This window comes from Salinigranum salinum, from assembly GCF_009176545.1.
GTDB classification, from domain to species: domain Archaea; phylum Halobacteriota; class Halobacteria; order Halobacteriales; family Haloferacaceae; genus Salinigranum; species Salinigranum salinum.
The window spans coordinates 1-56,628 of the sequence record NZ_VTOJ01000001.1; the positions used below are offsets into that span (position 1 = coordinate 1).

General features: G+C 68.4%; 50 protein-coding genes and 1 pseudogene (1 of these 51 only partly in view). 24 read left to right on the forward strand and 27 right to left on the reverse strand.

All coding sequences use genetic code 11. The features are described from left to right. Positions 1-723: 723 nt before the first annotated feature. Together FZP69_RS00005 and FZP69_RS00010 are read left to right on the forward strand one after the other, a co-directional pair. Complete coding sequence (locus FZP69_RS00005) at positions 724-921, forward strand: hypothetical protein (protein WP_152039355.1); 198 nt, start codon at positions 724-726, stop codon at positions 919-921. 72 nt (positions 922-993) lie between these two features. Further along, positions 994-2,049: a quinone-dependent dihydroorotate dehydrogenase gene (locus tag FZP69_RS00010; RefSeq protein WP_152039356.1), complete on the forward strand. Its 1,056-nt coding sequence runs from the start codon at positions 994-996 to the stop codon at positions 2,047-2,049. Between the two features lie 273 nt (positions 2,050-2,322). Here the strand turns inward: FZP69_RS00010 and FZP69_RS00015 are convergent, their stop codons facing one another. From FZP69_RS00015 to FZP69_RS00045, 7 genes are all read right to left on the reverse strand, one after another. Continuing rightward, on the reverse strand, positions 2,323-4,947 hold the full coding sequence (locus FZP69_RS00015) for a valine--tRNA ligase (protein WP_152039357.1): 2,625 nt from the start codon (positions 4,945-4,947) through the stop codon (positions 2,323-2,325). Positions 4,948-5,051: 104 nt separating this feature from the next. Then, a complete protein-coding gene (locus FZP69_RS00020; protein WP_152039358.1) occupies positions 5,052-6,251 on the reverse strand; it encodes a trans-sulfuration enzyme family protein in 1,200 nt (399 codons plus the stop codon). 138 nt (positions 6,252-6,389) lie between these two features. Beyond that, complete coding sequence (locus tag FZP69_RS00025; protein ID WP_152039359.1) at positions 6,390-6,821, reverse strand: ester cyclase; 432 nt, start codon at positions 6,819-6,821, stop codon at positions 6,390-6,392. Positions 6,822-7,029: 208 nt separating this feature from the next. Next, positions 7,030-8,763 carry a phenylalanine--tRNA ligase subunit beta gene (pheT, locus tag FZP69_RS00030; protein ID WP_152039360.1) on the reverse strand — a complete coding sequence of 578 codons (1,734 nt, stop codon included), beginning with the start codon at positions 8,761-8,763 and terminating at the stop codon, positions 7,030-7,032. Then, positions 8,763-10,274, reverse strand: coding sequence for a phenylalanine--tRNA ligase subunit alpha (pheS, locus tag FZP69_RS00035; RefSeq protein WP_152039361.1), 1,512 nt, complete (start codon positions 10,272-10,274; stop codon positions 8,763-8,765). The genes pheT and pheS overlap by 1 nt, the downstream gene beginning before the upstream one ends. A 573-nt stretch (positions 10,275-10,847) precedes the next feature. Then, positions 10,848-11,261, reverse strand: coding sequence for a CBS domain-containing protein (locus tag FZP69_RS00040; protein ID WP_152039362.1), 414 nt, complete (start codon positions 11,259-11,261; stop codon positions 10,848-10,850). A 118-nt stretch (positions 11,262-11,379) separates the two neighbouring features. Beyond that, positions 11,380-12,543, reverse strand: a complete 1,164-nt coding sequence (locus tag FZP69_RS00045; protein WP_152039363.1) for an NAD(P)/FAD-dependent oxidoreductase — start codon at positions 12,541-12,543, stop codon at positions 11,380-11,382. Between the two features lie 176 nt (positions 12,544-12,719). Between FZP69_RS00045 and FZP69_RS00050 the strand changes: the two genes are divergently transcribed. Further along, complete coding sequence (locus FZP69_RS00050; protein ID WP_152039364.1) at positions 12,720-13,679, forward strand: ornithine cyclodeaminase family protein; 960 nt, start codon at positions 12,720-12,722, stop codon at positions 13,677-13,679. Between the two features lie 146 nt (positions 13,680-13,825). On the opposite strand, the gene FZP69_RS00055 is transcribed toward FZP69_RS00050, so the two are convergent. The 6 genes and pseudogenes from FZP69_RS00055 to FZP69_RS00085 form a co-directional block, all read right to left on the reverse strand. Further along, positions 13,826-15,481, reverse strand: a complete 1,656-nt coding sequence (locus tag FZP69_RS00055) for a tryptophan--tRNA ligase (RefSeq protein ID WP_152039365.1) — start codon at positions 15,479-15,481, stop codon at positions 13,826-13,828. Between the two features lies 1 nt (position 15,482). Next, positions 15,483-16,559 (reverse strand): tRNA-intron lyase, encoded by a 1,077-nt coding sequence (endA, locus tag FZP69_RS00060; protein ID WP_152039366.1) that lies wholly within the window; start codon positions 16,557-16,559, stop codon positions 15,483-15,485. Positions 16,560-16,776: 217 nt separating this feature from the next. Further along, positions 16,777-17,499, reverse strand: a pseudogene (locus FZP69_RS00065) (Sjogren's syndrome/scleroderma autoantigen 1 family protein); the annotation flags it as partial. A 69-nt stretch (positions 17,500-17,568) separates the two neighbouring features. Continuing rightward, positions 17,569-19,563: a hypothetical protein gene (locus FZP69_RS00070; protein WP_152039368.1), complete on the reverse strand. Its 1,995-nt coding sequence runs from the start codon at positions 19,561-19,563 to the stop codon at positions 17,569-17,571. A gap of 204 nt (positions 19,564-19,767) precedes the next feature. After that, positions 19,768-21,561 (reverse strand): PGF-CTERM sorting domain-containing protein, encoded by a 1,794-nt coding sequence (locus FZP69_RS22190; RefSeq protein ID WP_192918399.1) that lies wholly within the window; start codon positions 21,559-21,561, stop codon positions 19,768-19,770. Positions 21,562-21,984: 423 nt separating this feature from the next. Next, the gene (locus FZP69_RS00085) at positions 21,985-23,460 is read right to left on the reverse strand and encodes a hypothetical protein (RefSeq protein WP_152039369.1); all 1,476 of its coding nucleotides are present in this window, start codon (positions 23,458-23,460) and stop codon (positions 21,985-21,987) included. A gap of 212 nt (positions 23,461-23,672) precedes the next feature. Here FZP69_RS00085 and FZP69_RS00090 point away from each other — a divergent pair, with 212 nt between their 5' ends. Together FZP69_RS00090 and FZP69_RS00095 are read left to right on the forward strand one after the other, a co-directional pair. Further along, positions 23,673-24,323: an HAD family hydrolase gene (locus FZP69_RS00090; protein WP_152039370.1), complete on the forward strand. Its 651-nt coding sequence runs from the start codon at positions 23,673-23,675 to the stop codon at positions 24,321-24,323. A gap of 130 nt (positions 24,324-24,453) precedes the next feature. Beyond that, positions 24,454-25,098 (forward strand): VOC family protein, encoded by a 645-nt coding sequence (locus FZP69_RS00095; protein ID WP_152039371.1) that lies wholly within the window; start codon positions 24,454-24,456, stop codon positions 25,096-25,098. A 43-nt stretch (positions 25,099-25,141) separates the two neighbouring features. Here FZP69_RS00095 and FZP69_RS00100 read toward each other — a convergent pair whose 3' ends face one another. After that, positions 25,142-27,481 carry a DEAD/DEAH box helicase gene (locus tag FZP69_RS00100; protein ID WP_152039372.1) on the reverse strand — a complete coding sequence of 780 codons (2,340 nt, stop codon included), beginning with the start codon at positions 27,479-27,481 and terminating at the stop codon, positions 25,142-25,144. Between the two features lie 181 nt (positions 27,482-27,662). On the opposite strand from FZP69_RS00100, the gene FZP69_RS00105 reads away from it, so the two are divergent. The 4 genes from FZP69_RS00105 to FZP69_RS00120 all read left to right on the forward strand — a co-directional run bounded on the left by FZP69_RS00105 (position 27,663) and on the right by FZP69_RS00120 (position 31,091). Beyond that, complete coding sequence (locus FZP69_RS00105) at positions 27,663-27,884, forward strand: YgaP family membrane protein (protein ID WP_152039373.1); 222 nt, start codon at positions 27,663-27,665, stop codon at positions 27,882-27,884. A gap of 413 nt (positions 27,885-28,297) precedes the next feature. Next, on the forward strand, positions 28,298-28,588 hold the full coding sequence (locus FZP69_RS00110; RefSeq protein ID WP_240137400.1) for a DUF7561 family protein: 291 nt from the start codon (positions 28,298-28,300) through the stop codon (positions 28,586-28,588). Between the two features lie 70 nt (positions 28,589-28,658). Next, positions 28,659-30,557 (forward strand): helicase C-terminal domain-containing protein, encoded by a 1,899-nt coding sequence (locus FZP69_RS00115; protein ID WP_152039374.1) that lies wholly within the window; start codon positions 28,659-28,661, stop codon positions 30,555-30,557. A gap of 342 nt (positions 30,558-30,899) precedes the next feature. Then, the gene (locus tag FZP69_RS00120; protein WP_152041469.1) at positions 30,900-31,091 is read left to right on the forward strand and encodes a UPF0175 family protein; all 192 of its coding nucleotides are present in this window, start codon (positions 30,900-30,902) and stop codon (positions 31,089-31,091) included. Positions 31,092-31,255: 164 nt separating this feature from the next. On the opposite strand, the gene FZP69_RS00125 is transcribed toward FZP69_RS00120, so the two are convergent. From FZP69_RS00125 to FZP69_RS00135, 3 genes are all read right to left on the reverse strand, one after another. Further along, the gene (locus FZP69_RS00125) at positions 31,256-32,389 is read right to left on the reverse strand and encodes a 60S ribosomal export protein NMD3 (RefSeq protein WP_152039375.1); all 1,134 of its coding nucleotides are present in this window, start codon (positions 32,387-32,389) and stop codon (positions 31,256-31,258) included. A 124-nt stretch (positions 32,390-32,513) separates the two neighbouring features. Then, on the reverse strand, positions 32,514-33,227 hold the full coding sequence (locus FZP69_RS00130; RefSeq protein WP_152039376.1) for a phosphoribosyltransferase: 714 nt from the start codon (positions 33,225-33,227) through the stop codon (positions 32,514-32,516). A gap of 102 nt (positions 33,228-33,329) precedes the next feature. Continuing rightward, a complete protein-coding gene (locus tag FZP69_RS00135; RefSeq protein ID WP_152039377.1) occupies positions 33,330-34,220 on the reverse strand; it encodes an NAD-dependent epimerase/dehydratase family protein in 891 nt (296 codons plus the stop codon). Between the two features lie 488 nt (positions 34,221-34,708). Between FZP69_RS00135 and htpX the strand changes: the two genes are divergently transcribed. The 4 genes from htpX (at position 34,709) to radA (ending at position 38,141) form a co-directional block, all read left to right on the forward strand. Next, positions 34,709-35,593, forward strand: coding sequence for a zinc metalloprotease HtpX (gene htpX / locus FZP69_RS00140; protein WP_152039378.1), 885 nt, complete (start codon positions 34,709-34,711; stop codon positions 35,591-35,593). A 6-nt stretch (positions 35,594-35,599) separates the two neighbouring features. After that, a complete protein-coding gene (pspAB, locus tag FZP69_RS00145) occupies positions 35,600-36,226 on the forward strand; it encodes a PspA-associated protein PspAB (protein ID WP_152039379.1) in 627 nt (208 codons plus the stop codon). A 233-nt stretch (positions 36,227-36,459) separates the two neighbouring features. Beyond that, positions 36,460-36,915, forward strand: a complete 456-nt coding sequence (locus FZP69_RS00150) for a hypothetical protein (protein ID WP_152039380.1) — start codon at positions 36,460-36,462, stop codon at positions 36,913-36,915. Between the two features lie 194 nt (positions 36,916-37,109). Further along, positions 37,110-38,141 (forward strand): DNA repair and recombination protein RadA, encoded by a 1,032-nt coding sequence (radA, locus tag FZP69_RS00155; RefSeq protein ID WP_152039381.1) that lies wholly within the window; start codon positions 37,110-37,112, stop codon positions 38,139-38,141. Between the two features lie 30 nt (positions 38,142-38,171). Here the strand turns inward: radA and FZP69_RS00160 are convergent, their stop codons facing one another. Continuing rightward, positions 38,172-38,873 (reverse strand): SDR family oxidoreductase, encoded by a 702-nt coding sequence (locus tag FZP69_RS00160; protein ID WP_152039382.1) that lies wholly within the window; start codon positions 38,871-38,873, stop codon positions 38,172-38,174. Positions 38,874-39,069: 196 nt separating this feature from the next. On the opposite strand from FZP69_RS00160, the gene FZP69_RS00165 reads away from it, so the two are divergent. Genes FZP69_RS00165 through FZP69_RS00175 form a run of 3 tightly spaced genes read left to right on the forward strand, consistent with a single transcriptional unit; the run spans position 39,070 to position 41,129 of the window. Continuing rightward, on the forward strand, positions 39,070-39,306 hold the full coding sequence (locus FZP69_RS00165) for a sulfurtransferase TusA family protein (RefSeq protein WP_152039383.1): 237 nt from the start codon (positions 39,070-39,072) through the stop codon (positions 39,304-39,306). Between the two features lie 33 nt (positions 39,307-39,339). Next, positions 39,340-40,482, forward strand: a complete 1,143-nt coding sequence (locus FZP69_RS00170) for an NAD(P)/FAD-dependent oxidoreductase (RefSeq protein WP_152039384.1) — start codon at positions 39,340-39,342, stop codon at positions 40,480-40,482. Between the two features lie 14 nt (positions 40,483-40,496). Next, on the forward strand, positions 40,497-41,129 hold the full coding sequence (locus FZP69_RS00175; RefSeq protein WP_152039385.1) for a DUF1641 domain-containing protein: 633 nt from the start codon (positions 40,497-40,499) through the stop codon (positions 41,127-41,129). A 16-nt stretch (positions 41,130-41,145) separates the two neighbouring features. Here the strand turns inward: FZP69_RS00175 and FZP69_RS23160 are convergent, their stop codons facing one another. After that, positions 41,146-41,274: a hypothetical protein gene (locus tag FZP69_RS23160; protein WP_275689327.1), complete on the reverse strand. Its 129-nt coding sequence runs from the start codon at positions 41,272-41,274 to the stop codon at positions 41,146-41,148. Positions 41,275-41,337: 63 nt separating this feature from the next. Between FZP69_RS23160 and FZP69_RS00180 the strand changes: the two genes are divergently transcribed. From FZP69_RS00180 to serB, 3 genes are all read left to right on the forward strand, one after another. Then, positions 41,338-41,892 (forward strand): metal-dependent hydrolase, encoded by a 555-nt coding sequence (locus FZP69_RS00180; protein WP_152039386.1) that lies wholly within the window; start codon positions 41,338-41,340, stop codon positions 41,890-41,892. 250 nt (positions 41,893-42,142) lie between these two features. After that, a complete protein-coding gene (locus FZP69_RS00185; protein WP_152039387.1) occupies positions 42,143-43,090 on the forward strand; it encodes a zinc-dependent alcohol dehydrogenase in 948 nt (315 codons plus the stop codon). A 114-nt stretch (positions 43,091-43,204) separates the two neighbouring features. Further along, positions 43,205-43,867 (forward strand): phosphoserine phosphatase SerB, encoded by a 663-nt coding sequence (gene serB / locus FZP69_RS00190; RefSeq protein ID WP_152039388.1) that lies wholly within the window; start codon positions 43,205-43,207, stop codon positions 43,865-43,867. A 107-nt stretch (positions 43,868-43,974) separates the two neighbouring features. On the opposite strand, the gene FZP69_RS00195 is transcribed toward serB, so the two are convergent. Both FZP69_RS00195 and lpdA read right to left on the reverse strand, forming a co-directional pair. Continuing rightward, on the reverse strand, positions 43,975-44,592 hold the full coding sequence (locus FZP69_RS00195) for a hypothetical protein (RefSeq protein ID WP_152039389.1): 618 nt from the start codon (positions 44,590-44,592) through the stop codon (positions 43,975-43,977). Positions 44,593-45,039: 447 nt separating this feature from the next. Continuing rightward, positions 45,040-46,467: a dihydrolipoyl dehydrogenase gene (gene lpdA, locus FZP69_RS00200; RefSeq protein ID WP_152039390.1), complete on the reverse strand. Its 1,428-nt coding sequence runs from the start codon at positions 46,465-46,467 to the stop codon at positions 45,040-45,042. A 491-nt stretch (positions 46,468-46,958) separates the two neighbouring features. Here lpdA and FZP69_RS00205 point away from each other — a divergent pair, with 491 nt between their 5' ends. Continuing rightward, complete coding sequence (locus FZP69_RS00205) at positions 46,959-47,177, forward strand: hypothetical protein (RefSeq protein ID WP_152039391.1); 219 nt, start codon at positions 46,959-46,961, stop codon at positions 47,175-47,177. Positions 47,178-47,273: 96 nt separating this feature from the next. Here FZP69_RS00205 and FZP69_RS00210 read toward each other — a convergent pair whose 3' ends face one another. The 4 genes from FZP69_RS00210 to lipA all read right to left on the reverse strand — a co-directional run bounded on the left by FZP69_RS00210 (position 47,274) and on the right by lipA (position 52,118). Beyond that, on the reverse strand, positions 47,274-48,923 hold the full coding sequence (locus tag FZP69_RS00210) for a 2-oxo acid dehydrogenase subunit E2 (RefSeq protein ID WP_152039392.1): 1,650 nt from the start codon (positions 48,921-48,923) through the stop codon (positions 47,274-47,276). Further along, on the reverse strand, positions 48,920-49,921 hold the full coding sequence (locus tag FZP69_RS00215) for an alpha-ketoacid dehydrogenase subunit beta (RefSeq protein ID WP_152039393.1): 1,002 nt from the start codon (positions 49,919-49,921) through the stop codon (positions 48,920-48,922). The genes FZP69_RS00210 and FZP69_RS00215 overlap by 4 nt, the downstream gene beginning before the upstream one ends. Positions 49,922-49,927: 6 nt before the next feature. Then, the gene (gene pdhA / locus FZP69_RS00220) at positions 49,928-51,031 is read right to left on the reverse strand and encodes a pyruvate dehydrogenase (acetyl-transferring) E1 component subunit alpha (RefSeq protein ID WP_152039394.1); all 1,104 of its coding nucleotides are present in this window, start codon (positions 51,029-51,031) and stop codon (positions 49,928-49,930) included. Positions 51,032-51,176: 145 nt separating this feature from the next. Beyond that, positions 51,177-52,118 carry a lipoyl synthase gene (lipA, locus tag FZP69_RS00225; RefSeq protein ID WP_152039395.1) on the reverse strand — a complete coding sequence of 314 codons (942 nt, stop codon included), beginning with the start codon at positions 52,116-52,118 and terminating at the stop codon, positions 51,177-51,179. A gap of 94 nt (positions 52,119-52,212) precedes the next feature. Between lipA and FZP69_RS00230 the strand changes: the two genes are divergently transcribed. Genes FZP69_RS00230 through FZP69_RS00240 form a run of 3 tightly spaced genes read left to right on the forward strand, consistent with a single transcriptional unit; the run spans position 52,213 to position 55,005 of the window. Then, positions 52,213-53,091, forward strand: coding sequence for a YkgJ family cysteine cluster protein (locus FZP69_RS00230; RefSeq protein ID WP_152039396.1), 879 nt, complete (start codon positions 52,213-52,215; stop codon positions 53,089-53,091). Between the two features lie 25 nt (positions 53,092-53,116). Further along, the gene (locus tag FZP69_RS00235) at positions 53,117-54,280 is read left to right on the forward strand and encodes an NAD(P)H-binding protein (RefSeq protein WP_152039397.1); all 1,164 of its coding nucleotides are present in this window, start codon (positions 53,117-53,119) and stop codon (positions 54,278-54,280) included. After that, positions 54,277-55,005: a DUF7530 family protein gene (locus FZP69_RS00240; RefSeq protein ID WP_152039398.1), complete on the forward strand. Its 729-nt coding sequence runs from the start codon at positions 54,277-54,279 to the stop codon at positions 55,003-55,005. Before FZP69_RS00235 ends, FZP69_RS00240 begins: the two co-directional genes overlap by 4 nt. A gap of 27 nt (positions 55,006-55,032) precedes the next feature. Here FZP69_RS00240 and FZP69_RS22195 read toward each other — a convergent pair whose 3' ends face one another. Next, entirely contained in the window at positions 55,033-55,206 is a 174-nt protein-coding gene (locus FZP69_RS22195) for a DUF5786 family protein (RefSeq protein ID WP_192918400.1), read from the reverse strand. 304 nt (positions 55,207-55,510) lie between these two features. Between FZP69_RS22195 and FZP69_RS00245 the strand changes: the two genes are divergently transcribed. Continuing rightward, the gene (locus FZP69_RS00245; RefSeq protein ID WP_152039399.1) at positions 55,511-56,500 is read left to right on the forward strand and encodes a DUF5784 family protein; all 990 of its coding nucleotides are present in this window, start codon (positions 55,511-55,513) and stop codon (positions 56,498-56,500) included. A gap of 33 nt (positions 56,501-56,533) precedes the next feature. Here the strand turns inward: FZP69_RS00245 and FZP69_RS00250 are convergent, their stop codons facing one another. Continuing rightward, positions 56,534-56,628, reverse strand: partial view of a hypothetical protein gene (locus FZP69_RS00250; RefSeq protein ID WP_152039400.1) — the final stretch only. It continues 151 nt past the right edge of the window; the window shows 95 of its 246 coding nt (coding positions 152-246); its start codon lies off the right edge, out of view; its stop codon occupies positions 56,534-56,536.

The window sequence follows — 56,628 nt, forward strand, 5'->3', positions numbered from 1 at the left end:
CCCCGGTGGGTGGTCCGAACGCGAGCGCGGATCGGAGGTGACCGAGCCGCAGTCGCAGTGTGTCGTTCGCGTTCCATCGAAACGCCGTGTCGTACTTAAGCCCGTCGGAGTGCGACGGGGGTCGAGTGGGCGGCGTGGATGGAGACACACCCGGAGTGACCCGGGTGCGTTCGTCGCATTAGCTGGAAAGCCGGGGGAACATAAAAGGCCGTCGAACGAGAGCGGCTACGGCAGTCGGTTTCACGGTACACCGACGCATAAACCCGTGCAAACACGTCGCACGGGTAGAGAGCCACCTGTAGTGTTCGGCACGCGAAGACAGAGGAGATTCACCAGCGAACGGCGAGTGGTGTGTCGCGCGGCTGGAGGTCGGCCGGTCATCCCGCGCGTCGCGCGTGAGGTCGGACCGAGTGGTGGCCGCGCGTGCGTGGGTGCCCACGCGAGAGATATAAGCCCACGCGTTCCCCGTCGGCGACGGACGGGGCCGCGCGTGCGCGAAACGGACACGGAATCGAGACGACGAACGGGACGAACCCACGACGGGAAGTTCGCACGCGGCCGCGCGACCCGTCTCGAAGGCGGTCACGGTCGGGAAACAGTAACCAGGTAGGTACCAGTCGGCCGCCAGTCCGGCCCGGGACGCAGTATGAGATGGCCGTTCGGCACCCCGTGTAGACAACACTTATGTATATCCTATGTCGAAGCATCGGGTAGACACCCCCGATGGTCCGGAAAAAGAAGCTCAGCCCGAGTGGCGCAAAAGACGAGAACGGTGAGTACCACAACGTTCACGTCAACCTCCACGAGGACGAACTCACGGTCGCGGGCATGGAGATCGGCGACGAGGTGTTCGTCCGAGTTCGAGACGGGAAGATCATCATCCAGAAAGCGGATCCGGACGACGTGGAACACGACTTCTGACCCGGTGGTGAGACGACACGATCGGACCAGGAGCGGAAAGCCCCGTCACGGCCGCACGGTGGCGGGAGTGCGATGAGTCTCTACGACCTCGTACGTCCAGCCCTGTTCTCGCTCCCCGCCGAGACGGCACACGAGACGGGGATGACGGCGTTGCGCGCGGCACAGGGGACCCCGATCGAGCGACTCGCACGACGCCGGCTCCGCGTCGACGACGAACGCCTCTCGGTGGCGGCGTTCGGCCGGTCGTTCCCGAACCCCATCGGCGTCGCGGCGGGATTCGACAAGAACGCCACGGTGCCGAGGATGCTCGCCGCGCTGGGCTTCGGTCACGTGGAGATCGGTGGTGTGACCGCCGAACGACAGGCAGGAAACCCCAGACCACGGATGTTTCGTCTCCGTGCGGATCGTGCGATCGTTAACCGAATGGGGTTCAACAACCACGGAGCCGAGGCGGTGGGCGAACGACTCGCGACCGCTCGACTCCCGGACGTCCCGGTCGGCCTCAACGTCGGGAAGTCGAAGTCGACACCTCTCGAAGCGGCCGCCGGCGACTACGAGTACACCTTCGAGCGCTGTGGTGACGCCGTCGACTACACGGTCGTAAACGTCTCCAGCCCGAACACACCCGGCCTCCGCGAACTCCAGCACCGCGACGCGCTCGAATCGATACTCGGGACGCTCCTCGACGCGGGTGCCCGCCCGCTCCTCGTGAAGCTCTCGCCGGACCTGGCGGCGGAAGCGGTCGACGAGGCGCTCACCGTCGTCGACGATCTCGACCTCGACGGCGTCGTCGCGACGAACACGACCACGGCACGACCACGGAGCCTCCGGTCGCCCGAACAGGCCGAACGCGGCGGCCTCTCGGGGAAGCCGCTCGAACCCGTGGCGACCGACTTCGTCGCGCGCGTCGCCCGGCAGACGGACGTGCCCATCGTCGGCGTCGGCGGCGTCTCCGACGCGCAGGGTGCGTACGCGAAGATCAGAGCGGGGGCGAGCCTCGTCCAACTTTACACGGCGCTCGTCTACGAGGGGCCGACCGTCGCCCGGGAGATCAACCGCGGACTCCTGGAACTGCTCGAAGACGACGGGTTCGATCACGTCTCCGAGGCGGTCGGCGTCGACTGCTGAGTCGAGACCGCCGAGACGTCACCGGACGCTCCGGAGCGTACTCGAAGGGGGAAGGGAAAGGGGGGATTCGGGCCGGTGGGGATGCCTGGGAGGTTCCGTGGCCCGGACGTGAAACCTCCGTGGTGTGTCCCTCAATGTTGGGACGACATACTGTATCATCAGGAGTGACCTATCTCTTGTCCCGACGCTGTGAGGTCGTTCAAATGGGGGCGATAATCTTGGACGAAAACCGGAGAATCGTCCGGTCGAGACGGTCGGAGAACGAGAGACAACTCAGTTCCGAACGATGACGACGGCGTCGTCCGCCTCGACCATCTCGCCCGCGCCGGTGTATCGGCGCTCCTCTTCGACGGAGAACATCTCGTCGGTGAGTTCGACGCCCGCCACACGGAGAGTCCCGTCGACGATCTCGTAGTCGCCCGTCTCGATGGCGGCGTCGATCTCCGAGACCGTGTTCCCGAATTCGGGCCCGACGAGGGCGTAGTCGAGGTCGATCCCCGTCACCACGGACTCGATGGGCGGCTCCTCGTCGGTCGTCTCCAGGTCACCGACGTGCATCACCCGCTGGATGTCCGCTTCGAAGCCGGTGACGTCCCCGTACACCGTGACGCCGTCGAGGTCGGCGTTCATCGACAGCTGGTTGTCGGACTTGTACCGGCGGAGGGCACTCACGACCGAGAGCGCGGTCTCGCCCGCCGCGACGTCGGCGTCGAGCCCCAGCGGATCGGGCCACGAGGTGCGGTGGACGCTCCCGTCGCCGTGCATGTCCCGCCAGAGCTCCTCCGTGATGTGTGCGAGGAACGGCGCGAACAGCTGGAGGAACCGGCGGTGGGCGACCTGGAGCGTGTACGCGGCGGACGGATCGTCACCCTCCCGGAGCCGCTGTTTCGCGATCTCGAGGTAGTCGTCGCAGAACGTGTGCCAGAAGAAGCTCCGGAGGCGGTCGCGGGCCTTCGAGAACTCGTACGCCGCCATCCGCGCCGTGACGGTCTCGATCTCGTCGTCGAGCGACGCGAGCAGCCAGCGGTCCAGTTCCTGGAGGTCGTCGTGGTCGACGTCGACCGGGTCGTCGGGGGTGAGCGAGTCGACCAGTTTCGAGGCGTTCCAGAGCTTGCGGAGCAGCTTCTCGCCCGCGCGGAGCCCCTTCTCCTTGTACGGGAGGTCGTCCCCCACGGCGCTGCCGGCGGCCCAGTAGCGGGCGGCGTCGACGGGGAACTTCGCGACGACCTCGTCGGGTGCGACGATGTTACCCTTGGATTTGGACATCTTCTCGCGGTTCTCGTCCAGCACCATCCCGTTGATCATCACGCTGTCGAACGGCACCTCGCCGGTGTGTTCGTAACACTTGACCACCGTGTGGAAGAGCCAGAAGGAGATGATGTCGTGGCCCTGTGGCCGGAGATTCACGGGGTACAGTTCCCCGCGCTCGACGGCCATCTCTTCGGATTCGGGATCCCACTCCCAGCCCGCGTTAATCAAAGGCGTGAGCGACGAGGTAGCCCAGGTGTCGAAGACGTCGTCCTCGGGGACGAACGCGGTGTGACCGCAGTCGGGGCAGGCGTCGACCGGCGGCTCGTCCTGCAGCGGATCCACCGGCAGCTGGTCGCGCTCGGCCATCACGGCGTGGTCGCACTCGGCGCAGTACCAGACCGGGAACGGGATCCCCGACGACCGCTGTCGGGAGATCGACCAGTCCCACTGGAGCCCCTCGATCCAGTTTCGATAGCGAGTGAACATCTTCTCGGGGTACCAGTCCATCTCCCTCCCCGCGTCGAGATACTCATCCTTCTTGTCGAGGAGTTTGATGTACCACTGCTCTGCGACGAGGAACTCGATGCTCGTCCCACAGCGTTCGTGGACGTTCACCGTGTGCGTGATGGCGCGCGTGTCGAGGAGCGCGCCGACGTCGTCGAGGTCGGCGACGATAGCCTCGCGAGCCTCGTCGGCGGAGAGGCCCGCGTACTCGTCGGCCTCGTCGGTCATCGTCCCGGACTCGTCGATGGCGATCCGGAGGTCGAGGTCGTGCGCCTGGTACCACTCGATGTCGGTCTGGTCGCCGAACGTACAGCACATGACGACCCCCGACCCGGTCTCCATGTCGACGCGTTCGTCCGCGAGGATGGGCACCTCCTGCCCGAAGAGCGGGATCCGTGCGTGGTTGCCCACGAGGTGCTGGTTCGCGTCGTCGTCGGGGTGGACGAACACCGAGACGCAAGCGGGCAGCAGTTCGGGCCGCGTCGTCGAGATGGTGAACGTCTCCGGGAGCGCCTCGCCCTCGTCCGCTTCGACGACCTCGAACGCGATGTCGTGGAAGTGACTGGGCTGTTCGTCGTCCTCGGTCTCGACCTGTGAGATGGCGGTCTCGCACTCCGGGCACCAGATGGTCGGGGCGCGCTGGCGGTACTCACGGCCCTGCTCGTAGAGGTCGAGGAACGACAGCTGCGAGATGCGCTGGACCTCGGGCGAGATGGTCTGGTACGTCTCCGACCAGTCGATCGAGATCCCCAGGTTCTGCATCTTCTCCGTGAACTCGGCCTCGTACTCCTGACAGACCTCGCGGCACATCCGCTGGAACTCGCGACGGTCGTACTCCTGGTGGCGGACGCCGAGTTCGTCCTCGGTCAGGCGCTCGGAGGCGATCCCGTTGTCGTCGTAGCCGAACGGGAAGAAGACGTCGTCGCCGCGCATCCGATTGAACCGGGCGACGAAGTCCTGGAGCGTAAAGCCGTAGACGTGTCCCCAGTGGAGGCTCCCCGACACCGTCGGCGGCGGCGAGTCGATGGAGAAGACGGTGTTCGGATCTACCGCCTCGCCGTCGTAGGCGTAGGTGTCCTCGCGGACCCACTGGTCTTGCCACTTGGCCTCGACGGTGTCCGGGTCGTATTCTCCGCTCGGCATTCTCGCGTGGGTCTACCACGTGCGCGCCTGTTAAACGACTCGATTGTGCCGTCACGGTCGTTCCAAGGCGTCTGGGGCGAAGCGCGAGCCAGCGGGCGACCGACTCACCGGAGCGCGGCGAGCCCGGTGTCGAGATCGGCGATCAGGTCCTCGACGTTCTCGACGCCGACCGAGAGCCGGACCAGCGCGTCCGTGATGCCGAGCGCGGCACGGTCGTCGGGAGAGAGCGGCGAGTGCGTCATCGTCGCGGGGTGTTCGACGAGGCTCTCGACCCCGCCGAGGCTCACGGCCAGCGGGAACGCCGAGAGCGACCCGAGGAACGTCGTAACTCCCTCAAGGTCGGCGTCGACCTCGAACGAGAGCATCCCGCCGAAGCCGTCCATCTGCCGGGCCGCGAGGTCGTGCTGCGGGTGCGAGGGGAGTCCCGGATAGTGGACGTCGGTCACGCGGGGATGGTCGGCGAGGAACGCCGCGATGGCCCGGGCGTTGGCCTCGTGGCGCTCCATTCGAAGGGGAAGCGTCTTGATCCCGCGGAGGGTGAGAAACGAGTCGAACGGCGAGAGGACGTTCCCCATCCCGACCTGCTGGAGGAAGCCGATCTCGTCGGCGAGACAGGCGTCGTCGGTGACGACGGCGCCGCCGACCGAGTCCGAGTGGCCGTTGAGGTACTTCGTCGTTGAGTGGACCACCAGGTCGGCACCGAGTTCGAGCGGGCGCTGGAGGACGGGGCTGGCGAACGTGTTGTCGACGCCGAGCACCGCGCCCGCGTCGTGGGCGAGCTCCGCGATCGCCTCGACGTCACAGAGGCGCATCAGCGGGTTGGTGGGCGTCTCCATCCAGACGAGGCTCGTCTCCGCGGAGAGCGCAGACGCGACGGCCGCGGGGTCGCGGGCGTCGACGAACGAGACGTCGACGCCGAGCCGTGCTTCGAACAGGCGCGTGAGCATCGTCTTCGTCCCGCCGTAGAGGTCCTCGAACGCGACGACGTGGCCGCCGGGTTCGACACAGGCCATCACGGTAGCCACGATGGCCGACGTCCCCGAGGCGAACGCCATCGCGTGCTGGCCGCCCTCGAGCGACGCCAGCCTGTGTTCGAGCGCGTTGCGCGTGGGGTTCGACAGCCGCGAGTAGAGGTACTCCCCGGCGTCGGGATCGAGGTCCTCGAGGCTCGCGTCGGGGTCGATATCGTCGACCGCGTACGTGGAGGTGAGGTGGATCGGGACGACGACGTCCTCGGCGACCATCGGCTGTCTCCCGCCGCCGTGCGTCACCGAACGCGTATCGAAGTGCGAGTCGGGGGGCATCGATCGAAATACGCCACCATACCCCGTAACTGTTTTGTCGTTGTTCAACAAAATTGCATTATAATATTAAAATATGAGATTATTACCCTTGTGAATAAGAGGGCGTCGGGGGCCCGGAGCCGTCGCGGTCGGGGGCCGTCAGATCCGGAGGTGTGCCGGCGGATCGACGGCCTCGAGCTGTTCGAGCAGTCCCAGGCGGTTCTCCTCGAGCCAGATCTCCGCGATCCGGCCGTCTTCGATCCGGTACATCGCCATCCCGGTCCACTCGACCGTGTGGCCGGTCGGGTCGACGTCGCGGTACTCCTCCGAGTGTGTCCCGCTGACGCGGTACCGGACTGCGACAGTGTCGCCCTCGGCGACCATCGCTTCGGTCGTGCCCGAGTAGTCCGGGAACACCTCGAAGTGTGCCTGGAGGAAGTCGACGATCTCGTCGACGCCGTGCAGCTCGTCGTGGACGCCGTGCTCGACGACGTCCTCGGCGAGGAGTTCCGCGAGCGTCTCGTGATCCCGGTCGTTGAACGCGTTCAGATACCGTCGGACGAGGTCCTTGTGTTCGGCTGGTGTCGTCATGATCTCTCCCCGTACGGGCGCTCCGGTGGCTGTCGTGGCCGTCCGGGTCGTCGGGAGCGCCACTCGAAAATGTCTACTCGGAAGACGTTAATTGTTACCACGACTCGCGGGTGAGGGTTCCGAGGCACGGGAGTGCCGACGTCGGCGTGTTCGCGTCGCTCGCACAGCCTCGAGCGAAATCGCAGGGCAGGAACCCGACCACACTCGCTCAGTCGAGCGCCTCGAGCGCGAACTCGAACGCCGCCACCGGCAGTTCGAGGTCGTGTTCGACCAGCACCGCGGGGTGGACCTCGCCGACGACCCCGACCTCGGTGCCATCGATCACGACGCTCGCGGCGCGGCCGGGGATGAACGTCGGATGCTCCGTGTGGGGCGTCTCCAGACCGACGTCGAAGTCGCGGCAGATCGCCGCGAGCCGCGCCTTCGCGTCCTCGTACGTCGCGTCGTGTCGGGCGAGGACGCCCGCGACGTGTCTGGACTCGGCGACGCCGGTCGACTCGGTCTCGTCCGCGTGGGCGACGAGGCCGATCTCCGCGAGGTCCTGCGGGTACGACCGGTGGGTGTTGTTCTCCAGCACCATCAGGAGCGAGGGTAGGGCCCACGTCCGGAGCATCGTGTAGTCCTCGCTGTACGGTTCGGTGATGGTGACGGCCTCGCTCCCACCGAGCGCCGCGTCGCCCTCGGTGAGGCGCATCCGGTCGTAGTTTTCGGCTTCGGAGATCATGTGGAAGTTCAGGAGATCTTCGAAGCCCAGCCCCACCAGGGAAGCGCGGGCCGCGTTCTCCAGTCGCGACCGCCCGTGGCGGCCGCCGACGGTGGAGACGTCGGGGTATCGGGGGTCGAGGTCGTTGAAGCCGTACGCCCGACCCACGTCGTCGATCAGGTCGAGCGGGTGGAGCACGTCCACGCGGTACGGGGGGATCTCCACCTCGTACGTGATCGGATCGTCGAGGGTGTACGTCGCGTCAAGGCCCGAACGCTCGAAGAGGTCGACCACCTCCTCGCGGTCGAGGGCGACGCCCAGCATCGACTCGATGCGGTCGTGTGACACCGTCTTCTGATCGACCGAGAAGTCCGGACGCACGAGGCTGGCACCGTCGTCGGGGACCGTGGTCCCGTCGGCGTACTCGACGTGCACCTCCTCGATGGTCGCACCCCTTGCGGAGAGGGCGTAGCAGATGATGGTGCACATCCGGTCGATCGTCCACTGGTCCGTCCCCGTGAGTTCGACGAGGAGTTCGCGCGAGTCGGTGTCGACCTCGGTCCGGCGGCCGTTGATGACCGGCGGGAACGAGAACAGCCCGAGTTCGTCGTAGATGGCCGGGTAGCGGTCGTAGTCGGCGACGAGATCGGCGTACTGCGTCCCCGTCTGATGCTGTTCGAGCACCTCGGCGGGCGTCAGTTCGGCGTTCGAGTCCAGCGGGACGAAGCGGTCGCCGTCGGGAGCGACTCCCCGATAGGTGATCGTGTTGTTACCGCCCTCGTCGGAGAGGACTTCCCCCTTGATCATCGCGAGGTCGTGGATCCCGATAGCTCCCTTCGCCCGTTTGCGACCCATCGTCGCGTGCAGTTTCTCCTGGAGCTGGATGAGCGACTCGAGGCCCGCCTCGTCGAGATCTACCCCCCGAACGATGGCGCCCGTGACGTACGGCCGCTCGTCGGGGACCGACTCGTCGACCTCGATGGTCCAGTCGGGGTCGTTCGTCTTCGGGACCGCGACGCCCCGGTCCGACCCGTACTGGTAGCGGAGCGAGCGGGCGACGCCCTCGACGGAGAGGCGGTCGAGACGGTCGGGGCCGAACTCCAGCTGCATCTTGCCGTCCTCCGTTTCGCCCTCGTACTCCAGCCCGAGCGCGAACAGGTCCTCTTTGAACGCCTCTTCGGACTTGCCCTCGCCCGTGAGCCGCCGCAGTTCGTCGACCGAAACGTCGACGACGGGCATCAGTGCAACACCTCCGTCTCCCGCAGGAGGTCCAGATCACACAGCGTCCCGTGGACGTCGCGGATGTCGTCGAAGCCGTAGATGAGCATCAGCAGGCGTTCGAGCGCGAGCCCCCACGCCATCACGTCGCACTCGACGCCCAGCGGCCGCAGCACCTCGTCGCGGAACATTCCCGAGTTCCCGATCTCGATGAGTTCCCCCGTCTCCGGATGGCTGCCGAACAGCTCGAACGACGGCTCGGTGTAGGGGTTGTAGTGGGGTTTGAACTGGATGTCCGTGATGCCGAACTGGCTGTAGAACTCGGTGAACGTGCCCATCAGGTCCCTGACCGAGAGGTCCTCGGCCATCACCCACCCCTCGATCTGGAAGAACTCCAGCAGATGCGTCGGGTCGAGCGTGTCGTTGCGGTACACCTTCTCGACCGAGAAGTACCGCTGCGGTGGCTCGAGGTCGCCGACCTCGTGCCCCGAGAGGTACCGCATCGACAGCGAGGTGGTGTGGCCGCGGAGGTCGACCTCTCTGGCGACCGCCTCGGTCCACGGCGAGTGGTAGCCGTCGCCGTCCTCGCCTTCACCCTCGCGGTGGGCGTCCGCGACGCGGGCGACCAGGTCTTCGGGGAGGTCCTTCATCGGCGGGACGTCCAGCGCGAACTGGTCCCAGTGGGTCCGGGCGGGGTGGTCCTGTGGCATGAACAGGCAGTCGTTGATCCAGAACTCCGCGTCGGCGTGTGGCCCGTCCATCTCCTGAAACCCCATCCCGACGAGCACGTCCTTGACGCGCTCGGCGGTCTGCCGGAGGATGTGCGTCTTCCCGCCTCGCAGCCGGGGAGCGTCCGCCTCGACGTTGTACTCGGTGAACTCGACGTCGCGCCACTCGCCGGAGGTCAGGAGGTCGGGGGTGAGCCGATCGACGGTCTCCGCGGCCTCGACCCCCTCGAGCATGACGGTGTCGACGCCCGCGTCGGTCAGGACGACGGAACGGATCGTGTGCTCGTGCCGCTCGACGAGGTTGCGGGACGCGAGCTGGTCGAGGACGGAGTCGTCGAGGTCGGCGTCACCCGCCGCGAGCGCCGCGAGCGCCGCCGCCTCGAGGTCCGAATCGGGGTCGGCGTCCGCCGCCGAGAGCTGGCCCGCGTCGATGGTGCCGTACCCTTTCCGGGCGAGGTTCGCGAGCGCCACGTCGACCTCGTCGCCGTCGAGGTCGGCCGCCCCGAGGACCGCCCCCAGAGAGACGGGGTCGTCGCGCGCGCCGGCGTCGACCGCGGCGCGGTACAGCCGGAGTTCGGGGAGCCCGGCGTCGACGTACCGTTCCCCTTCGTCGGTGAGGTCGTAGTCGACGGCGGTCTCCTCGGTGACGGTGACGAGCCCCTCGTCTTCGAGGTCGAACGCCGCGCCGGTGACCGTCTCGGGTTTGAGCCCCGTTTCGGCGGCGAGGTCGTCGATGGTCTGTGCGTCGTCGGCCGAGACGGTCGTGATGACCGCGTGCTGGGCTTCCGGGAGTGTGCGTGTCATGTGTCGGATCGCGTGGGTGGCGTGAGGTTCGCTGGATGGTGGAGCGTCCGGTCGTCAGTTAGCCGTTGCGGGTTTCGGTCGCGTGAAATGCGCCGTCGAGGGCGTCGGTTTCGCCCGGCGCGTCCCCTCGGACGCGAGCGGGGTCCGCCGACGGTCAGCCCGCGAAGAAGAAGCCGAACCCCGGAGCCAGTGGCTGGGGAGCGGTACGCCGCGTGTGGGGTTCGGACACCATGTGTTGTGTGAGTCGCTCGCGCGAACAAAAACGTTGTGAGTGGACGGCGCGCTACGGGATGTCCAGCGTCGGGCAGCGCTCCGGTATCGTGCAGGCGAGTGCCAGGGACGAGCGAGCAGTCACGGGCCGTGGTCGAACCGGGGACGACAGCCGCCTCCGACCCCCTCGATTCGTCGGCGCTCCGCTCGGCCGCCACGCGTGGGTGAGGAAGAGCCGACCGATCCGAGGGAAACGTCTCGAGTATCGAGTGTCGAGTGTCGAACGGCCGAAGAAGTCGAGACCGGCGAGAGAGACCAGACCGTCGAAAGAGCCGAACGGATCGAAGGCGAGAAGCAGCGTGCTCAGGGTGACTCGGCCTCGATGACGGCCGAGAGGTGCTCGAGCTCGGTCGACAGCAGTCGAACCACGTCGTCGAGCGTGACGATCCCGACGATGACGCCGCCGTCGTCGACGACGGGGATACGCCGGACGCTCGCGTCGGCCATCCGTTCCGTGAGCTCCAGCACGCCCGCGCTGGACGGCAGCGTCAGCGGCTCCGACGCCATCACGTCCGCGGCGGTGAGCGTCGCCGGGTCGGCCTCGTGAGCCACCGTCAGCGCGATGTCGCGGTCGGTGACGATCCCCACGACCCGATTCTCCTCGGTGATGACGACGCTCCCGACGCCCTTGTCGTTCATCGTGTTCGCCAGCACTTCGACGGTCGTATCCGGACCGGCCGTCTCGACGCCCCTGATTGCAATGTCCTTGAGTGTCATCTCGATCACCGAGCGGGGGTTGACGCGGCGAGGGGATAGCCGTCGGTGGTCGTTCTCAGCCGTCGGGAACCCGAGAGACTCGGCGATCAGGGGGACCCCGGACGAACGAAGGGGGGAGTCAGGCGACGTTCTGTTCGTCCTCGCTCTCGCCGTGTTCGAACCGCTCGCCGGCGAGCCGCGAGATGTCGAGGAGCGACGCTTCCCCGTCGAGACACAGCTCGGCGACGAGTTTGCCCGTGGCGGGCGAGTGCTGGAAGCCGTGGCCCGAGAAGCCGCCTGCCGTGACGACGCCGGGTTTCGAGCGCTCGACGATCGGGTGGTGGTCGGGCGTGACGGCGTACAGCCCAGCCCAGCCCCGGACGATGCCGCTCTCGGGGCCGAAGTAGCCCGCCGTGTCGGCCGCGCACTCGACCGCCTCCACGGCCCAGTCGAGGTCCATACCGGTGTCGTAGTCGTCGGGGTCGACGTCGGGGTCCTCGTCGGCGAAGTGGCCGCCGACGAGCGCCTGTCCCTCGCGTTCGGGGCGGAAGTACGACCCCGTGTCGAGGTCGATCGTGAGCGGGACCGACTCCGGGACGGGCGTCTCGGGCGCGACGACGGCCACCTGGCGACGGCGGGGGGCGATCGGGAGATCCAGCCCGACCAGCGAGCCGACGCGCCGGGCCCACGCGCCGGCGGCGTTGACGAAGACGTCGGCGTCGAGCCGTTCGTCGGGGGTGTCGACCGTCACGTCGGCCGTCACGGGGTCGCCCGTTTCCTCGATCTCGACGCCGAGGACGGGCGTCTTCGTCCTGATCTCCGCCCCGGCCTCCCGGGCGGCCCCCGAGAAGCCCTGGAGCGCGAGGTGAGGGTCGGCGAAGCCGTCGGTCGGCGAGTAGGTCGCCCCGTGGAACGCCTCGGCGTGGAGTTCGGGGCAGTGTTCGCGCGCCGCGTCGGGCGAGAGGAACTCGCTGGGGACGCCGAGGTCGTTCTGCATCCGGACCTGCTCGCGGAACCGCTCGGCCGTCTCCGCGCTCCGGGCGAGGAAGAGGTAGCCGGAGCGACGGTGCGCGATGTCGACGCCGAACGCCGTCTCGAACTCGTCCCACACCTCGAGCGAGGCGAGCGAGAGTCGGACGTTCACCTCGGTGGAGAACTGCGCGCGGATCCCGCCGGCGGAACGGTCGGTGTTGCCGCTCCCGAGCGAACCCGCCTCGCAGACGGTCACTTCGGCACCGCGACGAGCCAGGTAGTGGGCGGCGGCGAGACCGACGACCCCACCGCCGCAGACGACGACGTGCACGCTCGGTATCGAGGGGCGGAGGTGATGAAGGTTGCGCGAGCGGAGGGCGGGCTCGTGTGGCGTGACGAGCAAGTACGCCGTGCGCCGGCTCGGATCGGTCACGCGACGGGCAGCCGTCGGACCGCCCGCGGACACCGGGAGAAACGTTGACCACCCTCCCGCGTGACCCACGAGCCATGCGTGTGCTCACCGAGGCAGAGGTCGAGAGGATCGTCTCGCTTCCGGACCTCCTGCCGGCCATCGAGGAGGCGTTCGTGAAGCAGGGACGCGACGAGGTCGAACGCCCGCCGCGGCCGCACTTCCCGATCGGCGAGGGCGAGACAGAGGGGACGGCGCTGGTGATGGCCGCCGCGATCCACGGCGCGTCGACGTTCACCACGAAGGTCGCGACAGTGCACGAGTCGAATCCGGCCCGTGGCCTGCCGACCGTTCGGACGCAGGTCCACGTCACCGACGCGACGAACGGGGAGACGCGCGCGACGATGGCCGGCAACCCGATCACGAACGCCCGAACGGGCTGTATCGGTGGGCTGGCGGCTCGCGAACTCGCCGCGGGCGAACCGGTCCGGCTCGGCGTCGTCGGCGCCGGCGCGCAGGCACGGTGGCAGACGCGGGCGATCGTGGCCGCCACCGACGTCGAGCGCGTGCGGATCTACTCGCCGACGCCGGACTCTCGCCGCGAGTGCGCCGACGACCTCCGCGAGGAGGGGATCGACGCCGAGGCAGTCGACTCCGTACGGGCGGCCGTCGAAGACGCCACGGTCGTCGTGACCGCGACGACGGCCACCGAACCCGTGTTTCCCGGTGACGCGCTCGCGGCCGGGACGCTCGTCGTCGCCGTCGGCGCTTACACGGCCGAGACGTGCGAACTCGACGAGACGACGATCGGGCGGGCCGCGCGCGTCTTCGCCGACGTCCCCGAGGAGGTCGCCGAGATCGGCGACATGCGCGGTCGACTCGACGTCGACGACCTGATCCCGCTCTCGGAGGTGTTCGAGGGGCGCGCCGGCCGGGAGTCCCCGGACGAGATCCTCGTCGTCGACAGCGTCGGGAGCGCGGTGCTCGACGCGGCGGCCGCCGAACCGCTCGTCGACCGCGCCGAACGGGAGGACGTCGGCACGGTCGTCGACGGCTGAGGGGTCGACGGCTCGCGGACACTCGCCGAGGGAACTTGGACCTGCGAACGCGGACGACGTCTACGCGCCCCGGCCGCTCGTTCTGTCGTTTCGGTCTCGACCGTCGTCCTCGGTCTGACGGTCGTCCGACCGGGGGTTCGCCAGGTTCAGTCGGTCGTCTCGCCCGCGACCCGTCGCCGCGGGGAGTCGAGGTCGAGGTCGAGGTCCGCGAGGAGCGCCTCGGCCTCCTCGCGTTTCTCCTGGTGGTCCTCGAGGAACTCCCGCATCAACACCGCCGCCTGTTCCTTGCAGTCGCCGCAGAGGCGTTCGCCGCCGACGCACTCGTCGTACACCTCCTTCGCGAAGTCGTCGTCGTCGCCCGAGAGGAGGTACGCGTACAGCTCGTACACGGGGCACTTGTCGGCCTCTCCTCCTTTTTGTCGTTGCTCCTCGGCGGTGTCCCGACCCCCAGTTGTCGCCGACTTCACCTTTGCGTAGCCGTTGTCGGGGTCGTCGAGCAGCGAGATGTGACTCGCGGGGATCGACGACGACATCTTTCCGCCCGTGAGGCCGGTCATGAAGCGGTGGTAGATCGACGAGGGCGGGTAGAAACCGTAGCCGCCGGTGTCGACCTCGACCTCGCGGGCGAGTTCCTCGGCCTCGGCGCGCGAGAGGTCGAACGCGTCGACGTGCTCGTCGTACCGGCGCTTCTCGCCGTCGACGCGTTCGACGAGTGCTTCGAAGGCGTCGTCGGAGGCGTCGCGCGAGAGGAAGCGGATTCGCGGGCGGAGCGGTTCCATGCCCGCGTTCCGGAGCTTCTCGACGGCGCTCGCGCGGGCCGGATCGTCGATCTCGCCGACCGCGCGGTCGTCGACGGAGGGCCGGTCGGCGTCGAAGTCGACCGCGTCCGGGTCCACGAGGTACTGCGCGCCGTGGACGCAGCGGACGTCGCCGTCGTCCGCGCGGTCGACGAGCGACGCGTGCGCGTCGGCGACGAGGACGCGCTCCGCCGCCGTGAGTTCCTGGCTGAAGTACGCCTCCGTGATCTTGAAAAAGCGCATTCTGGCCGCCAGGTCGCGCGCGAGGCGGACGTGGGGGTCCTGGTCCGGGCCGACGGGGATGACGGTCGGCTTCGGCTCCTCGATCTGCGGGTAGAGGATGTCCGCCATCTGGGTGACGACGCTCTGCATGTGCGACACGGAGGTCTCGCCGTCGAAGCCGTAGATGCCCTCGAACTCCGCGAACCTGGCTTTGGAACCGAGCTCGAAGGCGAGGTCCTGCACCTCGCGGTTGCCGGACTGACGGTAGAGGGTTCCCTCGTCCGGATCGAACCCCAGCGCCAGGAGGGAGAGCAGGTAGTCGCGGGCGTGTTCGTCGATCTCGGACCACGTGAGACCGCGCGCGGAGTGCGCCTCGAGGTCGGCGATGAGCCCGTAGGCGTCGGCACCCTGTTCTTGGTGCCAGATGATCTCGTCGAACACCAGCTTGTGGCCGATGTGTGGGTCACCCGTCGGCATGAACCCCGAGAGGACGGCCACGGGGTCACCCGAGCGGAGGGCCTCGGCGACGGGCCGGTAGTCGCGGTGGCCGAAGATGACGCCGCGACGCATCAGGTAGTGCGGGTTCGGCACCTCCTCCAACACCGAGTCGAACTCCTCGATGCCGAACTCCTCGAACAGCTTGCGGTAGTCGGCGATCGTCGACGAGCCCCACGGGTCGAGCGTCACGTCGTCGGCGCCGGTCGCGGTGCCGCCGTCGGGGCGACGCTCGGTCTCGACTCCGGGGTCGTCGGCGTCCGTCTCCGTGGGTGTGTCGTCGGTCATATCAGGGGGTCAACCGGGCTACGGAGAGCCAGTCTACTCCACCGTTGGCGTCGGTCAGCGCAAAAACCATTCGTTTGCGAACCCCGCCGGCGAGGCGGACGTCGAGCGAGAGGTCTCTGGGCAGGACGGCGTGATCCGACCGCACCACGCGCACGAGCGAGTCGGAGTGAGAGAGGTCCGAGACGGTCGAAAAGGTCTCGTACACCCGGAAGTCGGCACCGAACTTGAACCCCGACTTCGGGACGCCGCCGGCGGCGCGGAGCGCGGTGTACGCCCGGAGGCGGCGGTCGAACCGCTCGCCTTCGACCGCGCGACCGCGGGCGATCACCGCTCGCTCGCCGCCGTCGACGGTCCCGTCGGTGGCGGTGTCGCCGTCGCCCTCGGCGTCCGTCACCGTGAGCGCTCCCCGTCGCGCGAGGAAGGCCGCCTCGACGAGCGAGAGTTGGAGCGGTCCCTCGTTGGCGTTGCGCCCGTGGAGACGCTGGCCGTAGAAGTGCGCCTCATACGCCGCGTCGGGCGGCTCCCACACGAGCACGCGGTCGCCGAGGAACGTCCCCGTCAGCGCCGTGGGTGGGTCGTCGGCCAGCGTGCCGCCGGGAGTCTCGGTCGTCGTCTCGAAGTAGGTGAGTTCGCCGTCCTCGTCGACGACCGCGAGGACGACCGCGCCGAGTGTGTCGAGCGCGACCGACGCGCGCTCGCCGACGACGCGGATCCGGTAGGCCACCTCGTCGTCCCACGGCCCGCTGCCCCTGGGGTAGACGACGAAGTCCGCGTCCGTCGTCCCGTCCGCGCTCGCCGCGGGCGAGAGATAGAAGCCGCGGTCGCGGAGGTCCTTGTAGACGACGAACTCGAGGACGATGCCGGTCCGCGCGAGGAACGCGCGGAAGTCGAGTGCCTCGTCGTCGACGACGATCCCGTCGATGTCGCCGCGCTGGAGGAGGTGGGCGGCCTCGACGGGGGCGAGAGCTAGCCCGCCGCCCTCGGTCGGCCGGCCGTAGCCACGGGAGTCGTAGAAGCGCTGACGGGCGTCACCGGCGAGATGGACGGTGCTACCGTCGGCGTCGAGCGTCCCTTGCATACCGCGCACGCCGCGCGGCGGCGTCAAAGGCTCACCGATTGCACGCGCTCAGGCCGCCTCGTCGACGTCGTCTCCGCCGCCGTCGTCGCTACTCGTCGTCGCCGTCTGGCACGCGCCCGTCGTCGGAGGTGCTCTCGTCGGTGCTCGCGCGACCGCCGTCGCGCACGTTCTCGTCACCGACCCCACCTGCGGGAGGACTGCCCGGGGAGCGAAACAGCTCACACGTCCCGTCGAGACAGCGTCGTTTCGTGGCCGTCTCGAAGACGGGGAGCCCGCAGTCACAGCTGTCGACGACGACGCCCGCGGGGACCGAGAACGCCGTCTCGCAGGCGGGATAGTCGTCACAGCCGGCGACGAGTCGACCCGATCGCCTGAGGAGGCGGAGCGGCGACCCGCAGTCGGGGCACGACCACGCGCCGTCGAACCGCTCGCGGACCACGTCGTCGAGCGGCTCGCACGACCGGTCGACGCACACCTCGAAGACGGCCCCGCGCTCGACACGCATCAGCGGCAGACCGCAGTCGTCGCACGTCTCGTCGAGCACGGTCGCGCCCGCGACGAGCGGAAACCGGACGCCGGAGTCGACGCCGAGGACGCCGCCGCCAGCGCGAACGAGCGGTTCGCCCGTTTCGGGATGGTGGCCGACGGGGACGCCCGCCTCCGTGACCGGGTAGGTCGCCCGTCCGGTCACCTCGTGAGCGACGACGCGGAGCGTCTGGTCGCCGGCCCGCGCAGTGAGACCGAAGCCCGACGCGTCCTCCTCGACGGCGAGCGAATCCGGGCGCGTGAGCCACGCCACGGGCTGGTAGCCGTCCGCGTCGTGGACGAGGACGGTGCGGTCGGGTTTGACGAGGACGACGACACGACCCCGGGTGGTACGGTCGCGGGTTCCCTCGAACGTCGTGGTACAGTCACCGGCGAAGACGCGGGCCGAGTCCATGCGACCCCGTGGCCGCCCGTTCCGGTTTGAACGTTCGCCCGAAAGGTTTCGTACCAGGAGGAGCGGGTGTCAGCGCCGTCGAGCGCGGCGCACCCCGAAGACGAGAGCGAGAGCGAGCGCGAGGACGACGGCGACCGGCTCGAATCCGGGGAACGTCGTCGATGTCGTCGGCTGCGGGGACGGCGTCTCGCCGGGTTCGAGGACGCGGAGCGTCGCGGTTTCGCCGTCGACCCGCGCCGTGTACGTCCCCGGCGCGACGATGTTGTGCTCGAAGCGGACCGTCGTCTCCCCGTCCGCCGGGACGGTGACCTCCCGCGAGTTGATAACCTCCCCGAACATCTCCAGTTCGACCACGTGCGTGTCCGGCGTCTCGTGGGGGTTCTGGACCGTCACGACGACGATCGCGGCCTCCGACGTCGGGATCGTCTCCTGCTCGAAGGAGACGTCGACGACCGCGGTGTCGTCGAGTCGGGCCGGGGTCGCACCGTCGCCCGTCGTCGCTTCGGGGGTTGGTGTCGCGGTCGCCGTCGGCGGTTCGGTCGTCCGGGACGCGCTGCTGGCACCACTGGCACCGCCGCCGCTGGCACCGTCGTCGCTGTCGTCAGCAACCCCGGCTCCGCCACCACCCCCGCCCCCGCTGCTGCTGTCGTTGTCGTCGTCGCTATCGCTGCTGCTGTCGTCGTTGTCATCGTCGTCGCTGCTGCTGCCGTCGTTGTCGTTGTCGTCGTTGCTATCGCTACTGCTGTCGTTGTCGTCGTCGCTATCGCTGCTGCTGTCGTCGTTGTCGCTACTCCCACCGCCAGTGTTTCCGTCGTCCGGTGTCGAGGTCGGGGTCGGCGTCGTGGACAGCTGGACGTCGTGCGAGTAGGCGAGGCCGACGCCTGGTTCGGGTCCGTCCGCCGACGCTTCGCCACCGACCGTGACCGTCACCTGGTTCGTGCCGCGACGGATCCAGGAGGGGTCCGTCGTGAGCGACACCGTCTCACCGTCGGCGAGCCGTCCCGTGTACCCCGTCGCGTGGCCGTTGACCGAGACGGTGGGGTCGACGGTCCCCGCTCGCGCTCGCAGGTGGAGCGTGTAGTCGTACACGCCGCCCGTCGCCGAGAAGTCGAGCCGGGAGGCGTTCGTCGAGATCGGAAACGCCGCCGTCTTGGTCTCGCCGTCACGGAACGTACCGAACGTGTGGTTCGTCCCGTCGTCCGAACTGATCGAGAGACCCGTCGGCTCCGAGCGGAGTTCGGCGTTCGGAGTCTCCCGGTAGCTCACACCGCCAGCCACGAATCGGACCTCGTGGTGGTCCATCGTGGCGACGTTCCGGAAGCCGGAGCCGCCTCGTGCGACGAGTTCGACGGTGATCCAGTCCGACGTGTGGCCGTACCCGTCGAGGTCGAACGTGTCGCTCCCCGACGACAGGCTCACGTTGCTGGCGATCAGGGTCCCTTCGCCCGCGGTTCCGTCCGGTCTCTCCTCGACCACGCGAACGTCGACGACCGGGGTCCCTCTCGCGAACGCGTAGGAGACGGTGAAGGAGGTGAGGTTGTTCGGAGGGTCCTCGAAGCCGAACTCCGCCGACTCGCCCGCGGTGAACTGTCTGATCTCGTCGCGGTCGCTGAACGGCGCGTTCGTGCGCGTCGAGCCGGTCACCACCAGTTCAGGGGCACCGTCGGCCGGTCCACCCGGATCGACGTTCCCCGCCGGTGCGATCTCGGTCGTCGAGCCGGGTTCGACGTTCACCCCCGTCTCGTTGTCCCACTCGCTCGTCGTGGTACCCGTCACGTCGATCCGAAAGTCCGTCACGGTCTCGAAGGCGGCTACCTCGTACTCGTACGTCGAGCCGTTCGTTGCGTTCGGCGCGGTGAACGAGACGCCCGGACCCGTCGCGTTCTCGTCCTCGTCGACCTGAGCGACGACGTCACCGTCGGACGGCGACCGCTCGTGGAGTGGACCCGTCCGCTCCGTCTCTGCCGTGGGAGCCGGGCTGAACGCGTCCACCGCACCGACGGACGCCGGCGTGACGACCAGCAGTACCGTCAGGACGAGAACCGTGAGTGAGCGCCCGTTCATGATGCGGCGGGATCCGACCAGGAGACACCTGGCGCGAACCCGGGTCGTCCACTACGGGGAGGTCCCGCAGTATAAGTGTTGTCCGGAGGTGGCAGACGGCGGTCCGACGCGCGAACGACGCGACAGCGTCGACGGTGCCAGCGACGGCGGTGACACACACCGTGTCGACGGGGGTGACGTCGGGAGCGGACGTGTGCGGCGGACTCAGTCGCGGCGAGCGAGTGCGAGCGCCGCGAGCACCAGCGCGACGAGCGCGACGGCCGGGCCGAATCCGGGGAAGGTCGTCGACGTCGTCGGCTGCGGGGACGGCGTCTCGCCGGGTTCGAGGACGCGGAGCGTCGCAGTTTCGCCGTCGACCCGCGCCGTGTACGTCCCCGGCGCGACGATGTTGTGGACGAACTCGAGCGTGGTCTCTCCCCGAGCGGGAACGGTGACCTCCCGCGCGTTGACGACCTGGCCGAACAGTTCGAGTTCGACGGTGTGCGTGTCGGCCGTCTCCTGGGGGTTCCGCACCGTCACGACGACCGTGGCCTCCTCGTCCGTCCGGATCCGCTCGGAGCGGAACGAGACGTCCGTGACGACCGTGTCGTCGCTGTCCACCATCGCGGCCTCCTCGTCGCCCGTCGAGACGTTCGCCCGTTCGGTGAGGACCGTGACGGGACCGGGAGTTCCGAGGGGTGTCGCCGTCGTCGTCACCGTCGTGGTCGTCTCCTCGTCGTCTTCGGGGTCGTACGGGACGGCGTTCGCGCCGCCTCCGGTGTCGTCATCATCGTCGTTGTGGCGATCCGATCCGTCCGTGTCGTCGGCCGACGAGTCGCTCTCGTCCGTCGAATCTGATGAATCTGCCTCGTCTGTCGGGTCGTTCGTGTCGGGCGAACCGTTCGATCTCGACGAGTCGCTCGTGTCGGAGGTACCCGAGGTATCGTTCTCGTCGCTCTCGTCTGGCGTGGTGCTGGACGAGTCACTCGTCTCTGAACTGTCTGAACTGTCCGAGGTGTCGCCTTCTTCGGTGGTGTCGGACGACTCACTCTCTGAGTCGTCCGGTGCTCCTTCGTCGGCCGGCCGTTCGGACTGGTCCTCTGAAGCGTCATCGTTCGAGCCATCGGTTCGATCCTCGGAGGCATTGGACGGCTCGTCACCGGTCTCGTCCTCAGTTCCCGACGTACTGTCGTCCTGGTTTTCTTTCTCCGGTTCCTTCTCGCCGCCCTCTTCTTCTTCGTCCTCTGGCGTCTCTGTCTCCTCGTCCTCGGGTGTCTCTGTCTCTTCACCTTCCGGCGTTTCTGTCTCCTCGTCCTCGGGTGTCTCTGTCTCTTCACCTTCCGGCGTTTCTGTCTCCTCGTCCGCTGGCGGTTCCGTCTCCTCGTCCTCTGAGGTGGCTGTCTCCTCGCCCTCGGGTGTCTCTGTCTCTTCGTCCTCTGGCTTCTCTGTCTCTTCGTCTTCCGGCGTCTCCGTCTCTTCGTCTTCCGGCGTCTCCGTCTCTTCGTCTTCCGGCGTCTCCGCCTCCTCGTCTTCGGAATCCGACTTCTCCTGTCCTTCGTCGGGAGCGTTTGCGTTCCCACTGGCGCCGTCGGAGTCGTCAGTGTCGTCTGAGTCGTCGCTGTCACCGTGGCCGTCCGACTCGTCGGACCTGTCGTTCGAACCTCCCTCGCCACGATCCCCCGGGTCGTCTGAGTCGTTGTCGTCCGAGTTCTCGTCCTCGTCGTCTTCCGCGTCTCTCTCGTCCTCGTCGTCTTCCGCGTCTCTCTCGTCCTCGTCGTCTTCCGCGTCTCTCTCGTCCTCGTCGTCTTCCGCGTCTCTCTCGTCCTCGTCGTCTTCTCTCGTCCTCGTCGTCTTCCGCGTCTCTCTCGTCCTCGTCGTCTTCCGCGTCTCTCTCGTCCTCGTCGTCTTCCGCGTCTCTCTCGTCCTCGTCGTCTTCCGCGTCTCTCTCGTCCTCGTCGTCTTCCGCGTCTCTCTCGTCCTCGTCGTCTTCCTCTTCTCTCTCGTCTTCCACGTCGTCAAACAGGATCTGACTCGTTACCGAGTCGGGTTCTTCCTGAACGAAGGTAGGAGACGTCTGCACCGCACCGACAGAGACAGCGGAGAGCGGTGCTACGAGCAGGAGAAGGCACAGACCGAGAACAGGGAGTAGTCGGGTGTTCATAGTTTGATGTGTAGGGATCGTCCAGAAGTGGACTCGCCACTGGTCCGGGTGTCGTTCCGATACTAGAACTCACCACGTAAATGTCAGTCGGAAGTTGGATAAAAATAATTAATTCAGAGAGTGTTCTTATCTAGTGAAATTCGCGCAAGAGAACTACTCGGAGGCGAGCTCGGAGGTGACGCGTCGGCCCTCCGCACCGTGAGTCGGGGGTGATCGAGAGCAGACGGACGCCGTCAGTGTCGTCGAGCGAGGAGGACACTACCGAGAGCAGACGGACGCCGTCAGTGTCGTCGAGCGAGGAGGACACTACCGAGAACGACGGCGAGGAACACGGCGACCACTCCGAACCCGGGGAACGTCGTCGACGTCGTGGTCGGGGACGGCGTCTCGCTCGATCTGACGACGTCGACGGTGTCGGTCTCGCCGTCGACCCGCGCCGTGTACGTCCCCGACGCGACGATGTTGTGGGCGAACCGTACCGTCGCTGTTCCCCCTGCGGGGACCGTGACCTTCCGCGAATTGACCACTTGGTCGAACAGTTCCAGATCGATCGTGTGGGTGTCGGTCGCCGATTGTGGGTTCATCACGGTCACCACCACGACCGCTTGCTCGTTCGTGGTGATCTGCTCCGACTCGAACGAGACGTCCGTCACGACCGTGTCGTCCACGTCAGCCATGGTCATCGTTGCGTTCGTCGCCGCCGAAACGCTCGACTGCTCAGTCGAAACCGTGACCGGACCGGGCGTCGAGGGCGGAGCAGTCGTCGCTGTCGATGTCGTCGTCGGATCGTCGTTCTCCGGCTCGTCCGATTCGTCCGAGTTGCCGACGTAGGGCACGGCGTTCGCGCCGCCTCCGGTGTCGTCATCGTCGGACCTCGAGGAACTGGTCGAGTCTGTCTCGGTATCGTCCGGGGTTTCGGTGTCGTCTGGCGTTTCGGTGTCGTCCGGCGTTTCGGTGTCGTCCGGCGTTTCGGTGTCGTCCGGCGTTTCGGTGTCGTCCGGCGTTTCGGTGTCGTCCGGCGTTTCGGTGTCGTCCGGCGTTTCGGTGTCGTCCGGCGTTTCGGTGTCGTCCGGCGTTTCGGTATCGTCTGGCGTCTCCGTGTCGTCCGGTGTCTCTGTGTCTTCCGGTGTTTCGGTATCGTCCGGTGTCTCCGTGTCGTCCGGTGTTTCGGTATCGTCCGGTGTCTCCGTGTCGTCCGGTGTCTCTGTGTCTTCCGGTGTTTCGGTATCGTCCGGTGTCTCTGTGTCTTCCGGTGTTTCGGTATCGTCCGGTGTCTCTGTGTCTTCCGGTGTTTCGGTGTCGTCTGGGGTTTCGGTGTCGTCTGGTGTCTCCGTGCTGTCGGTAGAATCGTCAGTAGAATCGTCGGTAGAGTCGGTCGAGTCGTCGGTAGAATCGTCGGTGGAGTCAGTAGAGTCAGTAGAGTCGTCGGTAGAATCGTCGGTGGAGTCAGTAGAGTCAGTAGAGTCGTCGGTAGAATCGTCGGTGGAGTCAGTAGAGTCAGTAGAGTCGTCGGTAGAATCGTCGGTGGAGTCAGTAGAGTCAGTAGAGTCGTCGGTAGAATCGTCGGTAGAGTCTGTGGAGTCGTCGGTAGAATCGTCAGTGGAGTCAGTGGAGTCTGTGGAATCGCCACTATCCACCTGCGCCGGCCCATCCAGAGGCCCGGTCGCGGCGATCCCCGGAACGCTGAACGCGACACTGACGAGCAGGAGGGCGACGACGAGTCCGGCAGCAGTAGTGGTGCGCTGGGTCATGGTCATTGGGGTGGCCGTCTTCGTGCAGGGGCCGTTCGAGACGCGGGTGGTCTGCAGGCGGCCATGGCGTGGACTCGCTCGTGGAACCTTATATTACTCACGTATTGCTCGAAATTAAAACACTATTTTCTGAATTTCAGAAATTGTTGACTGTCTTCGAAGATGTACGGACACGTGGGCGTCAGCAGAGCTTTGAGGCAGGGCGTCCGACTCGGACCGTGGACGCTGTACTCTTCGACATGGACGGGGTGTTGGTCGACTCCGAACGGTTCTGGCACGCGTTCGAGGACGAATGGGTGTTCGCCGAGGCGACCCTGGGGACGCCCACGAGAGCCGAGATCACGGGTCGGAACTACCGCGAGATATACGACTACCTCACGGAGACGTACGGGACGACGGTCTCGAAAGAGGAGTTCGTCCGCCGGTACGACGAGTACGCGATGGACGTCGTCTACGGCGACGGGGTCGTCCTGATGGACGGAGCGACGGAGCTGTTCGACGCCCTCCGCGAACGGGTGCGCGTGGGGATCGTCTCCTCCGCGCCACAGCCGTGGATCACGGTGGTCCGCGACCGGTTCGGACTCGACCCGCTCGACCTCGTCCTGAGCGCCGAGGACATCGACGGACCGGGGAAACCCGAGCCCGACGTCTACGAACACGCTGCCGCCGAACTCGGCGTCGCCCCGGGCGAGTGCGTCGTCGTCGAGGACTCGTACAACGGCGTACTGGCGGCCTCGCGAGCGGGGGCGTACACCGTCGCGTATCGGACACCACAAAACGAAGACGTCGACCACAGCGCCGCGGACGAGGTGGCAGAGGGACCCGAGGAGCTGCGGGCGACGCTCGCGCGACTGGTCGGGCTGGAGTGAGCGTGCGGTCTCGTGACGGCACCGGGACGGCGGCACTCGGCGTCGAGAGTCCCGGAACGTCGTCCGAACGCGTCGAGGACGAACGCGCGGACTGGTGCTCGCGGCTGTGCTGTCGGGGAGAGTGAGACCCGTGTCGTACGAGGTCGATCACGTGTTCGTCATGACCGCCCCTGGTGCGCCCGCCGCCGACGGGCTCGTCGAGGCGGGTCTCACGGAGGGGGCGTCGCGGACGCACCCCGGACAGGGGACGACGAACCGCCGGTTCTTCTTCGAGAACGCGATGCTCGAGTTCCTGTGGGTGCACGACAGGGACGAGGCGGAGAGCGAGGCGATGCGACCGACGCATCTGCTGGAGCGCTGGACCCGGCGCGACGGCGACGCCTCCCCGTTCGGACTGTGCTTCCGGCCAGCCGACACAGCTGTCGAGACGCCACCGTTCCCCGCGTGGGACTACGAGCCGCCGTACCTCCCGGCCGACCGCGACATCCAGGTGGGCGACAATGCGGGAGTCGTCTCCGAGCCGTTCCTATTCTACCTGTCGTGGGGGTGCTCCCCGAGCGACCCGCCCGAACACGACGCGGGACTGACCGCGCTGACGTCGGTCACGCTCCACACGCCGACGGCCGACACGCCCTCCGACGCGCTGAGCGCGGTGAGCCGACTGGTCGACATCGAGCCAGCGGAGACGCATCGCATGACGCTCGTGTTCGACGACGGCGGACGAGGAGAGACGCTCGACATTCGGCCGGACGCACCGCTCGTGATGCGGTACTGAACAGCGGTGTGGACGCCGGCGGGCCGACCCCGCCGACGGGACCTCAGTCGACGACGCGCACCGTCCGTTCCTCCGAGACGGGGAGCAACGGCAGGTCGGGGAACGTCACCTCGATACGGAAGGTGAGCTCGTCGTCGGTCGCGCCGAAGACGCCGACTGGGACCCGCGTGGCGTCCGAGAGGTAGGTCGTCTTCGTCGTCATCTCCACGCCGTTGACCGTCACGCGCACGCCGGTCCGTGCACCCCCGCCCGTGTTCGCGACCGTCACCTCCTGGACGGCGCTGGTGCCTCTCGTCACGGTGTCGGGAAACGCCCCCCAGTCGAGTTCGATGGCCGGCAACGACGTCGCGGAGTCGACCACCCGCTCGGCCACTCCCTCAGAGAGGTCCGCTCGCGTCAGCGTCTCGATGCCGGCGGCGACGAGGTCTGCGGGCGTCCGAAGCCCGGCAGAGGAGAGCCGACCCGCACGGCGGGAGCCGACCCCGTCGACCGCGGTGAGTCCGACCGCGTCCCGGGAGACACCGTGTTCGACCCGCGCCTCGACGCGCCGGGCGAGGTTGGCCGCACGCGGTCCGGAGAAGGTGTCGAGGAACTCGCGGAGCGCCGCCAGCAGTCGCAACGCGTTCTGTCGGATGACCCAGGCGTCGCTCCGGAGCTCGGTCGGGGTCGAACCGGCCATCGCCGCCCGACAGATGGCGAGCACCTTGCGGTTTCCACCCTCCAGTGTCGTGTCGAACCCGGCGAGGACGGAGTCGACGGCGTCGTGTTCGGCGGCGCGACAGGAGACGGAGTCGAACTCCGAGGCGCTCGCGACCGCCTCGAGTACGGCGTCGACGTCGACGTACGCCCGGTCGGAGAGGTCGTGGAACCGCCGGGCGGTGGCGAGGTCGAGGTAGTACTTCGACGCCAGTCGGCCCAGCGACGTGGGCTCGACAGACAGGTCGTCCATCTCGACGAAGCCGCGGTCGACGAGCGACTCGAGCGTCTCACGGACGCGTTCGCGCAGCCCGTCGAAGCCGTACTCGTCCGGTTTCGACCGTGCACGGACGTAGTAGAACGTCGTCTCCAGCCACGAGAGGACGTCGTCGAGGTCGTCGATCGTGCCCATGGCGATCTCGGCGTTGAGGTGCGAATCGAGTTCCTCGGCGAGATGTGACTCGATGTCCTTGCCCTCGCGGATGAGCGTCCGGTAGCGGTCGGCGTCGGCGCTGTCACAGATCACCCAGCCGTAGCCGACGTCGTCGTAGCCGGGTCGGCCGGCGCGGCCGAGCATCTGCATCACGTCCAGCGGTGAGATGTCGACGTCGCCCTCGAGCGGGTCGTGGTACTTCGTGTCGCGGATGACGACACACCGGGCGGGGAGGTTCACGCCCCACGCGAGCGTCGACGTCGAGAAGAGCAACTGGACCGTCCCCTCGCGGAACCATTGCTCGACCAGGTCGCGGTCCGTCTTCCCCAGCCCCGCGTGGTGGAAGCCGACACCGTCGACCACGGACTGTCGGAGGGTGTCGTTCGACAGCTCTCTGGCGTCGTTGTGGAAGTCGTAGTCGCCGCGCGCGCCCATCGGGACGTCGCGTTCGGCGAACTCGTCGCGCGCCTTGCGGGCGGCCTGGACGGTGTCCTGCCGCGAGGAGACGAAGACGAGCGCCTGCCCGTCGTCGCGGATGTGCGGCTCGGCGAGGTCGAACGCTCTGTAGAGGCGGCGGTACTTGTCGGCGAAGCTGTTCTCGCCGTGGCTGTACGTCTTCACGCCCGCGTGGAGCTTCACGGGTCGGTAGTCGTCGCCGAACTCGAACGTCGTCTCGGGGACCGCGTCGAGCCACGCGGCGACGTCCGCGACGTTCCGCATCGTCGCCGACAGCGCGATCACGCGGGGAGCACAGAGCCGCCGGAGGCGGGAGACAGTCACCTCGAGCACGCCTCCTCTCGAATCCGAGTCGAGGAGGTGTACCTCGTCGATGACGACGCAGTCGACGTCCGTGACGAAGCCGTATCTGGGAGAGTCGTGTTTCCGCGTCGCCGAGTCGGTCTTCTCGGGCGTCATCACGAGGATGTCCGCCCGCTCCGCCCGGCGTGGATTGAGGTCGCGCTCACCCGTCACGACGTACACCGAGTAGCCCAGGTCCTCGAACCGCTCCCACTCGGCTTCCTTCTCGTTGGTCAGCGCGCGCAGCGGCGCGATGAACAGCGCGGTCCCGCCCTCCCGCAGCGTCTTGCAGATCGCCAGTTCGGCGAGGGCGGTCTTGCCCGACGCGGTCGGGGCGGCCGCGACCACGTTCTCGTCGCGCTCCATGATCGCCGGGAGCGCCTCGCGCTGCATCCGGTTGAACTCCTCGAAGCCGAACGCGTCGGCGAACTCGGGGAGGGCCTCGGCCACTTTCACTCGCGGACGCCTCCCTCTCGCAGCGGGGTCCCGGGGGTAGCCATGGTCGGAGGGGGGTGCCCGTTCGACCAAAAACTTGCGGTGGCCGCGGGGAGGACCGGCGGGGATATCGATTCTCGGGGTTTGGTTTTGTGCATAGAGTACAATATACCAGAGACCGAATGACTGGATGGTGAAACTGATGCAAAAAAACGTCGGTGGAATGGACCGAAAAGCGCGACTCGTCGTCGGACCGATCCTGCTCCTCGTGGGCCTCGCTGCGGTCGTAGGGGCGATTCCGCTGGGGACGGTCGGCGCCATCGCCGCTCTCGTCGTCGGCGCGATCCTCGCGGTGACGGGCGCGGTCCAGCGGTGCCCCCTGAACGCGCTGCTCGGTGTAGACACCTGTCCGATCGACGGCTGAGACGGGGTCACGGTCCCCTCGTCGAGTCGCCGAACAGGGAACCGGACACCGACCGCGGCGCGGTCGTGTCTCTCCGGTCGCTCGTCACTCGATACGTGTCGTTTCGTCCTCGTCACTCCCTCCTGATCGTCGCTCGGCACCCCACTCGGTGCTCGGTCGATGTCGCGGTCCGGTGAACGACTCGCACGCGCGCACGCCGCGACGTCCGGCGTGTACTGTCGCGGCCCGTGTACCGCTCGACGACTGGTACGAACAGGCGACCGGCACGAACAGGCGACCGACGGGAACACGAGCGGTGACTCGGGTCCGGGTGCCCGGGCCACGCGTTCGAACAACGTGACCTGCACGACGTCCGAAACCTCCCGAGGGCCGCCCCCGTCGCGCTTATCCGCTGCCCGTCCCTACACTCGCCGATGGCCTCGCAACGGTGTGACGGATGCGGCTCGAAGGTCCGGATCGGCGGGGGTATCGGCGACTTCTGGACGTTCGCCACCGAGTCCTCCGGAGGGATCGACCTCGAACTCGCCGACGGCACCGACCACTTCCTCTGCTTCGACTGTATCGAGCGGCTCCCGGACGATCACGACGTCACGGCCGAAGACGTCGCCGCCCTCTCCGTCGAGGACGACCACGATCTCTCGGTCGACGACGACCCCGGCCCCTCGGCCGAGGACGGTTCGGGCGGCCCCGACGACGAGCGATAGACGGCGAACGGAGACGACGAACGAGAACGGCGAGCGCTAGATTTACCCGCCACAGCCACCATCCTCGCGTGTGGACCCTGCCCGCATCGTCGACGAGTTCCCCGCGCCCTCCTACCGTGGCGCCCAGGAGCAGGCCCTGCACGACATCCGCGACGCCTTCGCCGCCGGCAACGAGGTCGTCCTCGTGCGCGCGCCGACCGGGAGCGGGAAGTCACTCCTGGCACGGGCCATCTGCGGGGCGGCGGCGACCGTCGAGGCGTCGCGGCCGCGGGACGCGACGGACGCGTACTACACCACCCCGCAGGTGTCGCAGCTCGACGACGTCGCCGCCGACCCCCTCTTGGAGGACTTCCAGGTCATCCGCGGCAAGCGCAACTACGACTGCATCCTCGACGGGGAGGAGAACACTCCCGTCAACCGGGCACCGTGTGCCCGCCAGCGAGGGTTCGACTGTTCGGTCAAACACCGCTGTCCGTACTACTCCGCGCGCGCCATCGCCTCGAACCGCCGGATCGCCGCGATGACGCTCGCGTACTTCATGCAGACCGCCGGCTCCGACGTCTTCCGCAAGCGCGACGTCGTCGTGATCGACGAGGCGCACGGTCTCGCGGAGTGGGCGGAGATGTACGCGACGATCGACCTCGGCCCCCGGACGGTCCCCATCTGGGACGACCTCCGCGTGCCCGCCGTCGACGAGGCCGACGACCCACTCGAACGGACCGTGAGGTTCGCCGACGCCCTCGTCGGGGCGTGTACGCGCGCGAAAGACGACCTCCTGGCGAAACCCGAACTGTCGCCCGACGACGCGGCGCGCCGCGACCGGCTGCAGGAGCTCGTCTCGGAGCTCAAGTGGTTCGTCGAGGACGCGCGCGACCCCACCTCGCCGACGACGTGGGTCGTCGACCAGCCCGACGGTGCTGGCTCGCGCCTGCAGATCAAACCACTCGACCCCGCGCGCTACCTGAAACACACCGTCTGGGACCGCGGCAACCGCTTCGCCCTGCTGTCGGCGACCATCCTCGACAAGCACTCGTTCTGCCGCGGCGTCGGCCTCGACCCCGACCGGGTCGCGCTCGTCGACGTCCCGCACACCTTTCCGCTGGAACACCGCCCGCTGTACGACGTCACGCAGGGGAAGATGACGTTCGACCACCGCGACGAGACGATCCCGAAGATCGCCCGCCTCCTCGTCCGCCTCATGGCCGAACACCCCGACGAGAAGGGACTCGTCCACTGTCACTCCTACAGCATCCAGGAACGACTCCACGAACGGCTCGCCGGCATGGGCGTCGCGCCGCGCGTCCGCGCCCACTCGCGGGAAGACCGCGACGCGGCGCTGGAGGCGTGGAAGGCGTCTACCGACCCGGACCTGTTCCTCTCGGTGAAGATGGAGGAGGCGCTCGACCTCCGGGGCGACCTGTGTCGGTGGCAGGTCCTCTGCAAGGCGCCGTACCTCAACACGTCCGACTCGCGGGTCGCGCGCCGGCTCGAAGAGGGACAGTGGGCGTGGTACCACCGCGCCGCGCTCCGGACGGTGATCCAGGCGTGTGGGCGCGTCGTCCGCGCCCCCGACGACTACGGCGCGACGTACCTCGCGGATTCGAGTCTCCTCGACCTGTTCGACCGCGCCAGCGCGGACCTCCCGCCGTGGTTCCGCGAGCAGGTCGACGCGATGTCGACGCCCGCGTTACCCGACTTCGACCCCGCGGCGGCCCTCGAAGGGGTGGACGCTGCGCCGACACCGGGCCGCGTCGACGACAGCTCGCGGACGTCCGCCAGCGACGGCACGGACGCGTCGTCCGCCAGTCCGTCCCGCTCCACCGCGGCCACGTCTGACGCACCATCGCGATCCGGTTCGTCGTCCCGCCGCTCGTCCAGGGACGCGTCTTCCTCCACCTCGTCCTCGTCCGAGACCGACGCCGCCGACGGGGGGCGACGCCACCCACTGTCGGACGTGTGGGGCGAGTGAGGCGGCCCCGCACCCCGACGGACGAGTCGCGAGCGGCCGTCTCGCGTCCCCGGACACTCGTCGCCACCGTCGTCCGTTCCTCGCCCATCCACCGTCCACTTCGCGACCCAGTTCCGCCCTGTGTCACCACACCACATAGGTGACAAAGAGAACGAACTTCGATCGAAGACGACTCTCTGCTATCGTATTAAACATGATCGTTTATTATGGTGATTGTTTGTCGACCGATTACCGGACAAAAGTGGTCATAAACGTAAATTAGTCCGCAAGTAACTGCGCGACTGACACGGTATCTCACGATATACTTAACAACCAGGGATCTGTATGAACAATCGTACGACGATGCACACCCACGCCCTCACCACGGCGCTGACCCTGTACCGGAGCGGAACACTCTCGCTGACACAGGCCGCACACCGGGCGGGCTGCTCGGAGCGCGAGATGATCCACGTGCTCGGCAAGCACGGCATCGCGATTCGGGAGTCGTTCGCCTCCCACACGTCGCCGGACAACACCCCCGCTCGCGCCGACTGACCGGCACGGCTCACGGTCTCGACCGACCACCGACTCCCGGCTCGTCACGTCATACGCCCCGCCGATGGGCGCGTTCGCTCGCCGGACGTCCCCGTCTCTGCAACCGTCTCTATCGGAGCGCCCGGTTCCGCTCCCGGCCCACTCTCCGTGCTCGCGTCCCCGCCTCAGCGATCGTCGTCTCCCGGCCCGTTCTCGGGCAGGATGTGCAGTCCCGCACGGCTCTTGAGCACCGGCACCGTCTCGGCCGACGGATCGAAGTAGTCCGGGCGCGGGATCGTCTTCGCTTCGTACGTCTCCGGATCGAGCACCTGCACCGCGTGGTCGTCCTCGACCGTCACGACGGTGGTCTCCGCGGCGTCGTCGCGCGTGCCGAGGCGTCGCGCGTCGGGTGCGATCCCCTCGTCGTACGCCGCCTCGTAACTCGCGCCCGTCGCCAGTCGCACGCCCTTGAGCCGGCGGCGTGCGCTTCGGACGAGCACCGGCCCGTCGCCGTCGCCGGGATCGACGACGGTCCCCGGCGGGTAGCGCGGGAGCCGCACGGCGAACGTGACCCTGTACACCTCGTTGCCGTCGCCGTCCTCGGTCACGAGCGTCGGGTACTCCTCGACGCTGCCGCCGAGTTCGCGCGTGATGCGTCGGGCGATGCCGCCGCCCATCTGGTTCGTCGAGATCTTCAGGTCGACCCCGTCGTCGGTTCCGGTGACGTCGGAGATGAACGCGTTGCGGTCCCCCGTGGCCTCGCGCTCGGCGATGTACGCCTCGGCGATCTCCACGGCGCGCGTCCGCTCCTCGGTCGTCGGCGTTCGATCGTCGGCACGGACCTGGATCTCGGCGGCGTAGTAGCCGCCTGCGATGCGGCCACAGCGATCGCACGTGCCGCGCGCGATCAACACCGGGACCGTGACCCGTTCCTCGACGTACGTCCCCCGAACGACGCCCGAAAAGTGACAGTGCATCCGGATGGTGTTCTGGTCGACCTGTTCGGCCTCGATCCCCCACTCGACCCCTTCGGCCTCGAGGTGGACGCCGAGCGCCGACGACACCTCGTCGACGGCGATGTCGGTGTAGTCCTCCGCGCCGACGTCGACCCACCGGTTCCCCCGATGGACCGCCCCACAGCCCGAACACACCTGCACCTCGATGCGGTCGGGCGCGTCGACGAGGTCGAAGTCGGCGAAGTAACACGCGTTACAGAGCACCGCGTCCCGGTCGCGCGGCTGACCCGGGAGGGGTTCGGACCGCTCGGGGACCGGGTCGCCACAGCGGGGACAGAACTCGCGCGACGCCGCGTCAGTCATACGCGAAGGTAGCAGCCGAGCGTGGTTAAGCCCCGCGAACCCGACGTCGGATCGATCGGATCAGGCCTCGTCGCCAGAGTCCGCCAGAGTCCGCCAGAGTCCGCCAGGCCGCCCGTGCTGTCTTTCACGTCTCCCCGTCCCCGTCGTCACCGTGCTCACCCTCCGGATCGTTCCCGCCGCCGTCTTCGTCCGAGGCGTCGCTCCCGGTCGCACCCGCACCGTCGAGGTACGTGAGCGCCTCCGCGTCGCGGACCTGCCGGAAGTCGCGGTAGTACTGCCCGACGGCACCGAACATCTCGGGCGTCTCGACGGCGACCACCCGGGCCCCGGCGTCGCGGACGCGTGCCGCGGACTCCGGGGCGGCGACCGGCACCGCGAGCGTCACCTGCTCTGCGCCGGCGGCCTGGACCTGTCTGACGCACGCGAGCGCCGTCGCCCCCGTCGCGAGGCCGTCGTCGACGATCACGACGTGTCGCCCGTCGAGCCGTGGCAGGGGGTCGCCGCCGCGGTACTGGCGGACCTTCTCCGAGGCGGCCGCCTGCCCGCGCGCTCGTTCCTCCTGGAGGTAGTCGTCGCGCACGCCGAGCCGCGAGACGAGGTCGTCGTTCGTCCAGACGCTCCCGTCCCCGGCGACCGCGCCGACGGCGAGTTCTGGGTTGCCCGGCGCGCCGAGTTTCACCGCGACGACGACGTCCAGCGGCGCGCCCAGCCGGTCGGCGACCGCGCGACCCACGGGGAGCCCCCCGCGCGGGATGGCCAACACCAGATCGGCCTCGACGCCCTCGCTCGCCAGTCGGTCGGCGAGTCGTCCACCCGCCTCGGTCCTGTCGGCGAACATACCACTGATACGCCGACCGGCGCTAAAGTTCTTGGCCGCGCCTCGCGGCGGCGGGTCGCGACGGCGGTGTCGTGGGCCGTCGCGACGGTCCCCTCCTCGCAGTCACTCGGCCAGCAACGACGGCGTCTCGACCGACTCGTCCGCGGCCTCGCGCCACGAGTGTGCGGGCGTCCAGCCGAACAGTTCCCCCGCTCGGGCCGTCGAGAGCGCCGATTGCTCGCCGTCGACCGTGCAGTCGTCCGGCACGGAGCCGAAGAACGCCTCGACGGCCTCGCGCGTCGGTCGCCCGAGGTAGTTGTCGGCCGCGGCGGCGTGGACCGCGTGGTGACCCTCGACGCGGGAGTCGAGCGCGCTCGCGACCAGCGAGGCCACGTCACGGACGTCGACGTACGACCAGAAGTTGCCCGCGCCACCCTCGAGCCCCTCACGTGCGACGTCGCGGCAGGCGTACTCGCCGGGGTACTGGATCCACGACGGTCGGATCGAGGTCACGGGGACGTCGTACCGTCGCGCGACCATCTTCGCCACCTCCTCGCCCGCGACCTTCGAGGTTCCGTAGGGGTCCTCGGGCCGCGTCGTGTGCGACTCGGTGACCGGGAGTTCTTCGGGGAGCGTCTTCTCGCGCGCGAACGCCCAGCCGTACGCCGACTCCGACGAGGCCCAAACGGTCCGCGCGCCCGCCCGTCCGGCCGCCACGAGGACGTTGTACGTCGTGAGGACGTTCGTCTCGAACACCTCGCCACCGGGGTGTCGCGTCGGCGACGGGATGGCCGCCCAGTGGACCACCGCGTCGGGATCGACGTCGGCGAGGAGGTCGAGCGCCGCCCCCCGATCGGCGAGGTCGGCGGCGCGGAAGTCGACGTGTGGGCGTTCGGGCACCTCGAACCCCGGCTGCTCGTAGTCGACGCAGACGACGTCGTAGTCGCCCGCGAGTCGGTCGACGATCCAGCGGCCCGACCGCCCCAGGCCGCCGGTGACGAGTGCGGTCTCCATAGCCGCGACTAGCGCGTGACGTCAGAAGAACCCGTTCGAAGCCGCGTGCCGTCGCGGCGGCGACACCGCCCCGTCAGCGCCGGGGCGTCGCCGACACCCGATCCCCGTCGGTACGGGGGCGAACCCGTATCAGTACGGGGTGAATCCGTGTACCTCTCGTGCGTGTGCGAGGAGTGCCTCCGTCGTGTCGAAGGACTTCCCGCAACTGCACGTGTGGTACGCCGATTGGAGTGTTTGACCAACGGCCATATCCTCTAATCCCGTGTGGATCTATAATAATCTTTCGTAGGTTGTGTGCGGACGGATTACACGTGAACGTATCCCCCGCCGTTCGTCACGCGATTTACTCGCTTCGTACTCGTTTGTCACGGGAAGAGAGTCGAATGTGAACACGACACAGTGTGATCGTTCGCGCCGCACGGACCGGCCGGGCGAAGGGGACGGGGTGACCCGGCAGGGTTTATGCCGTCGAGCTAGTAGACACTCCCATGCAGTGGAAACCAGATTGGGGGCTTCGGGGTCGAATGGCCCTCACCATGTTCCTGCTGTTCGCCCTCTACATCGTCTTCGTCGGCGTGTTGAGCCTGTACTTCGGACGGCTCCTCCCCGTCGTCGTGTTCATGGGACTCTTCCTGTTCGCACAGTTCTTCTTCAGCGACAAGCTCGCGCTGTACAGCATGGGCGCGACGGTCGTCGAGGAGGACGAGGCGGACGCGGAGATGCGGAAGGTCCACCGGATGGTCTCCCGACTGTCCCAGCAGGCCGACCTCCCGAAACCGAAGGTCGCGGTCGCCGAGACCAACATCCCCAACGCGTTCGCCGCCGGACGATCCCGGAAGCACTCCACGGTGTGTGTCACCCGCGGCATCCTCCGGAGCCTCGACGACGACGAACTCGAGGGCGTCCTCGCACACGAACTCGCCCACATCAAGAACCGCGACGTCATGGTGATGACGGTCGCGTCGTTCCTCTCGACGCTGGCGTTCCTCATCGTCCGCTGGGGCTGGTTCCTCGGCGGCAACAGGGAACGAGGCGGCGCGCCCGTCATCGTCGCCATCCTGGTGTCGCTCGTGGTGTGGATCGTCTCGTTCCTGCTGATCCGGGCGCTGTCGCGCTACCGCGAGTTCGCCGCCGACCGCGGCGGAGCCGTCATCACGGGCAAGCCATCGGCGCTCGCCTCCGCCCTGGTGACGATCGAGGGACGGATGGAGCGGGTCCCGAAGAAAGACCTCCGTGAGCAGTCAGAGATGAACGCCTTCTTCGTCATCCCGATCAAGGGCGACTTCATCGGCCGGGTGTTCTCGACGCACCCCTCGACCGACAGGCGCGTCGAACGCCTGCGCGAGCTGGAGCGGGAGATGGAGTCACGGTAGAACCGCATGGGCCTGTTCGACTCCATTCGGTCGATCTTCGGCACCAGCGCCGAGGCCGACGCGACCCGCGCGGCCGACCCAGAGGACCTCTTCGGGATGTCGACAGCGTACCTCACGATGGCGGCCGACCTCGGCTGTCCCTCGGCCGGTGAGGCCGCGCTCTGCTTCTCCAACGTCGACTCGACCGACTTCGCATCCACGGTAGAGGAGGTCGAGACCATCCTCGATGCGGGGAAGGAAGAGACCGGCACCGATCACTGGCGTCACAGCGACGACTACGGCTACCACTGGTTCGTTCTTCACGACGAGGACCCCGAGGATCTCGTCACGTCGGTGCACTTCGCCGCCGACGAGTTCGTCGAGCGCGGCTACGGCTCTCGGCTGCTGGCCGCGCTGTTCGCCTTCGAACGCGACGGCGACGACGGCGGCGGTCGGGACGGCTACGTCTACTGGGTGTACTCCTTCCGTCGGGGGGCGTACTACCCGTTCGTCCCCACCGGAACGAGTTCGCGCGACTCGAAACGGGAGTTCAAGCTCCAGGCCGTCCTCGACGGGGAGCTCACGGTCGAGGACGACGAGGGGTACTGGTACCCGCTCTGGCCCGACCGCGCCGGACAGCATCCCTGGGAGTGAGCTGGTTCCAGTCGAGTGGTCGTGAATCGACGAGCGAACGGTAGAACGATCGGGGCGGCGGCTCTCGACGACTCGCTGTCGGGCGAGAGCGATCGGCGAACGGTCCGTCGACCGGGCGGCGGACGCAGGTCCCGCCCACGTTCGCGGCACGCCGCGGCTCTCACTGCGACGGATCGGTCGGCTGCCCGCCCGTCGCCGCAACGCCTATTTCGTCCGATTCGCTATCCAACGCTGTGTCACGCGTCGACGTCTCTCCTCACTGGGCCTACCTGCTCGTCGCCGTCCAGTTCTCCTTCTTCGGCGCGCTCGGCGCGATCGCCGTCAGCCACTACACGGCGATGGAGACGCTGTTCGCCGTCGTCGCCGCGCTCCTCTACGTCCCCGTGGGGGCGCTCGGGATCGTCGGCCTGTACATGGACACCGACGCCATCCTCGCGTCGACCTGCGGGGCCGACTGGGCACCTGACCCGCTGCGGTATCTCCTCTGGGGGGGACTCCCCGCGTTCGTCGCGCTCTCGGCGCTCCTGTTCCCCGGCGCGTCCACGCCCTCCGTGGTGATGACCCGCTTCGTCTTCGTCCTGATCGGGAGCCTCGTGCTCTCGCCCGTCGCCTTCGGACCCGTCTACCTCTACCATCGGTTCCGCCGCGTCGGCCAGCCGTGGAGCCCCGCAGCTCACCTCCGGATCTGAGTCGGCTCCGGCTCGACGGAGCAGCCACTGAACTGACCTCGCGGGGCACGCGCTGACTCCACAGGGCTGTCCCGTGCCCGTTCCCCTTTGAACCCAGTGATCCCTCGCCAGTCGTCCCGTCGGAGTCGTTCGTTTTCACTTTCACATTGCTGTTAACGAGGCTTTATGTGCGATCGGGCGGAAGGGACGTGTACATGCCAGACGACGACCTCGAGTCCCTCCCCGGCGTGGGACCGGCGACGGCGGACAAACTAGTCGAAGCGGGCTTCGAGAGCTACCAGTCGATCGCGGTCGCGAGCCCCGCCGAGCTGTCGAACACGGCGGACATCGGCGACTCCACCGCGTCGGACATCATCAACGCCGCGCGGAAGACGGCGGACATCGGCGGCTTCGAGACCGGCGCGGCCGTACTCGAACGGCGCAAGCAGATCGGCAAGCTCTCGTGGCACGTCGACGAGGTCGACGACCTGCTCGGTGGCGGGCTCGAGACGCAGTCGATCACCGAGGTGTACGGCGAGTTCGGCGCGGGCAAGTCGCAGGTGACACACCAGATGGCGGTCAACGTCCAGCTCCCGACCGACGTCGGCGGCCTCCGGGGGAGCTGTATCTTCATCGACTCCGAGGACACGTTCCGTCCCGAGCGGATCGACGACATGGTCCGCGGGCTCGACGACGACGCGATCCAGGCGACGCTCGACGACCGCGAGATCGAGGGGTCGCCCGGCGACGAGGAGACGATGGAGGAACTGGTCAACAGCTTCCTCGACAGGATCCACGTCGCGAAGGCGTTCAACTCCAACCACCAGATCCTCCTCGCGCAGAAGGCCAAGGAGATCGCCTCCGAGCACGAGGACAGCGAGTGGCCCGTCCGGCTCCTGTGTGTGGACTCGCTGACGGCGCACTTCCGCGCCGAGTACGTCGGCCGTGGCCAGCTCGCGGACAGGCAGCAGAAGCTCAACAAACACCTCCACGACCTGATGCGCGTGGGCAACCTCTACAACAGCGTCGTCCTCGTCACCAACCAGGTCGCCTCCAACCCCGACTCGTACTTCGGCGACCCCACTCAGCCGATCGGCGGCAACATTCTCGGCCACACCTCCACGTTCAGAATGTACCTCCGCAAGTCGAAGGGCGACAAGCGGATCGTCCGGCTCGTCGACGCCCCCAACCTCCCCGACGGCGAGGCAGTCATGCGCGTCCAGGACGGCGGGCTCAAACCCGAGTGACGCGAACCTAGCCGCCGACAGCGCTCGGGCTCAGACCGAGTCGGTGAGACCCCCGTCGACCCGGATGTTCTGTCCCGTGACGTAGCTCGCCGCCGGCGAACACAGGTAGGCGACGGTGTCAGCGATCTCGTCCGTCCGCGCCGGTCGCTCCATCGGGATCTGCTCCCGGGTCTCGTCGTCCACCTCGTAGCTGTCGACGAACCCCGGGAGGACGGCGTTCATCCGGATCTCCGGTGCATAGCGGTCGGCGTAGAGCTTGGTGAACGCTCCGAGTCCGGCACGGAGCACCGACGAGACGGGGAAGTCCAGGCTCGGCTCGTACGCCGAGAACGTCGAGATGTTGACGAAGCTCCCCCCGTCGCCGTCGCGCATGACCGGCGTGACCAGTCGTGCCAGCCGGACGACGTTCAGCAGGACCAGATCCAACCCCGCGTGCCACTCCTCGTCGGCGATGTCGAGCAGGTCGCCCTTGGGGGGGTGGCCCGTGTTGTTCACCACGGCGTCGATGCGTCCGTACCGGTCGCGTGCGGCCTCGACCAGCGCGGCGAGGTCGTCGGCGTCCGTGACCGACCCCGCGAAGCCGACCCCGCCGAGCTCCTCGGCGACGTCGACCGCCGCCCCCGACTTCGACAACAGCACGGGGACGTAGCCGTCGGCCGCCAGTCGTCGCGCGCACGCCTCGCCGATCCCGCGTCCTGCCGCCGTCACGATGGCGACCTTCTCTGGGTCCATGATCGACGCTCGGTGGCGGCTCTCATAAATCGTCGGAACCCCGTCGAGGATCCGACGGTCGGGATTCGTGTCGCCGGTGTCGCCGGTTTCGTGATCTCGGTTTCGTGGTCGCCGGGTTCGTCGAGTGCTGTTTCCCAGTATCTTGGAACCTTTGCACAATATTATCTCCCGTCGGCGAGTTACTCCATCTGTAGTCATGAGCACACTCACTCCCGATACCACGATCGACTCGCGCGGTGCCGGCTGCCCCGGTCCTCTGATGGACCTCATCGGCAAGATCAAGAAGGCCGACTCGGGGACCGTCATCGAACTCCAGACCTCCGAGCGGAACTCGACGAACGACGTGCCCGAGTGGCTCGACAAGGCGGGCCACGAACTCCTCGACATCGTCGAACACGACGACTACTGGAGCATCTACGTCGAGGTCGCCTGACAGTTTCGTCGTCCCACCCATCCATCCACACATATGACACAAAACATCGTCATCGTCGGCGCTGGCACTGGCGGCTCGGTGCTGGCGAACCGGCTCGCGGACCGACTCGCCCCCGACATCGACGCGGGCGACGTCGAGGTAACGCTCGTCAACGAGAGCGAGAACCACGTGTACAAGCCGATCTGGCTGTACGTCGCCTTCGGCAAGCGCGACCCCGAAGACGGCGTGCGCCCGATCACAAAGCTCGTCGACCGTCGGGTCTCGCTGCGCTTCTCGCGCGTCGAGGCGATCGACACGGATCGAAAACGGCTCTCGCTGAACGGCGGCGACACGCTCGGATACGACTACCTCGTCCTGGCGACGGGCGCGCGCATCGTCCCCGACGAGGTCCCCGGCCTCGCCGAGGCGGGCCACGACTTCTACAGCGAGGAGGGCGCGCTCGCGCTCCGCGACGCACTGGCCGACTTCACCGAGGGGCACCTCGTGCTCTCGGTCGTGGGCACCCCCCACATGTGCCCCGCGGCACCGCTGGAGTTCGTCTTCATGGCCGACGACTGGTTCCGCCAGCGTGGCGTTCGAGAGCAGGTCGACATCACGTACACGTACCCGATCCAGCGCGTCCACGGCAAACCCACCATCGCCGAGTGGGCCGCCCCGCGGATGGACGAGCGCGACATCCGCGCCGAGACGTTCTTCAACGTCGAATCGGTCGACGTCGACGCACAGGTACTGCAGTCGATGGAGGGCGAAGAACTCGACTACGACCTGCTCGTCACCATCCCGCCGCACGACGGCGTGCCGATGATCCGCGAGGCGGGCCTCGGCGACGACGGCTGGGTCGCGGTCGACAGGAACACGCTCGAGGCGAAAGGCGCCGACGACGTCTTCGCGCTCGGTGACGCGACGGACGTGCCCGCGCCGAAGGCCGGCAGCGCCGCACACTACCAGGCGGGCGTCGTCGCCGACCGGCTCACCGCGCTGGTCCACGGCGGCGTCCCAACGGCGACGTACGACGGCAAGGTCGTCTGCTTCCTCGAGGCCGGTATGGACGAGGCGACGTTCGTCTCGTTCGACTACGCCAACGAACCGTACATGCGGCCGGAGTCGCGCCCGGTCCACTGGGCGAAGCTCGCGTACAACGAGTCGTACTGGCTCACGGCCAGGGGGCTCCTCTGAGGGGGTGACGGTGTATGAGTGAATCATCCGAGACCACGCGGGAGGCGCTCGACGCCTCCGCGTACGACTCGCTCGAGGCAGCCATCGCGGAGAACCCCGACGCCGTCGCCGCGTTCGTCCGCCACCTCGACGCGGTGAACGAACTGCTCGACGTGGTCGCCCTGGGGACGTCGGCACTGGAAGACGACATGGTGGCCGAACTCGCGGGGACGGCCGCGACGCTCGCCGAGGCGGGCGACGGCCTCGCCACCGACGAGACCGTCAGACTCGCCACGCTCGTCGGCGAGAACGGCGACGAACTCGCCGATGCGTTAGAGACGCTGGTCACGTTCCAGCGCGCGGGGACGCTCGACGAACTCGTCGGGCTCGCCGACGCCCTGACGCTCCTGACGGCGGCGCTGGAGGACGACATGGTGGCCGAACTCGCCCGGACGGGGTCGCGGCTGGGCGAGGTCGCCGACGAGGCGGCCGATCCCGAGGCGGTTCGCGGACTCACGCGGCTGGTTCGGGCGGTCGGCGACGCCGAGACCGTCGAACACGACCGCGTCGGTGCCGTCGGTCTCCTGCGGGCGACGCGGGACCCCGAGGTGCAGGCGGGACTGGGCTACCTGCTGGCGCTCGCGCGCGCCGTCGGCCGCCAGCCCTGACCCGTCCGCGCGACCTTTACCGGTCGAGTACGTCCGGTCGAGCGATGCCCGCGACCGCCTCGGCGTCGGCGACGGCGTCGACGCCGACGATTGCACCGCTACCGTCCGGGGGACAGCCACGGCGGTCACCACCCGTTGACCCCACCGTGTCATCCAATCGATCCGACAGTTACGCCGACTGCCTGCCTCCCGTCGCCGCCCCCGTCACATGATGGTCACCACCCACGCCGTCGTCGGCGTCGCCGTGACGGCACCGCTGCTCGTCGTCGCCCCGGAGTTCGCTCCCGTCGCCGCGCTCGCGGGGTTCGCTGGCGGCGTCTTCCCCGACCTCGACCTCCTCGTCGGGACCCACCGGAAGACGCTCCACTTCCCCGTCGTCGGCTGGATCGTCGCGCTCCCCGCAGTCGCCCTCGCCACGCTCGCGCCGTCGTCGGCGACCGTCGCGGTCGCGGCGTTTCTCGTCGCGGGCGCCGTCCACGCGGGGATGGACGCGTTCGGGGCCGGCGAGGAGATGCGTCCGTGGGAGCGAACCAGCACGGACGCGGTGTACTTCCACCTCCGGAGACGGTGGTTCCGTGCGCGCTACTGGGTGCCATACGACGGCTCCGCTCGCGACCTCGGCCTGACGCTCGTCGGCGCGCTCCCGGGACTCGTCCTCTTCTCGGGGAGCGTCCGACTGCTCTGTGCGGCCGCGGTCGCCGTCGCAGTCCCCTACACCCTGCTCAGAAAACGGCTCCCGCCGTACTTCGAACGGATCGTCTGAGCCGCGTCCGCGTCGCGTCCGCGTCGCGTCGTGATCCCGGCTCCGACCGCCGCGACGGTCGTGCCCGTGACGTTCACACCGCGCGACAGCTTTACCCCGAACCACCCCTACGTGCGGTTATGCACGTGCAGACCGTGGTTTCGGAGGGTCGTCGGTGACCGCCGAGAGCGGAGCCGAGGCCGGTCGCGGGAGCGATCACTCGGGCCGGCAGGTCCGGTTCGTCGCCCCGGGTCGTGTGGAGGTCACTCGCATGCCGGTCGAGACTCCCGACGACGACGAGGTGCGGGTCGAGACGACGCTGTCGGCCATCAGCCCGGGGACCGAACTCCTCGTCTACCGCGACCAGGTCCCCGACGACATGCCGATCGACGAGACCATCGACTCGCTCAACGGCGCCGCCACCTACCCGCTCTCGTACGGCTACGCCACCGTGGGCACGGTCACGGCCGCGGGCGGGGGCGTCGACGACGAGTGGATCGGTCGCCGCGTCTTCGCCTTTCACCCCCACGCCAGTCACTTCTGCGTCCCACCGGAGGCGCTCGTCCGCGTCCCGCCGGGCGTCGCCGACGAGGACGCCGTCCTCCTCGCGATGGTCGAGACCGCCGTGAGCCTCGTCATGGACGGCGATCCCAACATCGGCGAGCGCGTGGCGGTGTTCGGCCAGGGCGTCGTCGGCCTCCTCACGACCGCACTGCTCGCGCGCTTTCCGCTCTCTCGACTGGTCACGTTCGACCACTGCGAGAGCCGCCGAGAGCGCTCGCGGGCGCTCGGTGCCGACGCGAGTCGCCCACCCGACGACGCCGGGGAGGCCTTCGAGACGGGTGACGGCCGCGCCGACCTCGCGTACGAGGTGTCGGGGAACCCGGCGGCGCTCGACGCGGCCATCGCCACCACCGGCGACGACGGCCGGGTCGTCGTCGGCTCGTGGTACGGCTCCAAACGGACCACGCTCGACCTCGGCGGACGCTTCCACCGGAGCCACATCCGCCTGCAGTCCAGTCAGGTCTCGCGGGTCGACACCGACCACGCGGGCCGGTGGGACAAGGAGCGCCGGCTGGATCTCGTGGTCGACCTCCTCTCGGAGCTCGGCCCTTCGGAGCTGGTGACCCACCGCTTGCCCGTCGAAGACGCCCCCCGGGCGTACCGGCTCCTCGATCAGACGCCCGAGGAGGCGTTGCAGGTGCTCCTGGAGTACTGAGACGCGGCGGACCGACGCACAACGGACGGGATCCGACAGCACCCCACAGCCCACCGGTTCCGTGAGCAGTGGCGAGACCTAAGCTTTCAAATCGCGCACCCGCCTCTACCCGGTATGAAGCTGATCGCGTTCGACTTCGACGGGACGCTCTCCGAGTCGGAGATGACGGTGTTGCTCGGCGAACGGGAGGGAGTCGCCGACGAGATGGCACGGATCACGGAGCGGGCGATGAACGACGAACTCTCGTACGCGGCGAGCCTGCGCGAACGGGCGTCGTTGCTGGAGGGTCTGGAGGAAGAGCGCGCCGAGGAGGCGTACGGCGAGGTCACGCTCCGGCCCGGAGCCGCGGATCTCCTCCGCCGACTCGACGACTACGGCCACCACGTCGCGATCCTGACCGGCGGGTTCGAGCGAGGTGTCGTACGCGCACTGGAACGGGAGGGCGTCCGCGACGCGGTCGACACCATCGTCTCGAACCGTCTCCCGGTCCGGGGCGGGCGGCTCACCGGCGACGTGGAGGGACCACTCGTCGAGGGAACGAAGGACCGCGAACTCGAACGGTTGTCCGAAGAACTCGGCGTGAAGCCGGGCAAGACCGTCGCCGTCGGTGACGGCGCCAACGACCTCCCGATGCTCGAGGTGGCCGGTCTCGCCGTCGGCTACCTCCCCAAACCGGCCGTCCGCCCACACTGCGACGTCGTCGTCGCGTCGATGGACCGCCTCGCGCAGGTGTTCGAAGAGCGCGGGCTCCTGCGAGCCACGGCGACCGAGGAGTGAGGGACGTCACCGCCGACGTCGGGACGTGGGGGCCAGGGGGGCCAGCGTCGCTGCCGGCGTCGTCACCACCGCCGTCGTCACCACCGCCGTCGTCACCACCGCCGCCGTCACGACGTCCGGCCCCGTGCCACGTCCCGACTGAGCCGCTGGAGGTGGAGGTAGCCGACGCCGCTGATGACGAGCAAAACGACGGTGAGGGTGGCGTAGCCGACGAGCAGGACGTCGACCGACACCGGCGGAGCGAGGCCGGGTGCCCCGTCGGGCGTCGTGTTCCACGTCCGCACCGCGAGGACGACGAGGCCGACGTAGCCGGCGGCGACCGAGACGACGAGCGCGATGGTCGGGATCTCGTTCAGGTCGAAGTCGGCGACCTCGATCCGCGGGATGTCGCCGAACACCCCGTGACGCGACGCCCAGTCGTACAGCGGCTCCTCTTCACCGAGTCCGCTTTCGACCCGGACGAGGTGGTGGTTGAGGTAGAGGATCTTCACCGTCGATTTGAGGCCGTCCATCGCCACGACGCCGTACAGGAGCGGCGTGAGCGCGATGAATCGCAGGTCGCCGGAGACGATCGCGAAGCCGAAGACGACCGCGACCAGGAGACCGCCGCGCGTCGCCCGTGTCATGCGTGCGGTTCGCTCGCGTTCGAGTTTCCGGTGCAGGAGTTCGTACAGCCGGACACGAAGCTCCACCGCCTCCCCTGTGGCTCGGGTCTCACCCGCCATGGCCACGGGTTCTCCGCGCAGGGGTGTTAAGTATCGGGGCCGTCGCCGTCCGGCGAGAACCGGACCGGCGTCGACGTCGACGCCCTCGATCCTGACGTTTGGTCGACACGACGGACCCTCATATGTCCGTGTCAACGCTCAAGCACACACCCGCCTTCACCACAGTCGAGGCACCGCCGACCCCTCTCCCCCCCCCATCGTACTACCGGGGTACGCGGTTCCTCGTAAGGGAACTCCCCCCTTTTGTGGATAGACACCCACGACGACGGAGACCGACGGGTCTCCGGTCCCTGGTCCCCGGTCTCCGGTAGACGGATCACGGGCAGCGCCAGTCAGCGCGGCGACGGTAGTTCGGCAGCCCCACCGACCGTTCGGCAGCCCACTCGACGGCTCGCCAGTCCAGTCGACCGTTCGGGGGGGCGGGGGCGGGAGATCAGCCGGAGGGCGTCAGCGATTGAGCGTGTGGATCGCCTGGCCGAGCGCGTTCTCGCACGCTTCCATCGTCGCCTCGGCGAGCGTCGGGTGGGTGTGGATCGTCGCCGCCACGTCCTCCAGCGTGGCACCCATCTCGACGGCGAGCGCGAGTTCGGCGACGAGTTCCGACGCCTCGGGGCCGACGATCTGTCCCCCGAGGACGAACCCCGTCTCCTCGTCGGCGACGACGCGGACGAACCCGTCGGTGTGTCCCGTCGTCAGCGCGCGCCCCGACGCGTTGAAGGGCATCTGCCCGACGACGGGGTCGAAGCCCGCCTCCGCGGCCTCCGCCTCGGTCATGCCCACCGTACCGATCTCGGGGTCGGTGAACACCGCCGCGGGGATCGCCTGATAGTCCAGCCCCACCGGTTCGCCGGCGATAGCCTCCGCGGCGACGATCCCCTCCTTCGAGCCGACGTGTGCCAGCATCGGTTCCCCGGCGACGTCGCCGACGGCGAAGATCGAGTCGACGTTCGTCCGTGCCTGCTCGTCGGTGGTGACGAAGCCGCGGTCGTCCGTCTCGACGCCTGCGGCCTCGAGGTCGAGCGTGTCCGAGACGGGTTCGCGCCCGACCGCGACCAGCACCCAGTCGGCGGCGTACTCGGTGCGCTCGCCGTCGTCGGTCTCGGTCGCGACGACGATGCCGCCGTCGGTGCCGTCGCGCCACTCCGTCGCACCCTCGCCGAAGTGGAAGTCGACGCCCAGTTCCTCGGCGCGCTTCCTGACCACGCGCGCGACGTCGTCCTCGTAGCCCGGGAGGACGTCGTCGAGCATCTCGACCACCGTGACGTCGGCCCCGAGTTTGGCGAAGACCGTCGACAGCTCCATCCCGATGTAGCCCGCCCCGACGACGACGAGGCGGTCGGGGACGGTCTCGAGCGCGAGCGCGTCGCGCGAGGAGAGCACGGGCAGGTCGTCGAACGAGAAGCCGGGGATCTCCATCGGCCGCGATCCCGTCGCGACGATGGCGTGCTCGAACTCGATGCTCTCGGAGCCCTGCCCCTCGCCGCCGTGGGCGACCCGGACCTTGTTCGGCCCGTCGAACCGGGCGACCCCCTCGACGAGGTTGACGCCGTTGGCCTTGCAGAGTTTCTCGACGCCGCTCGTCAACCGATCGACGACGCCGTCCTTCCAGTCGCGCATCCCCGCCATGTCGACGACCGGATCGGCGTGGATGCCCATCTCCTCGGCGTGGCCGGCCCGGTGGGCGAGCCCCGTCGCCGTGATGTACGCCTTCGAGGGGATGCAGCCGTGGTTGAGGCAGGTGCCGCCGTACGCGTCGCGCTCGACGAGCGTCGTGTCGAGTCCCTTCTGGGCGGCGCGGATGGCGGCGACGTAGCCGCCCGGGCCGGCACCGATGACCAGTACTTCGGTCCCTGTGGAGATGTCTCCGACGACCATGGTCCGGTCTTCCCGCCCACCGAGTTAAAATGACGCCACGCGGCAGGGTTCGCTCTCGGCGTCGACTGCGCCGGACAGGTCGGCCGTGACTCGGCTGTCTCCGTCGAGTATCCACGCGAGAAGTTCGTGCCCATCACGCTACTCGGCGTGCGGTGGCGCGCGGCGTCGCGTGGGCTCGTCCGCGCGGCCCGCGAGCGAGGGACGAGCGACCGAACGAGCACCGCGAACGAGGGAATCGAATCGGCTTGGGGAGGGCCGTGGCTTCAGCGCCCCGGCGACCGTCTCTGTGCGCTGTTCGTCCCGCTCGCAGACACCGTGTCTCCGGAACAGCGTGACTCCGTCCTCGTCGGTCAGCCGAAACCTCGCCGCCGCCACCGACCGGAGTGTCTGGCAGCCGATTGTGAGGACGGTCGTTGCTGAATGCAGGGTGCGTACCGGCACGTCAGGACCGGTGGATCCGTTTTATTTAGCTGGTACACTGACGTCTCGGTATGGTGATCTCGACGGAGTCCGCGTGGGGAGAAATCGCCGAGGAGTTCGCCAAGGAGTATCCGGATGCAGTGGTCTACGCCGACCGGGAACAGGAGGTCGTGCTACACGACGGAGCGCTGCGACTGCTGATGAACGGGTGGGTCGAACTGCCGTCCGGGCGTCTTCTCTCCCCTGACGCCGTCCATCACATCGATCCAACCCCCGGGCGAGATCGATAGCGCATCGTCATCTGCTGCAGACGTTCTCCGTGCTCACGACGCTGCTCCCCCCGGCTGTCGAAAAAACCGGCAGAACGAGGTGAGAGACTCACCCGGTCACAACAGCAACAGCCGCGGGTTCTCCAGATACTCGATGACGCGGTTGGTGAACCGGGCGGCCTCCGCGCCGTCGACGACGCGGTGGTCGATCGACAGCGACAGCGGCAGGGTGTGCCGGGCGACGACCTCGCCGTCCTCCACCACCGGCCGCTGTTCGATCGCGCCCAGCCCCAGAATCGCCACCTCGGGGTAGTTGATGATCGGCGTGGCGTACTCGCCGCCGATGGCGCCGAAGTTGGTGAGCGTGAACGTGCTCCCCTGCATCTCCGTGCGCGAGATCGACCGATCGCGGGCCCGCTCGACCAGTCCTCCGAGGTCGGAGGCGATCTCGACCGCACCCTTCCTGTCGACGTCGCGGACGACGGGGACCATCAGCCCCGCGTCGGTGGCGACGGCGACGCCGAAGTGGTACTCCTTGCGGTAGACGATCTCCTCCGCCTCCTCGTCGAGCGTCGCGTTCAGCATCGGGAACTCCTGCAGCGCCTTGAGCACGGCTTTCATTACGAACGGCATGTAGGTGAGCGAGACGCCACGCTCCTCGGCGTGGGGTTTCAGCTCCGCGCGCAGGGCGACGAGGTCGTCCACGACAGCCGTGTCGTGGTGGGCGACGTGCGGCGCGGTGAACTTCGAGCGCTGCATCTGCTCGCCGATCGTCCGGCGGACGCCGCGGTACGGGATCCGCTCGTCCGCGTCCCCTTCGGCGGCTCCAGCGTCCGTCGTCGCGGGCGGTTCCGCGCCCGTTCCCGTCTCGGATACGGGTTCGACGGCGGTGACGGTCTCCCCGTCCCCGGTCGCGTCCGCGGAGACGGCGGCCGCGTCGGCCGCCTGCGCCGCCCGCTGAGCGTCGGCGTACGCCCGGACGTCGTCGGGGGTGACGAACGCCTCGCCGTCGCGCTGCTCGGACGCGGGGACGTCGTCGAGGTCGACGCCCTCCTCGTCGGCGAGCTTTCGGGTCGCGGGTGCGGCCAGCGTCCGGTCGCGGTCCGCGGGCTCCGGACCCATCGTCGTCCCGGCAGCGGTGTCGGCGTCGGTCGGTTCGGTCGCGTCCGTCTCGTCACTCTCGTTGCCCCGCGACGTCGCCGAGCGACCGCTGAAACTCACCGCGGCGGGGCCCGTACCCGCGCCGTCGCCGTCGGCGGTCTCGTCCGTCTCGTCGGCCGCTGCCGCCGCTCGCACGTCGCCCTCGGTGATCCGTCCGCCGGGACCGCTCCCGTCGACCGTCGCGAGGTCGATCCCCTCCTCGCGCGCCAGGCGGCGAACGCTCGGCGGGGCGAACACCCGTGCGGCCGGTTCGGGCTCGTCGGCGTCTCCGTCTCCATCTCCGGTCTCGGCCTCGGTCTCGATCTCGGGCGTCGCCGCGCCCGCGTCGGCGTCGCTGTCCTCACGCTCGGCGTCGTCCTCGTCCTCGTCGGGGACGTCGAACGTGATGAGAACCGCGCCGACCGGGACGATCTCGCCTTCCTCGGCCCGCAGTTCCGCCACGGTTCCGTCGTACGGCGACGGCACCTCGACGAGCGCCTTGTCGGTCTCGACCTCGGCGACGACCTGGTCCTCGGTCACGCTGTCCCCGGGTTCGACGTGCCACGCGACCAGTTCGCCCTCTGCGACTCCTTCGCCGACGTCGGGTAGTTTGAACTCCTGGATCATGAGAACTCGACCGCCTCCCTGATGCCGTCCTCGATGCGAGCCACCGACGGCAGGTAGTAGTCCTCCAGCGCGTACAGCGGGTAGGGGACGTCGTAGCCGGTCACCCGGACGACGGGCGCCTCCTGGTAGACGAGCGCCTCCTCCTGGATGGTGGCGGTGATCTCCCCCGCGAGGCCGCCCGACCGCGGTGCCTCGTGGACCACGCACGCCCGGCCCGTCTTCTTGAACGAGTCGACGATCGCCTCGCGGTCGAGTGGGGAGACCGTCCGGAGGTCGACCACCTCGCAGTCGATTCCCGCCTCCTCCGAGAGATTCTCCGCCGCCTCCAGCGTGCGGGGCGTCATCGCCCCGTAGACGAAGACGGAGACGTCGGTCCCCTCCCGTCGGATCTGCGCCTCGCCGATCGGCACCGTGTACGCCTCCTCGGGGACGTCGCCGCGGAACGCGCGGTAGATGAGCTTCGGTTCGAGGAACACGACGGGGTCGGGGTCGCGGATCGCGGAGATGAGGAGACCCTTGGTGTCGTACGGCGTCGAGGGGATTACCACCTTCAGGCCGGCCTCGTGCGCGTAGAACGCCTCCTTCGACTCGGAGTGGTGTTCGGGCGCGCGGATCCCGCCTCCGTAGGGGGCGCGGATGACGAGCGGGCAGGTGTACCGGCCCCGCGAGCGAGTGCGGAGGCGGGCGGCGTGCGAGACGATCTGATCGAACGCGGGGTACATGAAGCCGGAGAACTGGATCTCCGGGACGGGCTTGAGGCCGTAGGCGGCCATCCCGATGGCGGTGCCGACGATGCCCGACTCGGCCAGCGGCGTGTCGATGACGCGCTCGCCGCCGAACTCGTCGTACAGGCCCTCGGTCGCGCGGAAGACGCCGCCGTTCCTCCCGACGTCCTCCCCGAGGACGATCACGTCGTCGTCGCGTTGCATCTCGGTGTAGAGACCGTCCCGTACCGCCTGGACCAGGGTGAGGTTCTGCGTCTGTGAGTTGGTGCTCATGATGGGTTACTCGGAGAGGAACTCCTCGTCGCCGAGTCGCTCGCGCAGCGCGGTGAACGACTCGTACTGTCGGTCGAGGTCGGGCGTCCGTTCGGCGTAGACGTGGTCGAACATCTCCTCGGGGTCGGGGCGGGGCGTCGACTCGGCCGTCTCGATGGCTTCGGCCACCGCCTCTTGGACCTCGCGTTCGATCCGCTCGACGTCGTCGTCGTCGAGCCGTCCAGTGTCGCGGAGGAACGTCTCCAGCCGCGGGATGGGGTCTTTCCGCTTCCACCGTTCGACCTCGTCGCTGTCGCGGTACACCGTGGGGTCGTCGGCGGTGGTGTGGGCACCGAAGCGGTACTGGACCGCCTCGATCAGCGTCGGCCGCAGTTCGCCGGGGTCGTCGGCCTTGGCCTTCTCGACGGCGGCTCGCGTCACCTGGTACACCGCCAGGGGGTCCATCCCGTCGACCTGGACCCCCTGGAAGCCGTACGCCGTCGCCTTCTGGGCGATCGTCTCCGAGGCGGTCTGTCGCTCTCTGGGGACTGAAATCGCCCACTGGTTGTTGTTGCAGAAGAACACCGTGGGCGTGTCGAAGACGCCGGCGAAGTTCATCGCCTCGTGCGTGTCCCCCTCCGACGATCCGCCGTCACCGAAGTAGACGATGAACGCCTCGTCGTTGCCCTTCATCCGTGCGGCCCACGCCGCCCCGACCGCGTGTAGTGTCTGGGTGGCGATGGGAACTGCCGCCGGGAACGTGTTCACGTCCGGGGGTGCCTCGTTGCCGCGCTCGGTCCCCATCCAGTACAGGAGGATGCGGTCGAGCGGGAAGCCGCGGCAGTGGAGCGCCCCGTGCTCGCGGTACGACGGGAAGAGCCAGTCATCCTCGTCGAGCGCGTGGGCGCTGGCGACCTGGGCCCCTTCCTGGCCCGACAGCGGCGGGTACGTCCCCATCCGTCCCTGACGCTGGAGGCTCACCGCGCGGGTGTCGAAGTGCCGGGCGAGTTTCATCTCGCGGTAGATCGACAGCAGCGTCTCGTCGTCCACGTCGGGAACGTCGCCGACGACGGTGCCGTCTTCGTCGAGGACGCGTACCTGATCCCGCGGGTCGCGCTGTAGCACGCTCACGGTCTGACCCTCCTGTGCATGCGAAGTGGGTCACCTCCCTGCCGTATAGTGTTTTCGTAGATTAATCAGGCAGAATCGGGAGCCGGTCGGCTCCGACGATCCGCCCGCGGCAACCGGGGGAGTGCGCCGACCGTCTCGCGGCCTCTCAGTCGGCGGCGCGGGCGGTCTGCCGCGCCTCCTCGACCGTGCGTCCCTCGCGGATCAGCGCGTCGACGAACAGTTCCCCCGCCTTGTACGACGAGCGGACCATCGGCCCCGACGCGCAGTAGAGGAAGTCGAGTTCCTCCTCGGCGACCCGACGCCACGTGTCGAACGCGTCGGGGTGGACGTAGTCGTAGACGTCGAGGTGCGAACGCGAGGGCTGGAGGTACTGGCCGAGAGTGACGACGTCGACGTCGGCCTCGCGCAGATCGGAGAGCGTCTGGTACACCTCGTGGGCGTACTCGCCCAGCCCCAGCATGATCGACGTCTTGGTGTAGATGTCGGACTCGGCGGTGACCAGTTCGAGCACCGACAGCGACTGCTCGTAGCCGGCGCGGCGGTCGCGGACGGGCCACTGGAGGCGTTCGACTGTCTCGACGTTGTGGGCGATCACGTCGGGCTGAGCGTCGATGATCTTCCGGACCAGTTCGGGCTCCCCCTGGAAGTCCGGGATGAGCACCTCGACGAGGATCGAGGGGTCGCGCTCCTTGATCGCGCGGATCGTCCGCGCGAAGTGGGCCGCGCCCTGGTCGGGGAGGTCGTCGCGGTCGACCGAGGTGAGGACGACGTAGTCGAGGCCGATCTCGGCGACCGCGTCGGCGACGTTCGCCGGCTCGTCGGGATCGAGCGCCTCCATTCCTCCCGTCTGGACGTCGCAGAAGTTACACCCACGCGAGCAGCGGTCGCCCATCAACATGAACGTCGCCGTCCCGGGACCGTCGCGACCCGACCAGCACTCCCCCAGGTTGGGACAGTTCGCCTCCTCGCAGACGGTGTGGAGGTTCCGGTCCCGGAGTTCGCGTTTGATCTCGGTGAACCGCTGGCCCGACGGCGGTCGCATCTTCAGCCAGTCGGGTTTGCGGCGGTGCCCACGGTTCCCGCTCATACCACTCGGTTGGACCGGGTGGTGAAAAACGTGCGGTCCCACCACGGCGAACGAGAGACGCAGAGGCTATGTCACACGACACCAAGGAACACGTATGGAGGTGAACTGTGAGGGCTGTGCCGGCTGCTGCGTCGACTGGCGACCCGTCTCGCCCGAACCGCTCGACCACGAGCGCCGGCGGGGACGCGTCCCACTGGACGACGCCTACAACCTCGTGCCACTGGCGCGCGAGGAGATCGGTCGGTTCGTCGACGCGGGGTACGGCGACGCGCTCGTGCCGCGGCTCTGGCACCCCGAGACACGGGACGACCGCGTGACCGTCGACGGCCACGCCGTGGCCGCCATCGAGGGGCGACCGGCGTTCGTCGTCGGCCTCCGGAACGTGCCGAAGCCGGTGGCTCCGTTCGGGCTCGACCGCCGGTGGCTGCGGACGTGCGTCTTCCTCGACCCGACGACGCTGCAGTGTCGGATTCACGACGACCGGCTCTACCCCGGCGAGTGTGCCGACTACCCCGGACACAACCTCGCGCTCGAGGTGGAGACGGAGTGCGAACGGGTCGAACGCGTCCACGGGGGGACGCGCCTGCGAGACCGAAGCGATCCGCCGACGGGCCATCTGAGGCTTGGACCCGAGGCACTCGGGACGAGGGTGTTCGCCCACCCCGAACCGGCGCGTCTCGACGGGGTCGTCGCCCGACTCGTCGCCCGCGACCTCCGACCCGCGGATCGGGCGGAGTTCGTCGGCTGTGCGGTGGGGTCGACGCCGGGGTCGCTCGCGGTCGACGACGAGCGTGCGGCGACGGCCAGGCGACGAACGCGACACGCGTCGTCGTGGGTTGGCCGCTCGGTCGACGACTGGACCGCGGTGGCGGGGCGCGTCGACGAGCACGCGCCGGACGCGAACGGGCGGATCGAGGAGTCGAACGGCGCACCCCCGACGCCAGGATGGGGCGCCGACGGCGGCAAGGATTAATTCGTTTCGGACCCTCGACAGACGCATGAAGGTTTTCGTCACGGGTGCGACCGGGTTCATCGGAGGGCGGCTCGTTCCCGCACTGCAGGAGGCGGGGCACGAGGTGAGTGTCCTCACCCGGGACGCCACGCGGTACGCGGGGCCCCCGGACGTGCACGTGATCGAGGGCGACCTCCTGGAGCCGGAGTCGTTCCGGCTCGTCGGCCGGGCCGACGAAGTGTCGGCGGGGAAGGCGACGGAGACGTCGGCAGGGAAGGCGACAGAGACGTCGGCAGGGAAGGCGACAGAGACGTCGGCAGGGAAGGCGACGGAGACGACGACGGGGACGAACGCCGAAACCGGGCCACTCGGCGACGTGCTGGCGTCGCTCGGCGTGGAGGCGGCGTACTACCTCGTCCACTCGATGGGCACAGGTGGGGACTTCGAGTCGCGGGACCGGACGGCGGCGCGGACGTTCACCCGCGGCACCTCGGCGGCGGGCGTCGAGCGCGTGATCTACCTCGGGGGGCTGGGTGCGGACCGCGACAGCCTGTCGCCACACCTCCGCTCGCGGCGAGAGGTCGAACGGGTCCTCGGCGAGGGCGAGGCGGCGGTGACGACGCTCCGGGCGGCCATCATCGTTGGCGCGGGGAGCGCGAGTTTCGAGCTGGTCCGGCAACTCTCCTCGCGACTGCCGGTGATGGTGACGCCGCGGTGGGTCGAGACGCCGTGTCAGCCCATCGCGGTCGACGACGTCGTCGCCTACCTCGTCGGCGTCCTCGACGTCCCGGAGACGGCGGGCGAGACGTACGAGATCGGCGGGCCCGAGGTGCTCACGTACCGCGAGATCATGCGCCGGACGGGCCGACAGCTGGGCCAGGAGCCGTACATCATCTCCGTCCCCGTCCTCACGCCGCGGCTGTCGGCGTACTGGCTCGACCTCGTGACCGACGTTCCAGGGGAGGTGGCCCACCCGCTCATCGAGGGGCTGAAGAACCCCGTCGTCGCGAACGACACTCGCATCCAGCAGCTCGTCGACGTCGACCTGACGCCGTTCGACGTGGCCGTCGCCCGGGCACTCGGTCGCGAGCCGGCGACCGAGGAGGCGGTGTCCATCGAGGTCCGACCGACGACGGATGCCGACGACCGAGGCACCGACACGGTCACCGGCACCGACTCCGGAACGGAAGCGGGGACGGAGATACGGTGACGCGGACGGAGACGAGCACGACACCGCCGGACGACGCGCCGCAGTACGGCGAGACGTGGGTGTACGAGAGCATCGTCGGTGCGCTCCCCGGCGCGTCGCTGTCCGAACGGACGGCGGTCGCCCTCCAGGTCGCGATCTTCCAGGCGAGCCTGTTCGTCCTCGCGTGGGTGTACGACCTCTGGCCCGTCGTGCCCGCGGGCACGGCGGCGATCGGCGTCGCCGCGGTCGGGAGCGTCCTCATGCTGCGGTTCAGCACGGCCACCCGCCGGCTGGCGCTCCCGTCGACGTACCACAGGTTCCTGTTCTCGTCGGGGATCGAGGTCGTACTCGGCGTCCTCGCGTTCGTCGCGCTCGTCACGCACCTGTTCGTCTTCGACCCGCGGGCGGAGGGACCGGCGCTCCTGACGACGCTGTTCGGTCCCGATCCGCCGGTGATCGTCGTCTACCTGATGCTCCTCGTGCTGTGGGACCTCTGTTACCGCATCGGGACGTCGTGGTGGGCGGCCGTCGTCGCGGCGTGGCGTTCGTACCGGTACACGTTCGACGGCGAGACGGCCGCGGCGCTCCGGCGAACTGACGCGACCAACATCACGTTCGGACTGATCCAGGTGGCGCTACTGCCGTTCCTCCGCGACCAGCCCGTCCTGTTCGCGGCGGTGCTGGGACACGTCGTCGCCGTGACCCTCGTCTCGGCGCTCGCGCTCGCGACGATCCAAACGGAGTGAGCCTCCTTCTACCCGAACAGGGAGCCGTTACTGCTCTTTGATCCGCTTGAACTGGTCGAGAAGTGCCTCGGCAGAGTCACCGGAGTCGTACTCGATCGTTCCCTGGTAGACGACGCGCTCGTCGTCGAACGCGGCGTCCACCTGCGAGGTCTTCTGTTCGCGGCGCTCGTGCTCGTCCTCGTCATAGGCACCCATTGACATGGTATACGTTATCTTGGAAAGTTGCTAATATATAATTTCCGGTGAACGGCCCACCAGGGGCACGAAAACCATCTGCCTGCGGAGGGGGTGGGATCCACAAGGGAGGTGACACCACCGCTGCGATGCGACGCGGTCGTCCCGGCGAACTGACGAGTTCCCCCGTAATACGGTCCCAGACGTGGTCGGGACGGACGACGGGGGCGCGTGGCGTGGACGGTGATGCAGGTCGGACACGCGTCGGGTCGTACAACTCCAACCGGCCCGACGACGGACAGTATAAACATCCCCACCGAGTACGTCGACCGTGGCACGACCACTCCGCTTCCGACACGCCCCCGGTCGATGGACGCTCGATCGGGTCCGGCGTGACGTCTACGCCGACCTCGACGCCAACCTCGGGGCGACGATGTCCCACCCGTGGTACCGACAGCCCGACGGCTACGACGCCCGGCGATTCGACATGGACAACGGCGACACGGCCCTGCTCGCGTGGACCGACGACGTCGCCTACTGGGTCGGTAACACCGAGACGCCCTCGGCACTCTGGCGGACGGACAAGATCGCGCTCGACGAGGCCCCGCCCGAACTGACGGAGTGGGTCGAACGGGAACTCCTCGCCGAACTCCACGAGGAGTCGCCGTGGCTGAAGCCCTACCCGACGCTGTCGTGGTTCTTCCTCCCCGTGTTCTGCTCGAAGGACGGCCGCGAGACGACCAGGGCGTTCTTCGCCGAACACGCCGCCGGCTTTCCGGACGCCTCGCGCGACGAGGCGCTCGACTTCTACGAGTCGTTCCTCGCGACGGGCGTCTTCGACCCCTACCGCGAGCTGATGGCGGGGAAGCTCGGCACGTCGACGTCGCTCGATCTCGTGCGGATGAGCGCCGCGATGGGCGAGTTCAACGCCGCGAAATTCCTCCACGACGCCGGCTACGCGATCGAACCCGAGGCCGAAGTGACGACCGGCCACTCGCTCGACTTCCGGGTCGAGAAGGACGGACGGGTGACGCTCGTCGAGGTGACGCGGCCGCTCCCCCCGAACAGACGGGCGGCGAACACGCCCGTGGCCGCCGTGCGCGACACGGCGCAGACGAAGACCGACGGCCAGCTAGAACGACACGCGGGCGGTGCGGTGCTGTTCGTCGACTGCTCGTCGTTCCCCGACGACGACTGGCGGGCGGTGCTCGGCGAGAAGCCGGAGCTCCGACACCGGCCGGCCGTCGCCTTTCGCGTCCGGCCCGACGGCCGCGTCGAGGGGTACACCAAGGGGAGCGTTCCCCTGGACCTGCCGTTCTGAACCGGACGGGCTCACCGTCGCGATCCGGGCCGATCACGACCACAGACGTCGGTCGCGGGGCGACGCCGCGGCGTGGAGCGCGAGGCCGACGACGCCGGGGCCGAAGACGGCGACGACCGCCGCGAGGG

What these genes read in the sequence shown, in the direction of transcription:
- FZP69_RS00005 (WP_152039355.1), top strand. Translation starts at nt 724, where the DNA reads ATGGTCCGGAAAAAGAAGCTCAGCCCGAGTGGCGCAAAAGACGAGAAC.
- FZP69_RS00010 (WP_152039356.1), top strand. Translation starts at nt 994, where the DNA reads ATGAGTCTCTACGACCTCGTACGTCCAGCCCTGTTCTCGCTCCCCGCC.
- FZP69_RS00015 (WP_152039357.1), bottom strand. Translation starts at nt 4,947, where the DNA reads ATGCCGAGCGGAGAATACGACCCGGACACCGTCGAGGCCAAGTGGCAA.
- FZP69_RS00020 (WP_152039358.1), bottom strand. Translation starts at nt 6,251, where the DNA reads ATGCCCCCCGACTCGCACTTCGATACGCGTTCGGTGACGCACGGCGGC.
- FZP69_RS00025 (WP_152039359.1), bottom strand. Translation starts at nt 6,821, where the DNA reads ATGACGACACCAGCCGAACACAAGGACCTCGTCCGACGGTATCTGAAC.
- pheT (WP_152039360.1), bottom strand. Translation starts at nt 8,763, where the DNA reads ATGCCCGTCGTCGACGTTTCGGTCGACGAACTGCGGCGGCTCACGGGC.
- pheS (WP_152039361.1), bottom strand. Translation starts at nt 10,274, where the DNA reads ATGACACGCACACTCCCGGAAGCCCAGCACGCGGTCATCACGACCGTC.
- FZP69_RS00040 (WP_152039362.1), bottom strand. Translation starts at nt 11,261, where the DNA reads ATGACACTCAAGGACATTGCAATCAGGGGCGTCGAGACGGCCGGTCCG.
- FZP69_RS00050 (WP_152039364.1), top strand. Translation starts at nt 12,720, where the DNA reads ATGCGTGTGCTCACCGAGGCAGAGGTCGAGAGGATCGTCTCGCTTCCG.
- FZP69_RS00055 (WP_152039365.1), bottom strand. Translation starts at nt 15,481, where the DNA reads ATGACCGACGACACACCCACGGAGACGGACGCCGACGACCCCGGAGTC.
- endA (WP_152039366.1), bottom strand. Translation starts at nt 16,559, where the DNA reads ATGCAAGGGACGCTCGACGCCGACGGTAGCACCGTCCATCTCGCCGGT.
- FZP69_RS00070 (WP_152039368.1), bottom strand. Translation starts at nt 19,563, where the DNA reads ATGAACGGGCGCTCACTCACGGTTCTCGTCCTGACGGTACTGCTGGTC.
- FZP69_RS00085 (WP_152039369.1), bottom strand. Translation starts at nt 23,460, where the DNA reads ATGACCATGACCCAGCGCACCACTACTGCTGCCGGACTCGTCGTCGCC.
- FZP69_RS00105 (WP_152039373.1), top strand. Translation starts at nt 27,663, where the DNA reads ATGCAAAAAAACGTCGGTGGAATGGACCGAAAAGCGCGACTCGTCGTC.
- FZP69_RS00110 (WP_240137400.1), top strand. Translation starts at nt 28,298, where the DNA reads ATGGCCTCGCAACGGTGTGACGGATGCGGCTCGAAGGTCCGGATCGGC.
- FZP69_RS00120 (WP_152041469.1), top strand. Translation starts at nt 30,900, where the DNA reads ATGCACACCCACGCCCTCACCACGGCGCTGACCCTGTACCGGAGCGGA.
- FZP69_RS00125 (WP_152039375.1), bottom strand. Translation starts at nt 32,389, where the DNA reads ATGACTGACGCGGCGTCGCGCGAGTTCTGTCCCCGCTGTGGCGACCCG.
- FZP69_RS00130 (WP_152039376.1), bottom strand. Translation starts at nt 33,227, where the DNA reads ATGTTCGCCGACAGGACCGAGGCGGGTGGACGACTCGCCGACCGACTG.
- FZP69_RS00135 (WP_152039377.1), bottom strand. Translation starts at nt 34,220, where the DNA reads ATGGAGACCGCACTCGTCACCGGCGGCCTGGGGCGGTCGGGCCGCTGG.
- htpX (WP_152039378.1), top strand. Translation starts at nt 34,709, where the DNA reads ATGCAGTGGAAACCAGATTGGGGGCTTCGGGGTCGAATGGCCCTCACC.
- pspAB (WP_152039379.1), top strand. Translation starts at nt 35,600, where the DNA reads ATGGGCCTGTTCGACTCCATTCGGTCGATCTTCGGCACCAGCGCCGAG.
- radA (WP_152039381.1), top strand. Translation starts at nt 37,110, where the DNA reads ATGCCAGACGACGACCTCGAGTCCCTCCCCGGCGTGGGACCGGCGACG.
- FZP69_RS00160 (WP_152039382.1), bottom strand. Translation starts at nt 38,873, where the DNA reads ATGGACCCAGAGAAGGTCGCCATCGTGACGGCGGCAGGACGCGGGATC.
- FZP69_RS00165 (WP_152039383.1), top strand. Translation starts at nt 39,070, where the DNA reads ATGAGCACACTCACTCCCGATACCACGATCGACTCGCGCGGTGCCGGC.
- FZP69_RS00170 (WP_152039384.1), top strand. Translation starts at nt 39,340, where the DNA reads ATGACACAAAACATCGTCATCGTCGGCGCTGGCACTGGCGGCTCGGTG.
- FZP69_RS00175 (WP_152039385.1), top strand. Translation starts at nt 40,497, where the DNA reads ATGAGTGAATCATCCGAGACCACGCGGGAGGCGCTCGACGCCTCCGCG.
- FZP69_RS00180 (WP_152039386.1), top strand. Translation starts at nt 41,338, where the DNA reads ATGATGGTCACCACCCACGCCGTCGTCGGCGTCGCCGTGACGGCACCG.
- FZP69_RS00185 (WP_152039387.1), top strand. Translation starts at nt 42,143, where the DNA reads ATGCCGGTCGAGACTCCCGACGACGACGAGGTGCGGGTCGAGACGACG.
- serB (WP_152039388.1), top strand. Translation starts at nt 43,205, where the DNA reads ATGAAGCTGATCGCGTTCGACTTCGACGGGACGCTCTCCGAGTCGGAG.
- FZP69_RS00195 (WP_152039389.1), bottom strand. Translation starts at nt 44,592, where the DNA reads ATGGCGGGTGAGACCCGAGCCACAGGGGAGGCGGTGGAGCTTCGTGTC.
- lpdA (WP_152039390.1), bottom strand. Translation starts at nt 46,467, where the DNA reads ATGGTCGTCGGAGACATCTCCACAGGGACCGAAGTACTGGTCATCGGT.
- FZP69_RS00205 (WP_152039391.1), top strand. Translation starts at nt 46,959, where the DNA reads ATGGTGATCTCGACGGAGTCCGCGTGGGGAGAAATCGCCGAGGAGTTC.
- FZP69_RS00210 (WP_152039392.1), bottom strand. Translation starts at nt 48,923, where the DNA reads ATGATCCAGGAGTTCAAACTACCCGACGTCGGCGAAGGAGTCGCAGAG.
- FZP69_RS00215 (WP_152039393.1), bottom strand. Translation starts at nt 49,921, where the DNA reads ATGAGCACCAACTCACAGACGCAGAACCTCACCCTGGTCCAGGCGGTA.
- lipA (WP_152039395.1), bottom strand. Translation starts at nt 52,118, where the DNA reads ATGAGCGGGAACCGTGGGCACCGCCGCAAACCCGACTGGCTGAAGATG.
- FZP69_RS00230 (WP_152039396.1), top strand. Translation starts at nt 52,213, where the DNA reads ATGGAGGTGAACTGTGAGGGCTGTGCCGGCTGCTGCGTCGACTGGCGA.
- FZP69_RS00235 (WP_152039397.1), top strand. Translation starts at nt 53,117, where the DNA reads ATGAAGGTTTTCGTCACGGGTGCGACCGGGTTCATCGGAGGGCGGCTC.
- FZP69_RS22195 (WP_192918400.1), bottom strand. Translation starts at nt 55,206, where the DNA reads ATGTCAATGGGTGCCTATGACGAGGACGAGCACGAGCGCCGCGAACAG.